This is a genomic window from Microvirga sp. VF16 (assembly GCF_016864375.1).
In the GTDB taxonomy this organism is placed as follows: domain Bacteria; phylum Pseudomonadota; class Alphaproteobacteria; order Rhizobiales; family Beijerinckiaceae; genus Microvirga.
On sequence record NZ_CP069355.1, the window covers coordinates 920,350 to 973,158 of the forward strand.

The 52,809-nt window shown below is 62.6% G+C and carries 62 protein-coding genes, 9 pseudogenes and 2 riboswitches (2 of these 73 cut by a window edge); of the genes and pseudogenes, 43 read left to right on the forward strand and 28 right to left on the reverse strand.

Translation table 11 applies throughout. From position 1 onward, the window contains the following. Positions 1–895: the 5' portion of an aldehyde dehydrogenase family protein gene (locus JO965_RS29710; RefSeq protein ID WP_203444508.1), read on the reverse strand. 536 nt of this gene lie to the left of the window's left edge; the window shows 895 of its 1,431 coding nt (coding positions 1–895); its start codon is at positions 893–895; its stop codon lies off the left edge, out of view. Positions 896–1,920: 1,025 nt separating this feature from the next. Between JO965_RS29710 and JO965_RS29715 the strand changes: the two genes are divergently transcribed. The 6 genes from JO965_RS29715 to JO965_RS29740 all read left to right on the forward strand — a co-directional run bounded on the left by JO965_RS29715 (position 1,921) and on the right by JO965_RS29740 (position 7,427). Further along, complete coding sequence (locus tag JO965_RS29715; protein WP_203444509.1) at positions 1,921–3,573, forward strand: MFS transporter; 1,653 nt, start codon at positions 1,921–1,923, stop codon at positions 3,571–3,573. Positions 3,574–4,462: 889 nt separating this feature from the next. After that, complete coding sequence (gene panB, locus JO965_RS29720) at positions 4,463–5,341, forward strand: 3-methyl-2-oxobutanoate hydroxymethyltransferase (RefSeq protein WP_203444510.1); 879 nt, start codon at positions 4,463–4,465, stop codon at positions 5,339–5,341. An 8-nt stretch (positions 5,342–5,349) separates the two neighbouring features. Then, positions 5,350–6,285, forward strand: coding sequence for a pantoate--beta-alanine ligase (gene panC / locus JO965_RS29725; RefSeq protein ID WP_203444511.1), 936 nt, complete (start codon positions 5,350–5,352; stop codon positions 6,283–6,285). Continuing rightward, positions 6,282–6,920 carry a hypothetical protein gene (locus JO965_RS29730; protein ID WP_203444512.1) on the forward strand — a complete coding sequence of 213 codons (639 nt, stop codon included), beginning with the start codon at positions 6,282–6,284 and terminating at the stop codon, positions 6,918–6,920. The genes panC and JO965_RS29730 overlap by 4 nt, the downstream gene beginning before the upstream one ends. Beyond that, positions 6,917–7,144, forward strand: a complete 228-nt coding sequence (locus JO965_RS29735; RefSeq protein WP_203444513.1) for a hypothetical protein — start codon at positions 6,917–6,919, stop codon at positions 7,142–7,144. The genes JO965_RS29730 and JO965_RS29735 overlap by 4 nt, the downstream gene beginning before the upstream one ends. Position 7,145: 1 nt before the next feature. Next, a complete protein-coding gene (locus JO965_RS29740; RefSeq protein WP_203444514.1) occupies positions 7,146–7,427 on the forward strand; it encodes a hypothetical protein in 282 nt (93 codons plus the stop codon). A 739-nt stretch (positions 7,428–8,166) separates the two neighbouring features. Here JO965_RS29740 and JO965_RS29745 read toward each other — a convergent pair. Together JO965_RS29745 and JO965_RS29750 are read right to left on the reverse strand one after the other, a co-directional pair. Then, positions 8,167–8,559 (reverse strand): hypothetical protein, encoded by a 393-nt coding sequence (locus JO965_RS29745; protein WP_203444515.1) that lies wholly within the window; start codon positions 8,557–8,559, stop codon positions 8,167–8,169. 123 nt (positions 8,560–8,682) lie between these two features. After that, entirely contained in the window at positions 8,683–8,847 is a 165-nt protein-coding gene (locus JO965_RS29750; RefSeq protein WP_203444516.1) for a hypothetical protein, read from the reverse strand. Positions 8,848–8,892: 45 nt separating this feature from the next. Here JO965_RS29750 and queC (JO965_RS29755) point away from each other — a divergent pair, with 45 nt between their 5' ends. The 5 genes from queC (JO965_RS29755) to JO965_RS29775 are packed head-to-tail and all read left to right on the forward strand — an operon-like array spanning position 8,893 to position 13,155. Further along, the gene (queC, locus tag JO965_RS29755) at positions 8,893–9,648 is read left to right on the forward strand and encodes a 7-cyano-7-deazaguanine synthase QueC (RefSeq protein WP_203444517.1); all 756 of its coding nucleotides are present in this window, start codon (positions 8,893–8,895) and stop codon (positions 9,646–9,648) included. Positions 9,649–9,668: 20 nt separating this feature from the next. Continuing rightward, positions 9,669–10,313 (forward strand): VUT family protein, encoded by a 645-nt coding sequence (locus JO965_RS29760; protein ID WP_203444518.1) that lies wholly within the window; start codon positions 9,669–9,671, stop codon positions 10,311–10,313. Positions 10,314–10,349: 36 nt separating this feature from the next. Next, positions 10,350–11,732, forward strand: a complete 1,383-nt coding sequence (pabB, locus tag JO965_RS29765; protein WP_203444519.1) for an aminodeoxychorismate synthase component I — start codon at positions 10,350–10,352, stop codon at positions 11,730–11,732. Between the two features lie 9 nt (positions 11,733–11,741). Beyond that, a complete protein-coding gene (locus JO965_RS29770) occupies positions 11,742–12,341 on the forward strand; it encodes an aminodeoxychorismate/anthranilate synthase component II (RefSeq protein ID WP_203444520.1) in 600 nt (199 codons plus the stop codon). Continuing rightward, positions 12,328–13,155 (forward strand): aminotransferase class IV, encoded by an 828-nt coding sequence (locus JO965_RS29775; RefSeq protein ID WP_203444521.1) that lies wholly within the window; start codon positions 12,328–12,330, stop codon positions 13,153–13,155. The genes JO965_RS29770 and JO965_RS29775 overlap by 14 nt, the downstream gene beginning before the upstream one ends. Positions 13,156–13,213: 58 nt before the next feature. Here the strand turns inward: JO965_RS29775 and folK are convergent, their stop codons facing one another. Genes folK through folP form a run of 3 tightly spaced genes read right to left on the reverse strand, consistent with a single transcriptional unit; the run spans position 13,214 to position 14,860 of the window. After that, entirely contained in the window at positions 13,214–13,687 is a 474-nt protein-coding gene (gene folK / locus JO965_RS29780; protein WP_203444522.1) for a 2-amino-4-hydroxy-6-hydroxymethyldihydropteridine diphosphokinase, read from the reverse strand. Next, positions 13,680–14,048, reverse strand: a complete 369-nt coding sequence (gene folB / locus JO965_RS29785; RefSeq protein ID WP_203444523.1) for a dihydroneopterin aldolase — start codon at positions 14,046–14,048, stop codon at positions 13,680–13,682. Before folB ends, folK begins: the two co-directional genes overlap by 8 nt. Beyond that, positions 14,045–14,860 (reverse strand): dihydropteroate synthase, encoded by an 816-nt coding sequence (gene folP, locus JO965_RS29790; protein WP_203444524.1) that lies wholly within the window; start codon positions 14,858–14,860, stop codon positions 14,045–14,047. Before folP ends, folB begins: the two co-directional genes overlap by 4 nt. Before the next feature lie 366 nt (positions 14,861–15,226). On the opposite strand from folP, the pseudogene JO965_RS48290 reads away from it, so the two are divergent. The 4 genes and pseudogenes from JO965_RS48290 to queC (JO965_RS29805) all read left to right on the forward strand — a co-directional run. Further along, positions 15,227–15,379 (forward strand): annotated as a pseudogene (locus JO965_RS48290) (7-cyano-7-deazaguanine synthase); the annotation flags it as partial. A 41-nt stretch (positions 15,380–15,420) separates the two neighbouring features. Further along, the gene (gene queE / locus JO965_RS29795) at positions 15,421–16,053 is read left to right on the forward strand and encodes a 7-carboxy-7-deazaguanine synthase (protein ID WP_203444525.1); all 633 of its coding nucleotides are present in this window, start codon (positions 15,421–15,423) and stop codon (positions 16,051–16,053) included. Next, the gene (locus JO965_RS29800; protein WP_203444526.1) at positions 16,053–16,430 is read left to right on the forward strand and encodes a 6-carboxytetrahydropterin synthase; all 378 of its coding nucleotides are present in this window, start codon (positions 16,053–16,055) and stop codon (positions 16,428–16,430) included. Before queE ends, JO965_RS29800 begins: the two co-directional genes overlap by 1 nt. Continuing rightward, positions 16,417–17,130 (forward strand): 7-cyano-7-deazaguanine synthase QueC, encoded by a 714-nt coding sequence (queC, locus tag JO965_RS29805; RefSeq protein WP_203444527.1) that lies wholly within the window; start codon positions 16,417–16,419, stop codon positions 17,128–17,130. The genes JO965_RS29800 and queC (JO965_RS29805) overlap by 14 nt, the downstream gene beginning before the upstream one ends. A 317-nt stretch (positions 17,131–17,447) precedes the next feature. On the opposite strand, the gene thiD is transcribed toward queC (JO965_RS29805), so the two are convergent. The 3 genes from thiD to JO965_RS29815 form a co-directional block, all read right to left on the reverse strand. Next, positions 17,448–18,248 carry a bifunctional hydroxymethylpyrimidine kinase/phosphomethylpyrimidine kinase gene (gene thiD, locus JO965_RS29810; RefSeq protein ID WP_203444528.1) on the reverse strand — a complete coding sequence of 267 codons (801 nt, stop codon included), beginning with the start codon at positions 18,246–18,248 and terminating at the stop codon, positions 17,448–17,450. A gap of 19 nt (positions 18,249–18,267) precedes the next feature. Beyond that, positions 18,268–18,390 carry a hypothetical protein gene (locus JO965_RS48985; protein ID WP_256451921.1) on the reverse strand — a complete coding sequence of 41 codons (123 nt, stop codon included), beginning with the start codon at positions 18,388–18,390 and terminating at the stop codon, positions 18,268–18,270. After that, complete coding sequence (locus JO965_RS29815; RefSeq protein WP_203444529.1) at positions 18,387–19,175, reverse strand: hydroxyethylthiazole kinase; 789 nt, start codon at positions 19,173–19,175, stop codon at positions 18,387–18,389. Before JO965_RS29815 ends, JO965_RS48985 begins: the two co-directional genes overlap by 4 nt. Further along, positions 19,166–19,267: riboswitch (TPP riboswitch) on the reverse strand. Its footprint overlaps the gene before it by 10 nt. 93 nt (positions 19,268–19,360) lie before the next feature. Continuing rightward, a riboswitch (TPP riboswitch) is annotated at positions 19,361–19,468 on the forward strand. Positions 19,469–19,527: 59 nt separating this feature from the next. Here JO965_RS29815 and thiC point away from each other — a divergent pair. The 6 genes from thiC to JO965_RS29845 are packed head-to-tail and all read left to right on the forward strand — an operon-like array spanning position 19,528 to position 24,921. After that, positions 19,528–21,378: a phosphomethylpyrimidine synthase ThiC gene (gene thiC / locus JO965_RS29820; protein ID WP_203444530.1), complete on the forward strand. Its 1,851-nt coding sequence runs from the start codon at positions 19,528–19,530 to the stop codon at positions 21,376–21,378. 4 nt (positions 21,379–21,382) lie between these two features. After that, a complete protein-coding gene (gene thiO / locus JO965_RS29825) occupies positions 21,383–22,342 on the forward strand; it encodes a glycine oxidase ThiO (protein ID WP_203444531.1) in 960 nt (319 codons plus the stop codon). A 10-nt stretch (positions 22,343–22,352) separates the two neighbouring features. After that, entirely contained in the window at positions 22,353–22,550 is a 198-nt protein-coding gene (gene thiS / locus JO965_RS29830) for a sulfur carrier protein ThiS (protein ID WP_203444532.1), read from the forward strand. A gap of 3 nt (positions 22,551–22,553) precedes the next feature. Beyond that, complete coding sequence (locus tag JO965_RS29835; RefSeq protein WP_203444533.1) at positions 22,554–23,324, forward strand: thiazole synthase; 771 nt, start codon at positions 22,554–22,556, stop codon at positions 23,322–23,324. Then, the gene (locus JO965_RS29840) at positions 23,321–23,932 is read left to right on the forward strand and encodes a thiamine phosphate synthase (protein ID WP_203444534.1); all 612 of its coding nucleotides are present in this window, start codon (positions 23,321–23,323) and stop codon (positions 23,930–23,932) included. Before JO965_RS29835 ends, JO965_RS29840 begins: the two co-directional genes overlap by 4 nt. Continuing rightward, the gene (locus JO965_RS29845) at positions 23,929–24,921 is read left to right on the forward strand and encodes a HesA/MoeB/ThiF family protein (RefSeq protein WP_203444535.1); all 993 of its coding nucleotides are present in this window, start codon (positions 23,929–23,931) and stop codon (positions 24,919–24,921) included. Before JO965_RS29840 ends, JO965_RS29845 begins: the two co-directional genes overlap by 4 nt. A gap of 228 nt (positions 24,922–25,149) precedes the next feature. Here the strand turns inward: JO965_RS29845 and ald are convergent, their stop codons facing one another. The 5 genes from ald to JO965_RS29870 all read right to left on the reverse strand — a co-directional run bounded on the left by ald (position 25,150) and on the right by JO965_RS29870 (position 27,929). After that, on the reverse strand, positions 25,150–26,262 hold the full coding sequence (ald, locus tag JO965_RS29850; RefSeq protein ID WP_203444536.1) for an alanine dehydrogenase: 1,113 nt from the start codon (positions 26,260–26,262) through the stop codon (positions 25,150–25,152). Between the two features lie 30 nt (positions 26,263–26,292). After that, complete coding sequence (locus JO965_RS29855) at positions 26,293–26,586, reverse strand: hypothetical protein (RefSeq protein WP_203444537.1); 294 nt, start codon at positions 26,584–26,586, stop codon at positions 26,293–26,295. Between the two features lie 133 nt (positions 26,587–26,719). Further along, positions 26,720–26,941, reverse strand: coding sequence for a hypothetical protein (locus tag JO965_RS29860; RefSeq protein ID WP_203444538.1), 222 nt, complete (start codon positions 26,939–26,941; stop codon positions 26,720–26,722). A gap of 172 nt (positions 26,942–27,113) precedes the next feature. Further along, positions 27,114–27,626 (reverse strand): GNAT family N-acetyltransferase, encoded by a 513-nt coding sequence (locus JO965_RS29865; protein WP_203444539.1) that lies wholly within the window; start codon positions 27,624–27,626, stop codon positions 27,114–27,116. A 3-nt stretch (positions 27,627–27,629) separates the two neighbouring features. After that, positions 27,630–27,929, reverse strand: a complete 300-nt coding sequence (locus JO965_RS29870; protein ID WP_203444540.1) for a DUF1778 domain-containing protein — start codon at positions 27,927–27,929, stop codon at positions 27,630–27,632. A gap of 377 nt (positions 27,930–28,306) precedes the next feature. Here JO965_RS29870 and JO965_RS49560 point away from each other — a divergent pair. The 8 genes and pseudogenes from JO965_RS49560 to JO965_RS29910 form a co-directional block, all read left to right on the forward strand. Next, positions 28,307–28,390: pseudogene (locus tag JO965_RS49560) on the forward strand (hypothetical protein); the annotation flags it as partial. A 230-nt stretch (positions 28,391–28,620) separates the two neighbouring features. Then, the gene (locus tag JO965_RS29880; RefSeq protein ID WP_246776950.1) at positions 28,621–29,610 is read left to right on the forward strand and encodes a transposase; all 990 of its coding nucleotides are present in this window, start codon (positions 28,621–28,623) and stop codon (positions 29,608–29,610) included. A 53-nt stretch (positions 29,611–29,663) separates the two neighbouring features. Next, on the forward strand, positions 29,664–30,329 hold the full coding sequence (locus JO965_RS29885; RefSeq protein ID WP_203444543.1) for a GntR family transcriptional regulator: 666 nt from the start codon (positions 29,664–29,666) through the stop codon (positions 30,327–30,329). Between the two features lie 89 nt (positions 30,330–30,418). Further along, complete coding sequence (gene bioB / locus JO965_RS29890; RefSeq protein WP_203444544.1) at positions 30,419–31,435, forward strand: biotin synthase BioB; 1,017 nt, start codon at positions 30,419–30,421, stop codon at positions 31,433–31,435. After that, positions 31,422–32,549, forward strand: coding sequence for an aminotransferase class I/II-fold pyridoxal phosphate-dependent enzyme (locus JO965_RS29895; protein ID WP_203444545.1), 1,128 nt, complete (start codon positions 31,422–31,424; stop codon positions 32,547–32,549). The genes bioB and JO965_RS29895 overlap by 14 nt, the downstream gene beginning before the upstream one ends. Beyond that, entirely contained in the window at positions 32,546–33,178 is a 633-nt protein-coding gene (gene bioD, locus JO965_RS29900) for a dethiobiotin synthase (RefSeq protein ID WP_203444546.1), read from the forward strand. Before JO965_RS29895 ends, bioD begins: the two co-directional genes overlap by 4 nt. 8 nt (positions 33,179–33,186) lie before the next feature. Continuing rightward, entirely contained in the window at positions 33,187–34,458 is a 1,272-nt protein-coding gene (locus JO965_RS29905) for an adenosylmethionine--8-amino-7-oxononanoate transaminase (protein ID WP_203445551.1), read from the forward strand. A gap of 2 nt (positions 34,459–34,460) precedes the next feature. Then, complete coding sequence (locus tag JO965_RS29910; protein ID WP_203444547.1) at positions 34,461–35,450, forward strand: beta-ketoacyl-ACP synthase III; 990 nt, start codon at positions 34,461–34,463, stop codon at positions 35,448–35,450. 361 nt (positions 35,451–35,811) lie between these two features. Here JO965_RS29910 and mazF read toward each other — a convergent pair whose 3' ends face one another. Then, positions 35,812–36,255, reverse strand: a complete 444-nt coding sequence (mazF, locus tag JO965_RS29915; protein ID WP_371826905.1) for an endoribonuclease MazF — start codon at positions 36,253–36,255, stop codon at positions 35,812–35,814. Then, positions 36,149–36,394, reverse strand: a complete 246-nt coding sequence (locus JO965_RS29920; RefSeq protein WP_203444549.1) for an AbrB/MazE/SpoVT family DNA-binding domain-containing protein — start codon at positions 36,392–36,394, stop codon at positions 36,149–36,151. Before JO965_RS29920 ends, mazF begins: the two co-directional genes overlap by 107 nt. Before the next feature lie 477 nt (positions 36,395–36,871). Between JO965_RS29920 and JO965_RS29925 the strand changes: the two genes are divergently transcribed. From JO965_RS29925 to JO965_RS29935, 3 genes are all read left to right on the forward strand, one after another. Continuing rightward, positions 36,872–37,225: a hypothetical protein gene (locus JO965_RS29925; RefSeq protein WP_246776952.1), complete on the forward strand. Its 354-nt coding sequence runs from the start codon at positions 36,872–36,874 to the stop codon at positions 37,223–37,225. Continuing rightward, the gene (locus JO965_RS29930; protein WP_246776953.1) at positions 37,215–37,775 is read left to right on the forward strand and encodes a type II toxin-antitoxin system VapC family toxin; all 561 of its coding nucleotides are present in this window, start codon (positions 37,215–37,217) and stop codon (positions 37,773–37,775) included. Before JO965_RS29925 ends, JO965_RS29930 begins: the two co-directional genes overlap by 11 nt. A 291-nt stretch (positions 37,776–38,066) precedes the next feature. Beyond that, positions 38,067–38,672 (forward strand): RNA-guided endonuclease InsQ/TnpB family protein, encoded by a 606-nt coding sequence (locus JO965_RS29935; RefSeq protein WP_371826957.1) that lies wholly within the window; start codon positions 38,067–38,069, stop codon positions 38,670–38,672. A 645-nt stretch (positions 38,673–39,317) separates the two neighbouring features. On the opposite strand, the gene panD is transcribed toward JO965_RS29935, so the two are convergent. Next, a complete protein-coding gene (gene panD / locus JO965_RS29940; RefSeq protein ID WP_203444550.1) occupies positions 39,318–39,770 on the reverse strand; it encodes an aspartate 1-decarboxylase in 453 nt (150 codons plus the stop codon). A 704-nt stretch (positions 39,771–40,474) separates the two neighbouring features. On the opposite strand from panD, the gene JO965_RS29945 reads away from it, so the two are divergent. Continuing rightward, positions 40,475–40,825, forward strand: a complete 351-nt coding sequence (locus JO965_RS29945) for an HU family DNA-binding protein (RefSeq protein ID WP_203444551.1) — start codon at positions 40,475–40,477, stop codon at positions 40,823–40,825. Positions 40,826–41,084: 259 nt separating this feature from the next. After that, the gene (locus JO965_RS49565) at positions 41,085–41,411 is read left to right on the forward strand and encodes a PilZ domain-containing protein (RefSeq protein ID WP_371826958.1); all 327 of its coding nucleotides are present in this window, start codon (positions 41,085–41,087) and stop codon (positions 41,409–41,411) included. 303 nt (positions 41,412–41,714) lie between these two features. Here JO965_RS49565 and JO965_RS48295 read toward each other — a convergent pair whose 3' ends face one another. From JO965_RS48295 to JO965_RS29965, 4 genes and pseudogenes are all read right to left on the reverse strand, one after another. Beyond that, positions 41,715–42,461, reverse strand: a complete 747-nt coding sequence (locus JO965_RS48295; RefSeq protein ID WP_246776954.1) for a CBS domain-containing protein — start codon at positions 42,459–42,461, stop codon at positions 41,715–41,717. Positions 42,462–42,464: 3 nt separating this feature from the next. Continuing rightward, positions 42,465–42,935, reverse strand: a pseudogene (locus JO965_RS49570) (HPP family protein); the annotation flags it as partial. A gap of 678 nt (positions 42,936–43,613) precedes the next feature. Next, complete coding sequence (locus tag JO965_RS29960) at positions 43,614–43,727, reverse strand: hypothetical protein (protein WP_246776955.1); 114 nt, start codon at positions 43,725–43,727, stop codon at positions 43,614–43,616. Between the two features lie 75 nt (positions 43,728–43,802). Beyond that, positions 43,803–43,954, reverse strand: a pseudogene (locus tag JO965_RS29965) (IS6 family transposase); the annotation flags it as partial. 309 nt (positions 43,955–44,263) lie between these two features. On the opposite strand from JO965_RS29965, the gene JO965_RS29970 reads away from it, so the two are divergent. Next, the gene (locus JO965_RS29970; RefSeq protein ID WP_203444554.1) at positions 44,264–44,902 is read left to right on the forward strand and encodes a hypothetical protein; all 639 of its coding nucleotides are present in this window, start codon (positions 44,264–44,266) and stop codon (positions 44,900–44,902) included. 469 nt (positions 44,903–45,371) lie between these two features. Here the strand turns inward: JO965_RS29970 and JO965_RS29975 are convergent. Beyond that, positions 45,372–46,021, reverse strand: a pseudogene (locus tag JO965_RS29975) (nicotinate-nucleotide diphosphorylase); the annotation flags it as partial. On the opposite strand from JO965_RS29975, the pseudogene JO965_RS49575 reads away from it, so the two are divergent. Beyond that, positions 45,952–46,167 (forward strand): annotated as a pseudogene (locus JO965_RS49575) (transposase); the annotation flags it as partial. The pseudogenes JO965_RS29975 and JO965_RS49575 overlap by 70 nt on opposite strands. 51 nt (positions 46,168–46,218) lie before the next feature. Here the strand turns inward: JO965_RS49575 and JO965_RS29985 are convergent. Continuing rightward, positions 46,219–46,605 (reverse strand): annotated as a pseudogene (locus JO965_RS29985) (recombinase family protein); the annotation flags it as partial. Then, a complete protein-coding gene (locus JO965_RS29990) occupies positions 46,592–46,774 on the reverse strand; it encodes a hypothetical protein (RefSeq protein WP_203444555.1) in 183 nt (60 codons plus the stop codon). The gene JO965_RS29990 and the pseudogene JO965_RS29985, both read right to left, overlap by 14 nt. 1 nt (position 46,775) lies before the next feature. Here JO965_RS29990 and JO965_RS29995 point away from each other — a divergent pair, with 1 nt between their 5' ends. Beyond that, positions 46,776–47,162, forward strand: a complete 387-nt coding sequence (locus JO965_RS29995; protein ID WP_203444556.1) for a hypothetical protein — start codon at positions 46,776–46,778, stop codon at positions 47,160–47,162. After that, positions 47,084–47,308: pseudogene (locus tag JO965_RS30000) on the forward strand (transposase domain-containing protein); the annotation flags it as partial. The gene JO965_RS29995 and the pseudogene JO965_RS30000, both read left to right, overlap by 79 nt. Before the next feature lie 3 nt (positions 47,309–47,311). On the opposite strand, the pseudogene JO965_RS30005 reads toward JO965_RS30000, so the two are convergent. Then, a pseudogene (locus JO965_RS30005) lies at positions 47,312–47,541 on the reverse strand (DUF6429 family protein). 184 nt (positions 47,542–47,725) lie between these two features. Between JO965_RS30005 and JO965_RS48305 the strand changes: the two are divergent. The 5 genes from JO965_RS48305 (at position 47,726) to JO965_RS48315 (ending at position 50,314) form a co-directional block, all read left to right on the forward strand. Then, positions 47,726–48,226, forward strand: a complete 501-nt coding sequence (locus JO965_RS48305) for a hypothetical protein (protein ID WP_246776956.1) — start codon at positions 47,726–47,728, stop codon at positions 48,224–48,226. Between the two features lie 263 nt (positions 48,227–48,489). Next, complete coding sequence (locus JO965_RS48310) at positions 48,490–48,681, forward strand: helix-turn-helix domain-containing protein (protein ID WP_246776957.1); 192 nt, start codon at positions 48,490–48,492, stop codon at positions 48,679–48,681. A gap of 87 nt (positions 48,682–48,768) precedes the next feature. Continuing rightward, positions 48,769–48,954: a hypothetical protein gene (locus JO965_RS30015; RefSeq protein ID WP_203444557.1), complete on the forward strand. Its 186-nt coding sequence runs from the start codon at positions 48,769–48,771 to the stop codon at positions 48,952–48,954. 189 nt (positions 48,955–49,143) lie between these two features. Continuing rightward, positions 49,144–49,914, forward strand: a complete 771-nt coding sequence (locus tag JO965_RS30020; protein WP_371826906.1) for an ion transporter — start codon at positions 49,144–49,146, stop codon at positions 49,912–49,914. Between the two features lie 169 nt (positions 49,915–50,083). Further along, positions 50,084–50,314 carry a hypothetical protein gene (locus tag JO965_RS48315; RefSeq protein WP_246776958.1) on the forward strand — a complete coding sequence of 77 codons (231 nt, stop codon included), beginning with the start codon at positions 50,084–50,086 and terminating at the stop codon, positions 50,312–50,314. A 321-nt stretch (positions 50,315–50,635) separates the two neighbouring features. On the opposite strand, the gene phnE is transcribed toward JO965_RS48315, so the two are convergent. The 3 genes in view from phnE to JO965_RS30040 are tightly spaced (at most 6 nt apart) and all read right to left on the reverse strand, a layout consistent with a single transcriptional unit that may run on beyond the window. Further along, the gene (gene phnE, locus JO965_RS30030) at positions 50,636–51,448 is read right to left on the reverse strand and encodes a phosphonate ABC transporter, permease protein PhnE (RefSeq protein ID WP_203444559.1); all 813 of its coding nucleotides are present in this window, start codon (positions 51,446–51,448) and stop codon (positions 50,636–50,638) included. After that, entirely contained in the window at positions 51,441–52,238 is a 798-nt protein-coding gene (locus JO965_RS30035; RefSeq protein WP_203444560.1) for a phosphonate ABC transporter ATP-binding protein, read from the reverse strand. The genes phnE and JO965_RS30035 overlap by 8 nt, the downstream gene beginning before the upstream one ends. A 6-nt stretch (positions 52,239–52,244) precedes the next feature. Continuing rightward, on the reverse strand, positions 52,245–52,809 hold the 3' portion of the coding sequence (locus JO965_RS30040; RefSeq protein WP_203444561.1) for a PhnD/SsuA/transferrin family substrate-binding protein. It continues 335 nt past the right edge of the window; 565 of the gene's 900 nt are visible here — the last part of the coding sequence; its start codon lies off the right edge, out of view; the stop codon is at positions 52,245–52,247.

The window sequence follows — 52,809 nt, forward strand, 5'->3', positions numbered from 1 at the left end:
CGATCCTGGCTGCTTCCTGCTGCCGACCAGCTGGGACGAGCAGGCGGGTTGGCGCATTGCAGGACTGGCCGCTGTTGGCAAAGCAGGCATACGCCCCATGGCTCACAGCCGCCGCGAAACTTGTGTCATCGAGAAGGATGTTGGGCGACTTACCACCGAGCTTTTGGTGTACCCGCTTCACGGTGCCTGCCGTGGCTTGAGCCACGAGGATGCCGGCGTGCGTTGAGCCTGTGAAGGACACCATGTCGACACCAGGATGGGATGCGAGGGCCTGACCGACGGTGGGTCCATCGCCCTGAACGAGGTTGAACACGCCGGGCGGCACACCAGCCTCATGCAGGATTTCCGCAAAGATCGATGCCGAGGCGGGCGCACACTCGCTGGACTTCAGGATCATGGTGCAGCCCGCAGCAAGCGCAGGGCCAACCTTGCAGGCAATCTGGAGAAGGGGCCAGTTCCACGGTGTGATCAGTCCACAGACGCCAATAGGCTCCCGCGTGATCAGGGTCGAACCGTGTAGAGTGTCGAACGAATAGGATTCCAGCGCCTGGATGCTCTGTTGCAGATGAAGGAGTCCAGCCGGCACCTGCCGCTCGCGGGCAAGGGTGAGGGGAGCGCCCATCTCCAGCATGACCGCGTCGACGAGATCGTCCATGCGCCGCTGGTAGCCGTCGACGATGGATCGCAGGATATCGAGCCGCTCCTGTCGGGTGGTCTGGGCATACGCCTTGAGGGCTTGCCGGGCTGAGCAAACAGCGCGGTCGATATCATCCCCGTCACCAGGTGCAAAGGTTGCAAACACGGTTTCAGTCGCAGGGTTGATGAGGTCAACGAGCCGCGGCCTCTCAGGCGAGCTCCACTGTCCGGCGATGTAATGCTGGTGAAGATGTTGCACCGATCTGGACTCCCGGCTTCGTCGCCAGCGGCGCTCTCGATCTCAGGAACCGGACTGAGCCCTAACCGAAATATCCTCTCCCCCAGGCGGCTCGAGCGGCAGCCCTGAGGCGAGACGACGGTGTTCTGTTCATCATGCAACGCACCGCCGTCAAGATCCTACAAGATGACGTGCTCCACGTTGCGTTAAGAACGCAGTAGCACATGACGGCGAGGCCAAGCATATTCAGGAGCAGCCTCCGTACTAGTCGGACTGCGGATGTAAGGTAAGGAAGAGGATCAGAAGTACAGAATCCGCCGGGTATTTAGGTGGACTTATCGTCTAGGTTCATGGCGTGCCCTCAACGACACAGCATAGCAACCGAAGCAACTTCTTGATCCGAATCCATCCTGTGGCGTCGCGCCGCTGAGGCACGGCGATCCTGCCAATTGAGTCTGCTGGCAATTGCAGTCGATTTTCCTGGTTTCGCTGGAGTGCGCACATTCCGGGACCAAATTCCAGCCAAAATGACCAGTTTTTTGTAGGATACCATCCGCAAGCGGACCCTATTTGCTTAAATTCGGCGTCAATCATCGAATAAGCTAAAAAGCCAAAGACCTTCAGAGAGACGTTCCAGAGCGCTAAGGATGCTGCCTCAGAGCGTGTTCGTCTGACGATTGGTAAGGTCGATCGAGCCGCAATCACAGATATGTCTGCTACGGAATCTATGCTAGCGCACCTCCCATTGGTTCAGTGCAATCGCCACCACTCCATGCATGCGCAGCAAGTCTCAGAACTCAGGCCTATAGGGTCTGCTCTGAGCGATTACGAAATACGTTTGCAGATCCTGACCTCAGCTCTCATCGATGACATTCTCGTTGATCATGGAGGGCTGGCATCGAGCGCTAGAAAGCCCTGCCCAGCATGCCAGCGCAAGGGCAAGGTCATGGCAGAGGAAAAGCGGCATCCAACGCCCAAACTGATCAGAACTGAACCTCAGGAACATTCGGGAGCCGATGAAACTCACGGCGAGGACGGCTAACACAATGGGTAGCATAGTGGGTGAAGACGCAGCTCCCGTGGCGCCAACGACGTTCGCGCCGCTCAGGAACCCGACCTTTCGCTCCATCTGGCTTGCGATGCAGGTCTCCAATCTCGGGTGGCTGATGCAGACGGTTGCCATCAGCTGGCTGATGGCGACGATCTCGACGTCCGATCTGATGGTGGCGCTGGTGCAGGCATCATCGACCCTGCCGGTGTTCATGTTGTCTGTCTTCGTCGGGGCGGTCGCCGACAACTACAGCCGTCGCAAGATCATGCTCGCCGGCTGGGGCCTGATGACGATCGCATCGGCGATGCTGGCCATTTTCGTGGCGCTGGGCCTTGTCAGCCCGTGGATGATCCTCGGCTTCAGTTTCCTGATCGCATCTGGCGCCGCTCTCAACGATCCTGCCTGGCAAGCCTCGGTGGGCGACATCGTGAGCCGACGGGATGTTCCCGCGGCCGTGACGCTCCTGTCCGTCGGCTTCAACACGGTCCGCACCATTGGCCCGGCGCTCGGCGGCCTCGTGGTGGCCTCGTTTGGCCTTCTGACAGCCCTCATTGTCACCTCACTCAGCTACCTGGTCCCTCTGGGCACCATCTGGCGCTGCCAGTGGAAGGTTCGCTCGTCGCCGCTCCCGCGCGAGTCTATGCGCACGGCCATCTATGACGGGCTGCGCTTTACCGCGCTGTCCGCGGAGATCAAGGCGGCGATCGCCCGCGGAACCCTGTTTGGCCTGGCCAGCATCGCCATCCTCGCGCTGCTGCCCCTGGTGGTCCGCGACCGGCTGGCAGGAGGGCCCATCGCGTTCGGCATCGCGATGGCCGGCTTCGGGATCGGCGCGTTCCTGGCCGGCCTCGCCAACAGTGTGTTCAGACGGATCTTGTCGCAGGAGAGGCTGATGACGCTGGCCTGCCTGGCCTGCGCGGCCTGCGCCCTCTCCCTGGCCCTGACGTCATCCGTTGCGATGGCAGCCGTTGCTCTCGCCTTGGGCGGTGCGGGGTGGGTCACCGCCTGGTCCGGGTTAGGCGTGAGCGTGCAGCTGGCGAGCCCACGCTGGGTCGTGGGGCGCACGATCTCGATCTACTACGCCATGATCGATGGCGGTCTTGCGGCTGGCAGCTGGGTGTGGGGCACGGTGGCCCAGAACCATTCCCTGACCTATGCGCTGGGAGGCTCCGCTGGGGCGCTGGTGCTTGTGGCGGCAGCCGGCGTTCTGTTCCCGCTGCGGGAGCACCGTGGCTCCGGGTCTGATCCTCTGGAGGCCTTCGACGCCCCGGCGGTGGCCCTCGACCTGAAGCCGAGAAGCGGACCCATCGTCGTCAAGGTCGAGTATCTGATCCCTGACACCCATGTTGCGCCGTTTCTGGATCTCATGCGGGAGCGCCGGCACGTGCACAGCCGCGTCGGCGCTCGGCGCTGGACCCTCCAGCGCAACCTTCAGAAGCCTACGCACTGGACTGAAACCTTCCAAACGCCGACCTGGACGGACTACCTGCGCCTCAACCATCGCCTCACCACGGCCGACAAGGAACTGGATGAGCGCGTCCTCCAGTTGCATGCGGGGGAGGAGCCGCCTCACATGACGCTGTCGATTGAGCGGCCGACGAGCTTGGCCCGCAAACGCGAGCCGGCCCCGTATTTGTCCCGCCATTGACCTGGTCACGGCCTGAATCGTTCGCGTCCACCTGCGCATGCGGACGTGCATCCGCACCCGCGCTTCGTTGTGCTGTGGAATGCCGATATCATCCTACGTCGGCTCCCGGCATATCCAAGTTGATGCGGATTGCACTCTGCTGCCGCTCCTCATTGCGCAATCCTTCGTGAAGGCTGCCGATGCACCTCGTTGGATGCTATGCGGCGTCATCGCTCCAACACGCAGTCACGGCCAGTTTCTGGCTGCGAGCATCGACGTGGACTCCCAGGAGGACCGCCAAATTCAACGCCGCACACCGGCTCCAGATGAACGAACAGAAGGGCGTCACGCTGCGCAAGCTTCGGCTCCGATAATGAGTCCCGGCTTGAAGGGGATAGATCTTCTATACTTCTCGCTCGATTGAGATCGTTTATTCTGTCTTTTGACCACAGACAGTAAGCTTGTTCTCCAAGAGCCGATGATCGCAAGCGAATGGACAGGCAATGCGCGACAGAGCTGGATTGAGCAGGCTCGCTCTACTCCTGCACAAAGGTGGTACTCGCAAGTCGTACAACTGGCATTTCGCCAATGCCGTCGAGCTGAGGCACAAGCGCAACTAGCGTAATTTGGGCAAGCAGAACGACCGTAAAAGCTCCACGGAACATCTGCATTCTGTGTTCTGCCCGACAAAACGTGAGCTCCCGGCAAACAATTTTCTGTCGTAAACGATTACATGCACGACACGGGATTTCCTCGCCCGATCCTTAATGCTAATGGCCTTGCGCGACTCGCATCGACCCGCGTGGGTCGCTCCTCCCAAATGTGGGCTTCGGGCAACGGCAGCTTATTTTGAGCTGATTGTGAACACGTGGCGGGTTGTCTCTACGGCCTCAATGTTGCGCAGGTACGCATGAGCCATCATTCCACAATCGATGCACCGGCCATCACCATTCCCCATTTACAGCAATGGGCGCGGGATGGCCGACGGTTGGTGATGACCACAGCCTACGATGCCGTCACGGCACGCTTGGCTGATCCCGTTGTTGATATGATCCTGGTCGGCGACAGCGTCGGCAATGTGTGTCTGGGCTTCGACAACACGCTGCCGGTCAGCATGGCGATGATGAACCATCATCTCGAAGCCGTCGCTCGCACCAGGCCTCGTGCCTTGCTCGTGGCCGACATGCCGTACCTGAGCTATCACCTCAGCCTCGACGACACCTTGTGCAATGCCGGTGGCTTTCTCCAGCGTGGTGCTGCCGCCGTGAAGCTCGAGGGCGGGGAAAAGCGTGCCGAGACGATCCGGGCGCTCGTGGAGTGCGAGATCCCGGTCATGGGCCATCTCGGCCTCACCCCGCAGAGCGTGCATGCCATGGGCGGCTTCAAGGTGCAGGGCAGGGGAGCCGAGGACGCTGTGCAGATCCTGGAGGACGCTCACCACCTGCAGGAGGCGGGCTGCTTTGCTCTGGTGCTCGAGGGCATCCCGTCCGAGCTGGCCGCCCGGGTCACCGAGACCCTGAGCATCCCAACCATTGGCATCGGGGCGGGGCCTCATTGCTCGGGACAGGTGCTGGTCCTGCATGACGTGCTCGGGCTGACACAGGGGCACCGGCCCAAGTTCGTGCGCACCTACGTCGATGGCTTTGATGTCCTGCAGCAGGCCCTCAGGCACTGGGCTGAGGATGTCCGCCGTGGTGCCTTTCCCGCCGCCGCTGAGGCCTATGCCCTCCCGGCTGACGCTCATCCAGGGGTGTCCGCTTGGGTGCCGAACTCCCCCAACAAGTCATGAGGTCCTTCATGCTAACCTTCCGCATGATCAAATCGCTGACCCAGTGCCTGCGCGGCTACCGTAGCTCAGGCCTGCGGGTGGGGTTTGTGCCCACCATGGGCTTTCTGCACGCGGGCCATCGGGCGCTGATCGACGAGAGTGTCGCCCGCTGCGACATCACGGTCGTGAGCATCTTCGTCAATCCAACACAGTTCGGCCCGAACGAGGATCTCGACCGCTATCCCCGGGCCCTGGAAGCCGACCACGAGCTCTGCCGCAAGGCCGGGGTGAGCATGATCTTCATGCCGGATGCCGGCGAGATCTATCCGCCGGGCTTCCAGACCCATGTCGAACCCGGCCCTGTGGCCGAGCCGCTGTGCGGCGCAGTCCGGCCCGGGCACTTCCGCGGTGTGGCGACCGTGGTCACCAAGCTGTTCGCCATCGTGCAGCCGGATGTGGCCTTTTTCGGCCAGAAGGATTTTCAGCAATGCGCCGTGATCCGGCAGATGGTGCGCGATCTCAATCTGCCGGTCGAGATCGTCACGGTACCGACCGTGCGCGAGCCTGACGGTTTGGCGCTCAGCAGCCGCAACAGCTACCTGGACCCGGCCGACCGCGTGCGAGCACGCTGCCTCAGCCAGGGTCTGCTTGCCGCGCAGGTGGCGTACGGAGAAGGGGAGCAGGACAGCCAAAGGCTGCTCGCGATCGCCCGGTCGCTTATGAACGAGGTCGATCAGCTGCAGTACCTCGAGCTGCGAGATGCCAGGACCTTGGAGGCTGTTCAAGGCCTGGTCGAGCAGCCAGCCGCCTTGTGTGTCGCGGCCACGATCGGTCCCACACGCCTGATCGACAACGTGCTCCTGATTCCTCCGCCAACGGCTCTGTCCGATCGTGAGCTGGAGCTGGTCTCGCATGTGATGGGCCGCCAGGCTACGGCCGGTGCGCAAGGTTCGCCACCGTTATGACAGCAAACGCCACGCTCCATGCCCTGATTCAGGATCTCAACATCCGGTTGAGTGCTGGTGCACGGGTCACCGAAACCCTCCTGGCCTGGTGCGACGAGCATGGTCTCTCAAAGGGACCCATCAGCGTCGAGTGCTGTCTGCGGCAGGTGCTGGTCGCGGTGCCGGACGAGGTGAGCGCCGCTTTGGCCCCCACGAAACACGAGACTGTTCATTTCCGGCAGGTGCGCATCATGCGGGGCCCGCTCCCCCTCGCAATGGCTGAAAACTGGTTTGTGCCGCAACGCCTGGCGGCGGGCATGAGCGACGTGCTGCAAACAACGCGCGTGCCGTTTGGCACCGTGATTGCGCCGCTGCGCCCCTCCCGTCGCATCCTCGCGGCGCAGGTTCGGCCCATCCGGTCTGCTCTTTGCGAGGATTGGTCGCGCCACACTGCCGCGGCGCACCCCCTCCTGTCGACGATCATCCTGGAGCATGAAGCTGTGATCTGCAGCGGGACCGGAGCAGTGCTCGCATGTGTGAAAGAGAAGTTCTTCTCCGAACTCGTTGCATTTGCCGCCTCAGAGCCGGCGAGACAGGTGGTCGATGAGAGATCACGGGCCGAATCAGTAATGCAGCATGAAGAACTTGAGCCATGACAAGTCAACCTGACCTGACCTCCGCGGTCTTCCATGATCCTGGCGCGATGGAGGAGATCCGCTTGCTGGATCACCGGATCCAGTTCGGGCCGACGCGAGCCGGCTGGGTGTCGTTTGTGGCGGGCCAAGGCCAACGGCCGACGATCGCCCTCGCCTGTGATCGCCACACCCTGCTCACGCAGTCACAAAAGCTGGTCGAGCAGCGGGCTATCGGGAGGAAGTGAGGTGGGGGACTATCATCTTCTGCAGCTGGCACCCGGCAGCTATGACTTGCTGCTCAAGGACGACATCATCGGCAGCGTCGTTCGCTGCGGCTCCCGTCACAAGAGCACCACCTGGATCGTTGAGCTTCTGGATGACCGCCCAGCGGCCCCGCATCCCTCTCCCTTCACAGCCGCCGAGCAGGAGTTCAAAACACTCGACGAGGTGTGCCGGTGGCTGGGAGGCACTCCCATCCGGCCTCTCCGCAACGGCGATGAGGTGTTGGCCCGTCTCGGTCCGCCATGAGGTCACCGGCGGATCTCGTGGCCCGTCTCGCAGGGCTGCCCCTCAGGCGGAGGCGGACTGGAACTGGAATTGGACCTGAGACGCTTCGTCGCCAGAAGCCGGGCTTGTCACAGCGCGCACGCGATCAGACGCGACCGTCACAGCCAGTCGCAGGCGAGCCGCAGTCGAACTGTCGTTTCCGTTGGAGAGCACCCGTTCGACCCTTACCTTTCGGGAGATGTCATGTTGCACCGCATTGTGAACAATCGGCCACGAACGGTCATTGATCTTTGTCTTGCGATCTCTGCCACTTCATCCGCGTTCACCGTCCTCTACTTGTGCACTCAACTGCCATAGGTCACGACAGCGGCATGCCTGCAACCCATGACCCGCAGCGGCACGACGTGGGTGAAATTGCGGCGTTTCTCAGCCGGCGTATGAAGTGGCCGCGCCAGTTTCGTTGGCGCACTGCTTGCGGGTTCGCGTAGTGCGGCAGATGTAGCCTCCGATACGCTTCCCGTGTAGCCAGCATGTTGCCGAAGATTGGCGCCGCGAGGATCCCGTCCCCTTCCTGCTGTGGGACAGATGTGAATGTGCGTCATCTCCATAGCTGCTGCTGGTATCGGGTTATGACGCCAATGGAGATCATTCTTCTCCTTGTTGGCCTCGACATCAGCAACATGCATTTGACGCAGCTCCCACATGAGGCATGCTGCATTGCCAATTCCTCGAATGCAGTCGATAGGAGCAGCGGCTGATTTCAACGCGGCACCGCCTTTCTTCCTCCCGGCGCTGCCGTGTCGGCCGTTCCCTCTGAAAGGTTTTGACGGATTTGTCGGACCTCAACTTTACGCCGGGCCTTTGGCCCGGCTTTTTCTGTGTGCCGAGCATGTTCGACAGCTTGGAGGTGTAAGTCCTTGATCACCTGAGACGGCACGCCGAGCTCCTTGCTCGCGCCCTTGGTCAAATCGCGCAGCTGCTTCCCCGTCGCCCATTTCGGGCCACGGCGAGTGGACCACTCGCCGATCTCGTTGACGTAGTTCCAGACCGTATTGGTGGCGATGCCAAGGGCAACCAGGTGCTTGCCGCTCGTCGCGTCCTTCACGCGATAGCTGAACGTCAGATACGCAGACTCTGGGTCCCTTCCGGCCATGGCTCCCGATACACGCTCGCAATGGCCAAGGTTCAAGCCAGATTCAAAAGATGATGCGGCTCACGCCGCATGCGCCTATCCATGCTCGCCCTGAAGCGAAGAGGGCTTTCGGCGCAATCTTTGCTAAATAGCATCGACCCTGGGAAGAGGGCTCCAACCACTGTCCGGTGTCAGGGCATCCGTGTTGACACTCACCTCGATGTCGTCCTTGATGCGCTGGCGCTGACGGGTGAGCGCATCGACGATGCTCTCGTTTCCACGTCCGTCTGCCGCACATTCATTGGCCATGAGCCGATCCGGTCGCAGCCTACCCGGTCAAAACAAGGAGCCCTCATGAACGCTCTCGTCATCTGTTCGGGCGGAATGGATTCCATTGCCTTGGCGCACAAGATTGCGGCTGAACGAGCTCTCACGCGCCCCGTGTCATTCGACTATGGCCAGCGTCATAAAAAGGAGCTCGACTCCACGCGGGCCTGCGCCGCCCGCTTCGGCGTGCCACAAGACGTTAAAGACGTTATCGACATCTCTGCCGTGAGACGCCTCCTGACGGGATCGGCGCTGACCGACAGCGGCTCTGTTCCCAAAGAGCATCATGCGGAAGACCTCATGCGGATTGCCGTCGTGCCGAACCGCAACGCCATCATGCTGGCGATTGCCTTTGGCATAGCTGCCGCCGAGCAGGCCGAGTCCGTGGCGGCGGCCGTCCATGGGGATGACCGCTTCATTTATCCAGACTACCATCCCGACTTCGTCGAAGCTTTCGCGACGACGCCACGCCACGCCTTCGGTGAAATGCCGAAGATCGCTCTCTACACGCCCTTCATTCGACGGGTCAAAGCCGACATTGTGCGCGAGGGCGCTCGGCTCGGCGTGCCTTGTGCCGAAACCTGGTCCTGCTCCCAGGGCGGTGATCATCATTGCGGCCGCTGTGGCACCTGCCTCGAGTGGCGCGAGGCGTTCCTCCTCGCGGACGTGGAGGATCCCACGCCGTATGAAAAACCAGATTATTGGGTCGAAGCCTGCCGGGAGCACCAGGAAAAGCAGCCCTCCCGAGGCTCGGAACTGGCAATCGCGGGACCAATGAAATGAGCTCGTTAGAGGATGGACGAATGAACCTTGAGGCACGCCGCAGGATCGAGGGTCTTGCGGTTTTCGTGGGCTTTACCGCTTGTATTCCAGCCGCCAACTGGATGATCGGCCATGTCGGCAGGGTTTGTGTTCTGGACGGTCCCTGTCTGATCCCAGTTGCGCCAGACTTGGCCGCGCCCAGCGGTGTCCTCGTCGTCGGTCTGGCACTGGTGCTGCGCGATCTGGTTCAGCGGCGTCTGGGACGGTATTGGGCCCTGGCCGCGATTGGCCTTGGGGCGGTTCTGTCAGCAGCTTTCGCGCCACCGGCGCTTGTGCTCGCCTCGATAGCGGCCTTCCTGCTGTCCGAACTGACCGACCTGGCCGTCTACACACCGCTGCAGCAGAGGGGGCTGATCCTGGCTGTGATGGCAAGCAGCGTCATCGGTCCCGTGATCGACAGCATTGTCTTCCTGGCTCCGGCGTTCGGCAGCCTGCAATTCCTGCTGCCGCAGGTTCTTGGCAAAGCCTGGATGGTGTTATTGAGCATTCCCGCAATGTCCTGGCTGCGCCAGCGTGATGAGCGGATTCGCATGCCGGTGCGAATGCGATGGGTCTGTGCCTCAGCCTCAGTTTCGCACGCAGCCGCTTTTCCGCACCGCTTATTGGCTGAGGCAAGCACACCATGAACGCCAATCTTGATCCGATTTTCGACGGCTGATGTCATGCGACCTCCGATCCATCTCGAACATCTCGGTGGCCTTGACGCGTTCACTTGCGCGCGGACATTGTCGCACCTGCCCGATCTGCTGTTCCTGGATAGCGCTCGGCACCATCCTGGGCTCGGGCGCTCCTCCTTCGTCGCCGCCGACCCGTTCGGCCGGTTTGTCGTGCAGGATGGACGAGCATTGTGGAACGGCGACCCCTTGCCTCAACCACCCCTATCCGCACTGCGCTCACTGTTAGATCGGTACCGCCAATCGAGAGTCGACCGCCTGCCGCCCTTCCAAGGGGGTGCAGCAGGCTATCTGGCCTATGATTTCCGGCACACCCTCGAGAGGCTCACACCGGCGCCGGTCGACGTCTCATGCCCAGAGGCCGTGCTCCCATTCTACGATGTCGTCGTGAGCTTCGATCACCGGAGTGGCGACGCATGGCTGATTTCAACCGGTTGGCCAGAGCAGGATCCCGACAGACGCCAGAAGCGGGCTGCAGCGCGCGCTCGGTACTTTCGGAGGCTTCTCGGGCATGCCCCGCGCCCGCTCCGTGACTGCGATCTGGTGAGTCCATGGACGTCGAACTTTTCCGCTAGCGGCTACGGGGAGGCCGTCACCGCCGTGATCGACTCGATCTTGGCCGGAGACATCTTCCAGGCGAATATTGCCCAGCGCTTTACCGCTCGGGTTTCCAATGAGTTCGACGCGCTTGCCTTCTACGACCGCCTCCGCCACGTCAATCCGGCAACCTTTGGCGCTTTTCTCGCCTTTGGCGAGACGACGATTGCCTCGAGCTCACCCGAGCGCTTTGTGAAGGTTGACCGGGGCGATGTCGAAACCCGCCCGATCAAGGGCACAGCGGCACGCTCCTCCGAGCAGCGGCGCGACCAAAACCTGGCGGAGGTGCTGCTGCGCTCCGAAAAGGATCGGGCCGAGAACCTCATGATCGTCGACCTCCTGCGCAATGACCTGTCGCGGGTGTGCAAGCCACATACGGTGCTCACGCCGGTGCTGTGCGGCTTGGAGAGCTATGCGGCCGTCCACCATCTCGTCTCGGTCGTCGAGGGTCAACTCGATTCAGGCTTTACGGCGACCGACGTGATGGCGGCCTGTTTCCCGGGAGGGTCGATCACGGGCGCTCCGAAGATCCGGGCCATGGAGATCATCACCCAGATCGAACGCTGTGCCCGGCAGGTCTATTGTGGTTCCATCGGCTACTTTGGCTTCGATGGAACCACTGACACGAACATCGCGATCCGGACCGTCATGCTGAAAGACCGATCAGCGGTGTTTCACGCGGGCGGTGGGATCACGGCGCTGTCCGAGCCGCGGGCCGAGTACGAGGAAACTTTGACGAAAGCTCAGCGCATTTTTGCAGCCTTTGAAGCATAGACGACAAAAATGATCCTGATCATCGATAACTACGACTCCTTCGTTTTCAGCGTCGCACGGTACTTCGCTGAACTGGGCGAGACGGTGAAGGTGGTCCGCAACGACGCGATCGATGTCGGCACCATTCGGGGCCTATCGCCGAAAGCCATCGTGCTCTCGCCCGGTCCGTGCTCTCCGTCGGAGGCCGGTGTATCCTGTGAGGTCGTCCGGCATCTCTCGGGAGCGCTCCCGCTGCTCGGGATTTGCCTTGGTCATCAGTGCATCGGACAGGTCTTCGGATGGCGGATCACGCGGGCACGCAGGCCCATGCATGGACGCTCCTCTGCCATCCGTCACAATGGCCGGGGTATCTTCGACAGCCTGCCTAATCCGTTGCAGGCAGGCCGTTATCATTCGCTGATCGTGGAGGCGGATCGGAACTCGACGGAGCTGGAGGTGACCGCTCGCTCTGAGGACGGCGATATCATGGCCCTGCAGCATCGACACCATCCCACCTATGGCGTGCAGTTTCATCCAGAGTCCATTCTGACCGAGCACGGACACATGCTGCTGTCCAACTTCCTCGATCTCGCTGCACAAGCCGGGAGGAGCCGCCATGCTGTGGTTTGACGGAGCGATCTCGGATGATCCGCGAACCGGTTTCGATCTGCGTGACCGAGGACTGCTGCTGGCCGACGGCTTGTTCGAAACGCTGGTTGTCACGAATGGCCGAGCCTTCATGCTGGATGCGCACCTCGATCGTCTTCTCGCCGGTGCGGCGGCCTTGAATATACCGGTAGACCGGAAGTCTCTGCGACGGCCGGTGGACGATCTGACCGCCGCTCTCCCCGACGGGGGCATCATTCGCCTGACCCTGACCCGAGGCGTGGGACCCCGCGGCTTACGGCCTCCGGCTCAGCAACAGCCCGCCATCTTTGCGGCGGCGTCCGCACCATGGTCGCCGAATCCGACGGCTGCGGAGGTGCGCTTGGCGACGTCACGGATCCGGCGCAATCCCTCTTCCCCCACATCGAGATACAAAACTCTCGCCTATCTCGACAACGTCCTCGCCTTGGAAGAGGCGCTGGGCCGTGGCGCTGACGACGCGCTTCTTCTGGCCGTTGGCGGGCGGGCGGCCTGCACCAGTGCCGGGAACATTTTCGTCATCCAAGGTGAGAACCTCCTCACCCCATCCCTCGATGATGGAGTGTTGCCTGGAATTACCCGTGCCCTTGTTCTCGATGTCGTGGCCCCTGAACTCGGTCTGATGCCGCAAGAGATGAGTCTTTCCAAGGGCAGCCTATTGCTAGCTGAGGCCGTGTTTCTGACCAACTCTGTGGCGCTCGTGACGCATGCGACGGAACTCGATGGCAAGCCGCTGTCTCGCTACGGGCGGGAAACCGTCGAGCAGATTCGCACCGAGATCCTCGCCTTGATGGACTGACAACGGATCGTAAAATCGGCCCGAGACTGGAAATGAACGGCAGCAGCCGCGTCTTCAGCTAGGTCAGCTTGGTGATGTCACTCCCGTTCACGTGAGCGAGCATGTCTGCAACGGTTTTCTGACCGAGCTTCAGATTGGATGCAATCTCGGCCAGGGGCACCAGAACAAAAGCGCGCTCTGCCAGATACGGATGGGGCAGGGTCAGGCTGGGAGTGTTCACCTCGACATCATCGTAGGTGAGGATATCGATATCGATCACGCGTGGCCCCCACTTGGTCTCGCGAACCCGTCCGAGTTCTCGTTCCACCCGAAGACACAGGGCCAAAAGGGCATCAGGGGCGAGCTCCGTATCGGCCACGGCGCAGGCATTCACGAACCAGTCCTGAGCCACAGGCCCCCACGGCTCCGTATGGTAGTCTGCAGAGCGGGTGAGAATTCTGGCCCCGCCCGCGTCAAGAGCTGACAGCGCCTTGGCGATATTGCCGCGCTTGTCGCCGAGATTGCTGCCGAGGCCGAGCGTGACCCTAGCCATCGCGCGACCGCCGGATCTCGACCGCAACGCCATCAAGGATGAAGGGGACCGGCGCTTCAGGCTTCTCGACCCGGACCGTCACGGACGCCACAGGTGGGAAGCCATCGAGCACGCGTGCGGCGATCGCCTCGGCCAAGCCCTCAATGGTTTGGAAGCGACGGGTGGTGCCGATCTCATGAACGAGCTTGGCGAGGCTCGCGTAGCAGACCGTCTGCCGGTAATCGTCGGCCTGCCCGGCCGGCTTCAGGTCAAGCGAGCAGATCAGGCTGACAAAGAAGCGCTGCCCGAGACGGGCCTCTTCGGCATGAACGCCATGATGGGCATACAATGCCAGACGGGACAGAGTGATCGTGTCGCTCACGGCGGGCTCCTCAGCACGATATCGGCCACGCGGCAGGCCTCCACGTGCGCCTTGATGTCGTGCACACGAACGATGTCGGCACCCCGGCTCACGGCGGCCAGATGCGCTCCGAGCGTGCCGAAGAGCCGGTCGCGTGGGGGCACGTGCGGATCGTAAAAGCGGCTCAGGACGGATTTGCGGGAGGCTCCCACGAGCACGGGGAAGCCTAATGCTTTCAGTTCCGGCAGGCGGCGCAGCGCCTCAAGGTTCTGGTCGGCTGTCTTGCCGAAGCCGATCCCAGGATCAAGAATCAAGCGTGCCTCTGGGATGCCGGCCTGGCGGGCGAGAGTCAGGGAATGCTCAAAGAAACGCAGCATGTCGACAATAATGTCGAGCGAAGCATCGACCTCGGCGCGATTGTGCATCACGATCGCGAACGCATCATGGTCCGCTACGACGGCCGGCATATCGGGATTGCGCTGAAATCCCCAGATGTCGTTGACGATCCTCGCTCCCGCCCTGAGGGCAGCCCGGGCCGTCGACGCTCGATAAGTGTCGATCGAGATCGGCACCTTCAGGATGGGAGCAAGAGCCTGGATCACCGGCATAACCCGCCGCTGCTCCTCCTCGGCGCCCACGGGCGTATGGCCCGGACGCGTGGACTCCCCGCCGACATCAATGATGTCAGCGCCCACCGCCTCCATCGTGCGGGCATGGTTGACCGCAGCGGCATGATCGCTGAACAGACCTCCATCCGAAAACGAGTCAGGCGTGACGTTCAGGACACCCATGATCAGGGTGCGTGTGCCGAGTTCTTTCAGGATCGCTGTCATGGCTCAATTCCGGTCAGGAAGGGGCCCTTTCTGTCGCGGTTTGCGCCAGAAGTCGAGCTCTGGTTGACAGGAGGGCCAAGAGGCTCCGCTCGAAACCAGCCGTAGTTTCAGGACACGCCCGGCTTCGATACTTGGGCAGACCAAGCTTCTTTATCCCTCTGCTTAGAAAACCATGGCGGCTCCGGGGAGGCGTATGATGGAATGCATTCTCATTGACACCGGTATGTCTGTTGTCGTTTATGCCGCACAGAAGCGGGTGGGGTGAGCGCTTGGTAGAGCCACGCGTTCACTGTTCCATCCGCTCCACGTTCATCGGCACGCAAGCCGATCCGGTCGCAGCCTACCCGGTCAAAACAAGGAGCCCTGGTGAAAACCCTCGTCATCTGTTCCGGCGGATTGGACTCCGTCACGCTCGCGCACACGATTGCAGCTGAGCGAACTGTCCCGCGCCGCAGCGTGCCGCACGATATCATCGACATCTCTGCCGACGGATGTCTCCCGACGGGATCGGCGCTGACCAGCAGCCCCGTGTCAGGCACATGCTCGCCAGCGAGACCTGAATGAGTTACGCCGTCAAAGAGATCTTCCTGACGCTTCAGGGCGAAGGCGCCCAAGCCGGTCGAACCGTCGTCTTCTGCCGTTTTGCCGGCTGCAACCTCTGGTCAGGACGGGAGAGCGACCGGGCATCGGCCGCCTGTCGGTTCTGCGACACGGATTTCGTGGGCACCGACGGGACCTTCGGCGGACGCTATGCCACGGCCGCCGATCTGTGCCACCGGATCGAGGAACTCTGGGGACCCGGGACCGATCAGCGGCTTGTCGTGCTGACGGGCGGAGAGCCGCTGCTCCAGGTCGATGCCGCACTCATCGATGAGTTGCATCGCCGCTCCTTCACGATTGCGGTCGAGACCAACGGCACGGTGGAGCCGCCGCCGGGTCTCGATTGGATCTGCGTCAGCCCGAAAGGCAGCACCGAACTCAAGGTCCGCGCTGGCCACGAGTTGAAGCTTGTCTTTCCGCAGGAGGATGCCCCGCCCGAGCGGTTTGCCGCCTTGTCCTTCGAGCGGTTCTCACTTCAGCCGATGGATGGACCGGATCAGGCCGCGAACACGGCACGAACCGTCGCGTATTGCCTGTCTCATCCGCAATGGCGGCTGAGCCTCCAAACACACAAGTACTTAGGGATCCGCTGATGTGGGAACTCACCAAGTCGTTTACTTTCGAAGCCGCCCATACGCTCACCGGTACCACCCTCGGGCCCGCCAGCGAGGAGATCCATGGGCACTCCTTCCGGGCCGAGGTTGCCGTGCGCGGCATGCCCGATCCCCAAACGGGCATGCTGATCGACCTTGGTCTGCTGGAGGGAAAACTCGCAGAGATGCGCCGGACCCTCGACCACAAGTTCCTCAATCGCATTGCGGGGCTGGAGCGGCCGACTTTGGAGAACATCACCCGCTTTATTTTCGATCGGATCGAGCCTATCGGGCCGATCGCGAGGGTGACGATCTACCGCGACAGCTGCGGCGAGACCTGCACCTACTTCGCGCCGGTTGACCATGAACGCCGCTGACTCCTCTGCCCTCGTGGTTTTCTCGGGCGGGCAGGACTCGACCACCTGTCTGGCCTGGGCGCTGTCGCGCTACGAGCGGGTTGAAACCATCGGGTTCTCGTACGGCCAGCGGCACGCCGTCGAGATGGAGTGCCGGGAGCCGATCCGGCAGGGCGTGGCTCGCCTGTCGCCGCTCTGGGCCGGCCGCCTCGGACCGGACCGAGAGATCCCGCTTGATGTGCTGGGCGAGGTCAGCGTGAGTGCACTGACCGCAGACCTGCCAGTGGCCAGCAGCCGCGCGGATGGACTTCCAGCAACCTTCGTGCCCGGGCGCAATCTGGTGTTCCTCACCTTTGCGGCGATCGTCGCCTTCCAGCGGGGTCTCAAGCGCGTGGTGACGGGTGTCTGCGAGACCGACTTCAGCGGCTATCCCGACTGCCGCGACGACACGATCAAGGCGCTCCAGACCGCGCTCAACCTCGGCATGACCTCACGGCTGGTGCTTGAGACGCCGCTGATGTGGATCGACAAGGCCGAAACCTGGGCCCTCGCGCAAGCGCTCGGTGGGGACGGGCTCGTTGAGCTGATCGTGCAGGAGACGCATACCTGCTACGACGGCGATCGTCGCACCCGGCAGGAATGGGGCTTTGGCTGTAGTGAATGTGATGCCTGCCGGTTGCGGTCCGCAGGATGGCAGCGTTACAGCCACGCGCGGAGCTGACGAGTCTGGGACTGAATCGTGAGTGGGATTATGGGGGACAGATGATGCTGTGTGCCTTGTCGCGATGGTTCCGTTCGAGACCGCATCGCGCACCGCAAATGGTGACACGATCTCACCTGCCGCAAAACAGGTGAATCTGAAATCGGCCGCTGCTCATCGCATTGATGCGCCCGACGATCCGGTGCGCGGAGAGTCTGAGGTCGGTGCGGTTCTTTGGTCACGCGGTGACCATGCGCCAGCGGAAGGTTCGCGCGCGAACAACAGGGGGCATTGCGAGAACTAAGGCTCCGGCGCCAAGCGCCGCACGGCGTGAGTGCTTAGGACCAATGGGCATGGAAGTGGTGCACAGGTCCGGACCCGTGCCCGATCCGGAGGTGATCGGAAGCACCGATGGCGGCGCTGATGAAGCTCTTAGCCGCTGCAACCGCGTCGTCGAGCGACAGGCCTTTGGCGAGCCCGGCTGCAATGGCCGAGGACAGGGTGCAGCCCGTGCCGTGCGTGTTGCGCGTGTCGATGCGAGGAACTGCAAAGCGCCGCACGCCCTGCTGATCCATGAGAATGTCGGCACTCTCCAGTCCTGTGCCGTGGCCGCCTTTCACCAGAACAGCTTTGGGGCCCAAAGCGAGGATGCGCTCAGCCTGGCGGTACATGGCCTGTTCGTCCTCGGCCAGCGGCTCGTCGAGGAGGGCCGCGGCCTCTGGAAGATTGGGTGTGACGAGCAGCGCCATGGGAAGCAACACGCGGCGCAGCGCGTCGACAGCCCGCGGCACGAGCAGACGATCGCCGCTTGCCGCCACCATCACGGGGTCGAGGACGATCCGCATCGCGCAGTGACGCGCAAGCCCTTCCGCCACGGCGTCGATGATGGCGGGTTGGGACAGCATACCGATTTTCACCGCGTTGACGGTGAGATCGGAGAAGACGCTGTTAATTTGCTGCGCGACGAAGATGGGCGGAACATCGTGAATGCCCTGAACGCCGACGGTGTTCTGCGCTGTGAGCGCGGTAATCACGCTGGCACCATAGACGCCCAGCGCCGAGAAGGTCTTGAGGTCCGCCTGGATGCCGGCACCGCCGCCTGAATCCGAGCCCGCGATCGTGACGGCGATGGCGGTCATGCCGGAATGCCCCACGCGTTCAGGACCTGATCCACGATATGCCGCCGCCGGTGACGGTTTGCCGGACGAGCATAACAGGATCCCGACTGCCCATCCCCTCCGGATCGAGGATACCGTAGAGCCTGAGATCGCCTGCGGTCATGAGACTCTCCCATGGGTGACGAGGGTTGGCGTATCGAGGGTGAAGAGGGCGTCGAGGAAAGCCGGCTGGAATGTCCCTGGCCCCTTTGCGTCCCGCGCGGCCATCTCGCCCGCGACGCGAGTGACAAGCAGGGCCGCAGCCGCCGCGTCGAGTGCGCTGCTATGCAAGGCCGTGAAGGCTGCCACAAGGGCGGTTCCGGCGCATCCCATGGCGGTCACGCGGGTCATCAGCGAGTGACCGTTCTCGACGCGAATGATGCGGACGCCATCCGTGATCAAGTCGACCGTGCCAGTCAGGGCCACGATCATGTCATAAGCTTTCGCGAAGGCTTGCACGGTTGCGAGCGTCGCATCCGCTCCAGCGAGAGCCGCGAACTCACTCGCATCGCAGCGAAGGACACGCGGCCTGCCCGCAAGACAGGCGCGGGCAAACTTCAGACGGGGTGGGGAGGCGTCGACGAAGATGGGATCGAGGACCCAGGGCTTGGCATGAGCGTGCGCGGTCGCGATAGCTTGTGGGATCGCTGCGCGGCGGTCGGCATCGAGCGTGCCCAGATTGACGAGAAGCGCGGCGGAGCGGCTGGTAAAAGCCGGGACTTCCACCGATGCGACGGTCAGGGATGGAATGCCGCCGGCGGCGAGCAGAAGATTGGCCGTGAGGGTTTGTGCCGCGGCGCTCGTGATCGCATGCACGCGCGTGCGCTCACCGCGAAGGCGGTTAAGCAGATGCCCGGCCAATTCTGGAAGTCTGAAAGCATCCAGTGCGGACGCTGGTGCGCTCGTCATCTCGCAATCCCTCCGCCGGCATCATCCGGATCAGGTTCGATGGGTTGATCTGGAAGACCTCTCAGCCCGAACGGGCACCCCAAGGAGATGCTGCCGTGATAATTCCTCGGCCTTCCTTTGACAAGAACCAATCGTGTCAGCTCTGTTCCGCTCTTGACAGCCCGATTTATGTCCACGAGGATCGCATCCGTTCCGAGGGGAGCCCTGTGAGGGGCTGAGAGTCGGCTGATCCGCCGTGACCCTTGAACCTGATCCGGGTCATACCGGCGGAGGGACTGGAACTATCGAGCAGCACAACGAATCCCTCAGCTCGCTTTGCCCGGATCTCCCTTCGTTCAAGAGGTGAGATCCAATGACAGTTCACATCGACAAGCCCAAGGGTGCGCCCCAATCCGTCACCACCGGTCCAATTCAAGGATCGCGCAAGATCTATGCCACGCCGGCAGGTCGCCCCGATCTCCGCGTTCCCGTCCGCGAGATCGTTCTGACGGATCCCAATGAACCTTCCCTGCGCGTTTACGATTCCTCTGGTCTCTATACCGAGGCCGATGCGGTCATTGACCTCGCTAAAGGTCTGCCACTCGTGCGCGAATCCTGGATTGCAGCGCGCGACTGTGCGGCGGTCGCGCCACGGCCCGTCAAGCCTGAAGACAATGGGAATGTCTCTGCTGACGCGCTTGTGGCGCCATGCCCGGCCGAGCGTGTCGTGCGCCGTGCCGCACCCGGTCAGATGGTGACGCAGTACGAGTTCGCCCGCGCCGGGATCATCACGGAAGAGATGATCTACGTCGCTCATCGCGAGAACCTCTGCCGCGAGGCGATGCTGGTGGACGCGGAGACGAAGATTGCCGATGGCGAGAGCTTCGGGGCCGCCATCCCGCCCTTCATCACACCCGAGTTCGTGCGCCAGGAAGTAGCCCGAGGACGTGCCATCATCCCGGCCAACATCAACCATCCGGAACTGGAACCGATGGCGATCGGGCGCAACTTCCTGGTGAAGATCAACGCCAATATCGGCAACTCCGCCGTGGTCTCCACGGCAGCCGATGAGGTGGAAAAGCTCGTCTGGGCGATCCGCTGGGGTGCCGACACGGTGATGGATCTCTCCACCGGCCGCAACATCCACAACATCCGCTCCTGGATCCTGCGCAACGCGCCGGTACCCATCGGCACAGTGCCGATCTACCAGGCGCTGGAGAAGGTGGGGGGCGACCCCGTGAAGCTCGATTGGGAGGTGTTCAAGGACACATTGATCGAACAGGCCGAGCAGGGTGTCGATTACTTCACCATCCATGCCGGCGTACGCCTGCCTTATGTGCCGCTGACAGTCAATCGCGTCACCGGCATTGTCTCCCGCGGCGGCTCGATCATGGCGCGCTGGTGCCTCGCGCACCACAAGGAGAGCTTCCTCTACGAGCGCTTTGACGAGATCTGCGACATCATGCGGGCCTATGACGTCTCCTTCTCACTGGGCGATGGACTACGTCCCGGATCGATCGCCGATGCGAACGATGCGGCACAGTTTGCGGAACTCGAGACCCTGGGTGACCTCACGAAGGTCGCCTGGGATAAGGGGTGCCAGGTCATGATCGAGGGGCCCGGCCACGTCCCCATGCACAAGATCAAGGTGAATATGGACAAGCAGCTCCGCGAGTGCGGAGAAGCACCCTTCTATACCCTTGGCCCGCTCACGACGGATATTGCGCCCGGATACGATCACATCACCTCAGGCATCGGGGCTGCCATGATCGGCTGGTTTGGCACGGCGATGCTCTGCTACGTGACACCGAAGGAACATCTGGGGTTGCCAAACCGCGATGATGTGAAGACCGGTGTCATCACGTACAAGATCGCGGCCCATGCCGCCGATCTTGCCAAGGGGCATCCGGCCGCGCAGGTGCGGGATGATGCCTTGTCTCGGGCCCGCTTCGACTTCCGCTGGGAGGATCAATTCAATCTCTCCCTCGATCCGGATACAGCGCGCGCTTACCATGACGAGACCTTGCCGAAGGATGCGCACAAGGTCGCGCATTTCTGCTCGATGTGCGGCCCAAAATTCTGCTCGATGAAGATCACGCAGGATCTGCGGGCCGAGGTGGCGGCGATGAGCCCGGAGACTCAGGCGCACTTGGCCGGTCTGCACACCAAGAGCCAGGAGTTCCTGGCGCGTGGCGGTCAGCTGTATGTCCCGGCCTCGGAATAGCGGCATGCGCATCCGTGTCATTGGCGCCGGTGTCGCTGGCCTGACAGCGGCGCTGGAATTGGCCGAGCGGGGTGCCAGGGTCGAGGTGATTGACCGTGGCCCGCACCTCGGGGCGGCCGCGTGCTCCTGGTGCGCGGGCGGAATGCTCGCGCCCTGGTGTGAACGCGAGAGCGCAGATCCTGCCGTGGCGGAACTGGGTTGTCGTGCCATCGACTGGTGGCTGCGGCGTTTTCCCGGGACCACGCGCAAAGGGACGCTGGTGATCGCACAGCCACGCGACGTGGGCGAACTCACTCACTTTGCGCGCAGAACGGACCGCTTTGACTGGGTCGACGGCGACCGGATCGCTGACCTTGAGCCTGATCTTCAAGGACGGTTCCACAAAGGCCTGTTCTTCGCGGATGAAGCGCACCTGGACCCCCGCAGCGCGCTGACAGCACTCGCCGCACGTCTGGTAGGTCTCGGTGTCGCTCTGCGATTTGGCACCGAGGCTCCCACCGATGATAGTGACGTGGATCGCATCATCGACTGTCGCGGCCTTGCCGCCCACGGCGATCTTCCGGACTTGCGCGGTGTCAAAGGTGAGATGCTGCTGGTCAGAACCCAGGAGATCTCTCTCCAACGTCCCGTCCGCCTGCTTCATCCGCGCATCCCTCTCTACATCGTGCCGCGCGAGCACGGGCTCTTCATGATTGGAGCGACGATGATCGAGTGCTCAGATCGAGGGCGCGTGACCGTGCGCTCAGCGGTCGAGCTCCTCAATGGAGCGTATTCTGTCCACCCGGCTTTCGGCGAGGCCGAAATTATCGAGTTTGGAGCCGACGTCAGGCCCGCCTTTCCGGACAATCTGCCTGCGATCCGGGAATGCGGCCGCACGATCTACTTCAACGGCCTATATCGCCACGGATTTTTGCTCGCCCCCGCTCTCGCGACGCGGGTCGCCGATGCGGTATTCCACAACTGAGAGACAAGACATGAAGATCATCCTGAACGGTGAGGAGCGTGAGATTGAGGAACGGATCCTGTCGCGCGCTCTGGGTGAGCTCGACTTCGGCGATGCCGTTGTGGCCACGGCCGTCAATGAACGGTTTGTGCCCGCATCCCAGCGATCGGCCGTCGCGCTGAACGACGGCGATCGCCTCGAGGTTCTCGCGCCGATGCAGGGAGGCTGAGGCATGCTGTTGTATGATGTCGAATTTGCGTCATCCTTGATGCTGGGAACCGCACAATATCCATCACCAGCCATTCTGGCAGCGGCGGTCGAAGCCTCGGGGGCGGAGGTGGTGACCGTCTCACTGCGGCGCGAGGCGAGTGGCACTCAGGCCGGACAGGCCTTCTGGTCGATCATCCGCGATCTCGGCACCCGCGTTCTGCCCAATACGGCGGGATGCCGCACGGTCAAGGAGGCGGTCACGACGGCCCATATGGCCCGGGAGGTCTTCGGGACGCCGTGGATCAAGCTCGAGGTGATCGGCGAGGAGGACACGCTCCAGCCGGACGTCTTCGGCTTGGTCGAAGCGGCGCGCATTCTGACCGAAGAGGGCTTCCAGGTCTTTCCGTATACGACGGAGGATCTCGTTGTGGCCGAGCGCCTGCTGGCGGCGGGCTGTCGGGTTCTGATGCCGTGGGGTGCACCGATCGGCTCAGGCAGAGGTCTCAACAACGTCTTCGGCTTGAAGATGCTCCGGGCCCACTTTCCCGATGTGCCGCTCGTGGTCGATGCCGGGCTTGGATTGCCCTCACACGCGGCAGCCGCCATGGAGCTGGGGTTCGACGCGGTTCTTCTGAATACCGCGGTTGCCAAGGCCGGTGATCCGGTCGGGATGGCCAGGGCCTTCGCTCAGGCGATTGAGGCGGGACGACGAGCCCGGCACTCCATTCCGATGGAGCCACGGGAGATGGCGAGCCCGTCGACTCCGGTTCTGGGGAGGGCGCTGCTGGCATGACCCTCGTGCTCGATCCCTTCTATCTCATCGTCGACAACGCGGCTTGGGTGCGGCGCCTGGTGCCGCTCGGTGTCAAACTCGTTCAACTTCGCATCAAGGACGAGGCCGAGACCGCAATCGCCCGTCAGATTCGCGAGGCAAAGATCTGCTGCGAACAGCATGGCGCGCAACTTGTGGTCAACGATTACTGGAGACTTGCTATCGCCGAAGGCTGCACCTTCGTTCACCTCGGGCAGGAGGATCTTGCCGGCGCGGATCTGGCGGCCATTCGACAGGCTGGTCTGCGGCTGGGGGTAAGTACGCATGATCACACCGAACTCGATCAGGCGCTCTCGGCTGCGCCAGACTACGTTGCTCTGGGACCCATCTTTCCGACCGTCCTGAAGCAGATGCCCTGGGCACCTCAAGGCTTGCGCCGCATCACCGAATGGAAGCAGCTCATTGGCGGGATTCCGCTCGTGGCGATCGGCGGTCTCACCATCGACCGTGTCCCGGGTGTTCTGGATGCGGGTGCTGACAGCGCGGCGGTGGTGACGGACATTCTCCGGCATCCGGACCCGGAGCAACAAACCCGCCGTTGGATCGCATTAACGAGGATGATGGGATGACGACACGTTACGCACGACAGATCGTGCTCCCGGCAGTGGGGGAGGCTGGCCAAGCCAGGCTTGCTTCCTCCGCGGTGCTGGTCGTCGGGGCTGGCGGTCTTGGCTGTCCCGTCCTGCAATATCTCGCGGCCGCCGGTATTGGGCGCATCACGATTGTCGACCATGATCGCGTTGACGAGAGCAACCTGCACCGGCAGCCCCTCTATCGCACAGCCGACATTGGCCAGCTGAAGGTCGAGGTGGCAAAAAAGGCAATCGAAGCCCTCAATCCGTCTGTGGTCGTTGACGCACTGCCCATCTCTCTTGATCCCGCCGCAGCAAAGGATCTCGTGAGGGGCGCGGATGTCATTGTGGATGCCGCCGATAGCATCGCGGTCACGTACAGTCTGAGTGACGCTTGCACAGCAGCAGGCAAACCTTTGGTCAGTGCGTCCTGTGTCGGTTTGAAGGGCTATGTTGGCGCCTTCTGTGCTGGCGCTCCGAGCTACCGCTCCGTGTTTCCGGACATTCCGCAGAGCCTTGGAAACTGCGCCACGCTCGGTGTCCTGGGCGCGGTTGTCGGCGTGCTCGGTAGCCTGCAGGCGCAGATGGTGCTGGCCCTGATTCTGGGCCTTGATCCGTCACCGCTCGGGCAGCTGGTTTCGGTTGATCTGCAAAAACTGGAGTTTGGCGGGTTCTCTTTCCTGGATGCCCCAGAGGTGACTGGTTTCGCTCCGCCTTTTATCGCGCCATCGGATATCAACCCCGACGATATTGTCTTCGAGCTCAGAAGCATCGACGAGGTGTTGGCCTCTCCGTTTCCGCAGGCCCGCCGCGCGACCGTTGACACGATCGTGGAACGGAGCCGGGATGTGTCAGAATCGAGCCGCATCGTGCTCTGCTGCCGCAGCGGTTTACGGGCGTGGCGCGCCGCGAGCCTTCTGAGGGAACAGGGCCATCGAAAGCTGGCGCTCATCGCAATGGGCGATCTCGATGAGGTGCGTTCGTAGAGCGTTTGAGTCGTTTGCTGGCTGAAGTCTTTCAGTTCCGGAATGCTTCGACACGCCTGGCCTGCAAGGCAACGGTTTGATCGAGCAATACCACCTTGCACGGCATCTCAACGAACACTGAAAGTCCACAAATTGCGTTGCGCAAACTTGTGGAGTGCTCGCAAAAAGGGCCACTCCGAAGGAGTGGCCCAAGTTGGGGAGGAAACGTCCCAGTCGGGACCTCTGGGATCAGGCCGCAGCCTGTTCGATCGGGGAAAATGGCAGGCCGAGGCTCTCGGCCACGGCCTTATTCGTGAGCCGGCCACGATAGACATTGAGGCCGGCACGCAGATGCGGATTGTCGAGCACAGCGGCAAAGCCCTTGTTGGCGAGCGCCAAACCAAAGGGCAGCGTGGCGTTATTCAGGGCCTGGCTTGAAGTCAGCGGGACAGCTCCCGGCATGTTGGCGACGCAGTAATGAATGACGCCGTCCACCTCGTATGTTGGATCAGCGTGCGTCGTCGGACGCGAGGTCTCGAAGCAGCCGCCCTGATCGATCGCGACATCCACGATCACGGAGCCTTTGCGCATCGAACTCAGCATGCCGCGGCTGACGAGTTTCGGCGCGCTCGCGCCGGGAACGAGCACCGCGCCGATGACAACGTCCGCCGCAAAGACCTCCTCCTCAACGGCGTCGATGGTCGAGAACCTGGTCCGAACGCGCCCTTCGAAGAGTTCGTCCAGCTCGCGAAGCCGGGGGATCGAACGGTCGAGGATGGTGACCTCGGCCCCCAAACCCGCTGCCATGCGGGCCGCATGTGTCCCGACAACGCCGCCGCCGATCACCACGATGCGTGCCGGCTGGACACCCGGTACGCCACCGATCAACAGCCCCCGCCCGCCCGCCGACCGCTTCAGGGCGGCTCCGGCGGCTTCGATCGCAAGCCGGCCCGCGACCTCGCTCATTGGGGCCAGCAGCGGCAGCCCGCCCTGCGCATCCGTCACGGTTTCGTAGGCGATGGCGGTGCACCCAGATGTGATGAGCCCCTGAGCTTGCTCCGGGTCCGGCGCCAGATGCAGATAAGTGAAAAGGATCTGGTTCTCGCGCAGCTGGGTCCATTCGGAAGGCTGAGGTTCCTTGACCTTGACGATCATCTCGCTCGAGGCAAACACCTCGCGGGCGGAGTCCACGATCGTTGCGCCAGCCTTGCGATAGTTGTCGTCCGTCGCGCCAATGCCGGCGCCGGCATTGGTCTCGACCAGCACGCTGTGGCCGGCGGCCACATATTCACGGACGGTGCCCGGCGTCAGACCCACGCGGTATTCGTGCGTCTTGATCTCCTTGGGAACACCGACCTTCATTGGCAAATCTCCTTAACAGGAAAACCTTTTCTAGTGGAAAGGGCGTTTTCTTTTCCTGCAATCCGACGTTATTTGGTGCAGATATCGATCAATTTTGGGGACAATATGCAGGATTCTAACCAGATGACGACCCGATCGATTGATAACCTTGCCGAGATCACAAACGCTTGGATGAGCAAGGTGGCAGGCCTCTCCGGCGAATCCCGAGGTCTCCCGGTTTTGTGCCAGAAGCGTCCGCACCGCCGTGGTGTCGTCGACCTTCTGCAGGAAACAGCGAAGGCGCTTGCCCGTCGAGCCGCCATATTCCGCATCGATTGGGTTCATCGCTATCGACGTCTCACCCAATCGCAAAGAAGTCCGAGAAGCACGTAGCCGCGCCCTCGAACGAAGTCGACGAGGGCGTCCACCCGTTTTCTGATCGATGAATCGGATCGCGCATATGGTCCGATTTCCTTGCTCAGTGCGACCAGTTCACAACCATCTTTGTTGTTCCTGGTCCGGTGACCGACGGAAAACCATGCTTCAGCCGAGAAGACGCGGAAGTCGGGAATCGGTTTGTGAAGAATACCGAGGCTGCCCAGGACTGGCCGAACTGATTCTGCCACGCTTCGAGCTTGGCCGTTACACCGATGAGATGATTAACGCCCTTGGCGAGGTCTCGCGCGGTCTCATCGGCCATACGCTACAATCCAAATTCGGCTCCAGCCGAATGGTTTGCGGCGCGCGGAACCATATCGCATGAGTGGTGGACATGGCGCGGTTTGGCGAAGCCCAGTACGGTATGCAACGAATTGTGCTGCCAGAGCCGGTTGGCCTTCCCCGTCCATCGTCCTTCCGTGCCGCTGGATCGCTCAACGGCCCGTCCCTTCAGCGAGAGAAACAGCGATGTCGGCGATCGAGCGGAACAGAACCAAAGGGTCGTCCTTGGAGGATGTGAAACCACGCCGCCGCCAGAATCCAACGGCCTCCTCATCGACGGCATTGACCATCAAGGCCCGGCCGCCGATCAGTGCGGCGGCCTGAACGCAGCGCTGGAGGGCATGTTTCACCAAGCCTGTTCCAATGCCGCGCCCTGCCCATTCCGTGTCGGTCGCCAGTTGGCCGAGAAGCAGGCAAGGAACCGGATCGGGCGGCTGCCCGGTGCGGATCGACCGGGGCACAATCGAGGGAACCACGGCCGTCGGCGCAAGGCCGTCATATCCAACCACCTGGCCGGCCTCGTGGACGACGAGAATGGCCGTGAAGCCCTTTTGCTGATGGGAGAGGGCGCGCGTCTTCAGCCAACGATCGAGCGTGGCTTTGCCGCAGGAGAAGTTGGAAACATTACGCGTGGCGGTGAGTGGTTCGGGAGCCGAGAGCGACACGTCTCACTGCTTTGCCACGTAGCCGGGCTCCCAGGGCGCGGGCCGCTTGGCCAGTTCCACCATCTCGGGAACCGGAGCGGCCGGACGAGACAGGACTTCCATAAAATCAGCGAACACTTCAGGGCTCATGCGGACCAGCCCCTGCTCCATGACCACGTCCTCGGCCGCGCGCACGGCAGCCTCGCGGACGAAATCGGTGCGCGAGCGGCCGCGCAGGGTGGCCGCACGATCAATCATCGCGACGTCCGCCTCGGGCAGGCGCATCGAGATCGGATCCTCCTTGCGGTCGACAGTCGTAGCCATGGCTTGTCTCCTGGACTGGAAGATGGCCTTGTATTGCAAATTGCAATACGCCGATGTGGTTTCCGTTCGAGGGCTGCCCTGCATTGATAGAACGGCCTTCTGAGAGCAGCCGCTGAGGGGTTCATATGCACCGAAAGCCCGGTTTCGCAGAGACCAGGTCTCGGGCTGGTCTTCGCTGAAGACTCCGGGGCATCGGGCTTGACCACCCCCGAAGTATCAGCACTGTGCCCAATCGAGGCTTTCCCGAGTGCCAGAACACTCGACAGCCGACCCGGCTCAAATGATCGGAAACTACGCCGCAAGACCTTTTCCTGCAGGCGGAGGAGGTCAGTTGTATCGAGCTTGACATGTTCGCGATTTGTTCCCATCATCGCGGGATGAAAGTCCTTCGCGCCACCCGATTCAAGCTATGTCCGAACCGGACGCGGCTGCGCGAATTTTCCAACGCGGCCGGTGCGGCACGGTGGATGTATAACTGGGGCCTGGCCGAGTGGCAGGCCCGATACGCGCGCGGCGAGAAGGTCTCGTATGAGATGCTGGCCGCGGAAATTCCGAGACTTAAAGCAGATCCGAAGACTTCCTGGCTGAGGGAGATCCCATCTCAGGTTCTGCAGCAGGCGCTGATGAACTTAGGCCGCGCTTACCAGAATATGTTCGACGACATCGCCAAGGCCAGAACGGGCCAGTTGGCGTGGCGGGACGTGCGCCGACCGAAGCGCAAGCGCTTCGACGCACGGAGAAGCTTCCGTTTCCGACGATCAAGCCGGAGCACATCAATGATCAGGCGATCAAGCTGCCGAAGATCGGCTGGGTGAAGTACCGGAAGTCGCGGGATCTGGAGGGCCGGATCACACAGGCGACGGTCTCGCGAGAGGTTGACGGCTGGTTCATCTCGATCCTGACGACGCGTGTCATCGAGACCCCAGAGTTGGTGACGTCGCCGGTGGAAGGCATCGATGTCGGCGTCGTCCGTACGATGACGTTTTCGTCCGGTGCCGAGCCACTTTGCATGCCGACTTTGTCGGCACAGGAGAAGGCGCACAGGCTGCGCCTGCAACGGCGTCTATCCCGGCGTAAGCGGGGGTCGAAGCGGTACGAAAGTGCCAAGCGGGCGCTGGCCCGCAATCGCGCTCGTGAGGCCCGCCGGCGGCGGGACTTTCTCGACAAGGCGACGACGGCGATTGTGAAGCGGTCGCCGTTCATTGCGCATGAGGATCTCAAGATCCGCAACATGACCGCAAGTGCCAGAGGTTCGATCGATCGCCCCGGAACGAATGCTCGGCAGAAGGCGGGATTGAACCGGGTCATTCTCGAGCAGGCCTGGGGCAAGGCATTCCGGATGTTCAACTACAAGACGGCAGCGATTGGCGGCGCTGTTTTAAAGGTCGAGGCACGCTGCTCCTCGCAAGAGTGCAGTTCGTGCGGGCACATTAGCCCGGGCAACCGGCCGACACAGGCGAGATTTGTCTGTGTCTCTTGCGGTCACTCCGAGAACGCGGACGACAATGCCGCCAAGGTGATCGCGTATCGCGGGGAGGTTCTCCTCGCGGCGAAACGGAAAGCGGCCGCGGGACACGCGGCATCGGGACGTGGAGCCAACGTCGGCCTCGGAGCGGCTTTGCCGCGTCGAGCAGTGGTGACGAAGCGTCAACCTGCTCAACCAGCACCCTGCAAGGCGTGATGGACTTGGGGCCCCCCTCACTTTAGAGAGGGGAGGATGTCAACTACAAAATCATGACGCGCGCCCCCGAAGAGACAGTCACGGCAAAGATCACCCGCATCCTGGCGGAGCGCATCGTTTCCGGAGCGCTGGCGCCCGGCGAGAAGCTACGGCAGGACCACGTCGCCGCCGAGTTCGACGCCAGTCATGTGCCCGTGCGCGAGGCCTTCCGCCGCCTCGAGGCCCAGGGCCTCGCCGTCAGCGAGCCGCGGCGCGGCGTGCGCGTCGCTTCCTTCGATCCGGCCGAGGTAAGGGAAGTGGCGGAAATGCGGGCGGCGCTGGAGGCCCTGGCGCTGCGCCACGCCGCCCCGCATCTGACCACGGCCATCCTGAACGAGGCGGAGAAGGTGGCGGACGAGGCCGATCGCTGTGGTGACATCCGCACGTGGGAGGCGGCGAACCGGCGCTTCCATCGCCTCCTTCTGGCGCCCTGCCGCATGCCACGCCTGCTCGCGGCGATCGACGATCTGCAGGCGGTGAGCGCGCGCTTCCTCTTCGCCAGCCTCACCCGGGGCTGGCAGCCGCGCACCGACGTGGAGCACCGGACGATTCTCGCCGCCCTGCGCAGGGGCGACCTCGAGACCGCCTGCACCACGCTCGCCCGCCACGTCCAGCGCATCGGCCAGCCCCCGAAGCGCTCGGGCGCTGCAAGGCAGGGCGGCTTCGCCGGTTTCGGCTGACCGGCCCCGAGCGGCTTGCCAAGTTATAGATTTCGTGGAATGCATCTGGAGATAGAAATCAGAAATTATCTATAAATTGGAGATCGTCGATGGTCAGCGTGCCGCAGAGCCCGGCCTGGGCAGAGCCGAGGCAGGCGGATTCGGAGGGCTGGACCCGAGCCAAAGCCGAGGCCCTGTACGGCCTGCCGTTCAGTGATCTCCTCTTCCGCGCCCACACACTGCATCGGCGGCATTTCAATCCCAACGGCATCCAGCTGAGCCGCCTCCTCAGCATCAAGACCGGTGGCTGCCCGGAAGACTGCGGCTACTGCTCCCAGAGTGCCCGCTATGACACAGGCGTGACGGCGACGCGGCTGATGGATCTCGACGACGTCGTCGCCGCCGCCGGGCGCGCCAAGGCCGAGGGCGCGACGCGCTTCTGCATGGGCGCGGCGTGGCGCAACCCGAAGCCGCGTGATCTCTCCCGCGTCGCGGCCATGATCGCAGCGGTGAAAGCGCTCGGCCTCGAGACCTGCGCTACGCTCGGTATGCTGACCGAGCCGCAGGCCGAAGAGCTGCGCGCGGCGGGGCTCGACTACTACAATCACAACGTCGACACCTCGCCCGCCTACTACGGCGAGATCATCACCACGCGCACGCTGCAGGACCGGTTGGAGACGCTCGCCCATGCCCGCCGTGCCGGCCTCAAGCTCTGTTGCGGCGGCATCGTCGGCCTGGGCGAGACGCTCGCCGACCGGCTCGACATGCTGGTGCTGCTCGCCAATCTCGCCGCCCCGCCGGAGAGCGTGCCGCTCAACCTGTGGAACGAGGTGCCCGGCGTGCCCGTCGCCGCGCAGGCCGAGCGCCCGGACGCGATTGCCTTCGCCCGCCTCATTGCGGTCGCGCGCATCATGATGCCGACGAGCGTGCTGCGCCTGTCGGCGGGCCGCCAGTACATGAGTGACGAGGCCCAGGCGCTGTGCTTCTTCGCCGGCGCCAATTCCCTCTTCCTGGGCGAGACCTTGCTGACGACCCGCAACGCGGGGGAGGAGCGGGATGCGGCCCTGTTCACCCGCCTCGGGCTCACGGCCCTTTCCCCCAGCGAGGGCGCCAATGTCGGCGCATGACGCGGCCCTGGCGGCGCTGCACCGGCGCGGGCGGCTGCGCCGCCTCGTGCCGTGCCGGGGCATCGACTTCACCTCCAACGACTATCTCGGTCTCGCCGAGTCGCAGGCGCTGCGGCAGGCGGCGGCAGCCGCGCTCGCCCGCGGCGTGCCGGTGGGGGCGGGTGGCTCGCGCCTGTTGCGCGGCAACCATGCCGAGCACGAGGCGCTCGAGGCGGAGGCCGCCGCCTTCTTCGGCGCCGAGAGCGCGCTCTTCTTCGCCGGCGGCTTTGCCGCCAACGCCGCCCTTGTCGCAACGCTGCCGCGGCGCGGCGACCTCGTCGTCCACGATGAACTGATCCATGCGAGCGTGCACGAGGGGCTCATGGCGTCGCCCGCCGAGGCGGTCGCGGTGCCGCACAACGATGCGGGCGCAGTCAACGACGCCATCAGCCGCTGGCGGGCAACGGGAGGGCGCGGCCGCCCGTGGATCGCCGCCGAGACGCTCTACGGCATGGATGGCGACGTCGCTCCGCTTGCGGACCTGCTCACCGTCGCCGACCGCCACGACGCGATGCTGCTGCTCGACGAGGCGCATGCGACCGGGGTCTGCGGACCGGCCGGCCGGGGCTTTGCCGCAGCCCTCGAGGGACGCTCCAATGTCGTGACGCTGCACACCTGCGGCAAGGCGCTCGGCGTCATGGGCGCGCTTGTCTGCCTGCCGCAGACCTTGCGCGCCTACATGGTCAACCGGGCCCGCGGCTTCATCTACGCCACGGCGCCGTCGCCGCTGCTCGCCGCCCTCGTGCGCGCGGCGCTCGGCCTCGTCGCCACCGCCGACGACCGGCGCCAGCGCCTGGCCGCCCTTGTCGCTCATGCGCGGCGCCGGCTCGCCGCGATCGGCCTGCCCGCCACGACCACGCAGATCCAGCCGGTCATCGTCGGCGCGGACCGGCGCGCGACGGCGCTGGCGGCGGCACTGCAGGCGCAGGGCTTCGACCTGCGCGCCATCCGCCCGCCAACGGTACCGCCGGGCACGGCGCGCCTGCGCATCGCCCTGACCCTCAACGTCAATGAGGCGGCCGTCGACGCGCTCGTCGCGGTGCTCGCCGACGAACTGGCGCGGCAGCGGACATGACGGGCTTCATCATCACCGGCACCGACACCGGCATCGGCAAGACCGTCTTCGCCGCCGCTCTCGCCGGGGCTCTCGGCGCCTGCTACTGGAAGCCGGTGCAGGCCGGCCTCGACGGCGAGACGGATTCCGAGGCGGTGCGTCGGCTGTCCGGCCTGCCGGCCGAGCGGATCCTGCCGGAGGCCTACCGTCTCGCCCTGCCGGCCTCGCCGCACCGGGCGGCGGACGCCGAGGGGACGACCATCGACGTGGAGAGGCTGGCCTTGCCGGCGGTGGCGCCCCCGGTCGTCGTCGAGGGTGCCGGGGGGCCGATGGTGCCGCTCACGCGCCGGCGGCTCTTCATCGACCTCTTCGCCGCCTGGGCGTTGCCGGTGGTGCTCTGCGCCCGCACCAGCCTCGGCACCATCAACCATACGCTTCTCGCCCTCGAGGCGCTCCGGCGCCGTGCCATCCCCGTACACGGCGTGGCCTTCATCGGCGCCGCCAACGACGACAGCGAGAGCATCATCGCCGCGCTCGCCGGCGTGCGCCGCCTCGGCCGCCTGCCGCATCTGCCGGCACTAACGCCGGCCGGGCTCGCGGCCGCCTTCGCCACCGGCTTCGACATCGGCGATTTCCAAGGACGACAATGACCCATGGCATGACCGTCGCCGGGCCATCCCCCGTCTGGCACCCCTTTACCCAGCACGCGCTCGCACCGGAGCCGCCGGTCGTGGTGCGCGGACAGGGCGCCTGGCTCACGACCGCGGCGGGCGAGCGTCTTCTCGACGCCATCTCCTCCTGGTGGGTCATCACCCACGGCCATTGCCATCCGCGCATCGTCGCGGCGATCCGCGAACAGGCGGGAGAGCTCGACCAGGTGATCTTTGCCGGCCACACCCATCCGGCGGCCGAAGAATTGGCGCGCCGGCTCGTGGCGCTGGCGCCGGCGGGGCTCGCCCACGCGTTCTTCTCCGACAGCGGCTCCACCGCCGTCGAGGTCGCGCTCAAGATGGCGATCGGCTACTGGCGCAACGTCGGCGAGCCGCGCACGCGCATCATCGCGCTCGACCACGGCTATCACGGCGACACCATCGGCACCATGTCGACGGGCGCGCGCGGCCTCTACAACGCCGCCTACGAGCCATTGCTCTTTGACGTGACGCGTCTGCCCTTTCCCGGACCCGGTTGCGAGGAGGCCACGCTCGCGACCTTGGACGCCGCATGCCGCCAGACACCCTGCGCCGCCCTCATCGTCGAGCCGCTCATCGTTGGCGCCGGCGGCATGCGCATGTATCCCGCCTGGGTGCTCCGGGAGATGCGGCGCCTCTGCACACGCCACGGTGTCCTCTTCATCGCCGACGAGGTGATGACCGGCTTCGGCCGTACGGGGGCGCTGTTTGCCTGCGATCAGGCCGGCATCGCGCCTGACATTGCCTGCTACGCCAAGGGGCTGACCGGCGGCGCGCTGCCGCTCGCCGTCACCCTGTGCCGGCGCGAAATCTTCGCGGCCCATTATTCCACCGACCGCACGCGCACCTTCTTCCATTCGAGCTCGTTCACCGCCAACCCGATCGCCTGCGCCGCGGCTCTCGCCAATCTCGCCATCTGGGCTGAGGAGCCGGTCGAAGCGCGCATCGCGACCCTGGGCACGCTGCAGGAGGAGCAGATCACGCGGTTCCGCGACGATCCGCGGTTCGCGAACGTGCGGCGGCTCGGCACGATCGCGGCGCTCGACCTGGCCGTCGATGATCCCGGCTATCTCGCCGGCATTGGGCCGACGCTCGCCGCCTTCTTCCGCGCGGCCGGCCTGCTCGTTCGCCCGCTCGGCAACACCATCTACGTCATGCCACCCTATTGTGTGACGGCGGACGATCTCGATCGCGTCTATGCCGCCATTGCCGGGGCAGCCGAGCGGTTCGGGCGGGCTTGACCATGCGGGGAACGCGCATCGCCGGGCTCGGACACTACGTGCCGCAGCGCGTGGTGACGAATGCCGAGATCGAAGCCCGGCTCGACCTGGAGGACGGTTGGATCGTACGGCGCACCGGCATCCTTGAGCGGCGCTGGGCGGCGCCGGAGGAGGCGGTGAGCGACCTTGCCGTGCCGGCCGCCGCGATGGCGCTCTCCCGGGCCGCACTGGTCCCGTCGTCGATCGGCCTCGTTCTCCTCGCCACCAGCACGCCCGATCATCTGCTGCCACCGACGGCGCCGCTCGTGGCGCACCGCCTCGGCCTCGCCTGCGGCGCCGTCGACCTGACCGGCGCCTGTGCCGGCTTTCTGTATGCCTTCGTGCTGGCAGAAGGCTTCGTGCGCACGACAGGGCGCGCTGCGCTGGTGATCGCCGCCAATATCCTCTCGCGGCGCATCGACCCAAATGACCGGGTGACGGCGGCGCTCTTCGCCGACGCGGCCGGGGCCGTCGTGATCGCGCCGAGCGATGTGGCCGATGCGGGCCTGCTTGCGTCCGCGCTCGGCAGCGACGGCGCCGGTTACGAGCTCATCCAAATCCCGACCGGCGGCAGCCGCCGACCGATGGCGGACGGCACGCCGGCGCGGGAGGACCGCATGGTGATGCGCGACGGCCGTGCCGTCTTCACCAAGGCCGTCGACCTGATGGTGTCGTCCTGCCGGCAGGTGCTCGCGACGGCGGGCCTGGCGGCCGGTGAGGTCACCCGGTTCGTCCCGCATCAGGCCAACGCCCGCATCGTCGCGGCCGTGCGCGAGAATCTGGCCATCGCGCCGGAGCGGACGCTGTCCACCGTGGCTGAGTTCGGCAATTCGTCCGCCGCGACCATCCCGTTGTCGCTGTCGAGAGCGAGCCTGGCGCACGACCTTCGGGACGGCGACATTCTGCTCCTCGCCGCTGCCGGCGCGGGCCTCACCGGTGGGGCAGCCGTCTATCGGCTTGCGGCATCGCTTTAGCGTTTCAGGGTCAAGAGAGGTCCGCTGTTCCCTCCCTTGTCCGGCCTTCGCGGTGCTGCATGCAACAACCGACGTCGTCGACTTCCCATGAGTGTGATTGCAGCCAGATGCATCGCTGCTCCCAACCAACGGGGAAGCCGAGGCGGTGGGTGAGATATGGGGATGCGCCGCCATCACCATTCGGTGCCCGTGCAGCAACGGGAGAGGCTGTCGAAAACAACTTGCTCCTCCTGAGTGCAGGTCACTTGGTCGAAGATGATGTGAGGCTTGGGATGCACGAGCCGCACTCATCCTTGACACCACTGCTTCACACCCCGCCTGAAGCTGGCGCTGGCGGGGATGCGGCTGCGCTCTAAGCGCTCTAGATCTTCAATATGGGCTTTAGCTTTGCTCGAACGTCAGCAAGGACCGCTGGATCTGCCATTTCAATGAATTCCGCAGCGCGATCGGTCCACGAAGCGCTTTTGATATGGTCGGCCAGGACGGCGCCTCTCGTCTTGCCGGCACCGTTAACAACAACCTCAAAGGGGTATCCCTTGACCTGGGTCGTAACAGGGCAAAGGATGCAAAGCCTTGTGGATTGGTTGTATTGGCGGGGCGTCAACACCAGGGCGGGCCTGCGCCCTGCCTGCTCTCGTCCCGCCTGAGGATCAAAGTTGATCCAGATCAAATCACCTTCGTCAGGGCAGTACGGTGGATTAGGCGAACTCATTACCGACCGCGCGCCCCATAGACGTTTCCCCATGCAGGTTCTCAGGGGTGATCCCCTCGAGAAGCTCTTCCAGGGTATAAACAGGCGCCTCATCGATCGGCTCGATCACCAGAGTTCCGCCTTGGACCGTAAGCTCAGCCTGGCGTCCGGGTCGTGCCGAAATCTCGCGGGCAAAGGCCTGCGGAATTCGGAGCGCGAGGCTATTGCCCCACTGCGCGAATTGAACCCTCATATCTAAACCCCTTCCAAGGGGACACTCTCCCCTCGGATATACAATAGATATACACCACATGTCGGTCCTCGCAAGTCAACTCTGTGACATTGGAGGGGCAATTTTCGTCCCTTGGCTTGATGTCCTTCCCGCGCTGCAATGGCTCTCTTGGCGATACGGTTACGCTAGGCGTCCGTCGGTACGTCGCTTTCTGCTGGCTCAGATTGCCTCTGGCGGTATGTCCGGTCCCTCGCCAGGGTCGGGCTCTACCTCTGGGACCAATGATCTTCACGGAAGCCATGTAACAGAGTGGCCTGCATGTTGTCAGAGGTTGGCGACGAGTTCGGGTCAGCGCCGTAGGCGGTCGAATTCGCGGCACGAGGATCGATACCGCTCGGTGGGATACAGCTCTCCTGAGTTGGTAAGACCGCTAACCCATTCAGTTGATTTGTGTGACAGTGAGTCTTAAATTGCACACATACGCTGATAGGTGACGCGATGGCTACAAAGGTTAAGGCAGCGAAGGCAGGCACGACGGGCAGGGCCGCCCATCCGCGGGCGGGACGCGGCGCAGGGAAGGCTGTGTCCGGCTTCAAAGGGAGCGCCAAGCACACTGCTGTGGTCGTTGAGGAGGCCCGCCGGGCCGGACTGTTGGCGGGTGAACGGACCGAGCACGTTAGCTTCCGCGCCCCGAAAGCCCTCCTGGAGGCCGCACAGCGGGAGACTGGGATCATGTCCCCCACGGAACTCGGAATTCTGGCATTGGCAACGCTTGCTCAGCCTGATCCGGCGGTGGAGTACCTGAAGAAGTCGTACGGCGTTCTCGGCACGGATCATAAGCTTGAAATCTGATCTAGCAGCTGCAATACGCCGTTTCAAACCCGAGAAGCAGACTTCGCCGTTAACCACCCGTCCCGCTGCCGAACTCATTTCGGCCGATGAGTATGCCCAGCGGGCGAGGACTGTCCTTCTCCCCGATACCAACGTCTATATAAACTCATTTGCCGGGCTCCTTACCCCAGCGGCCAAGCACTTGATGGACAATGGGCTGCTGTTCCATTCGAGCGTATGCTTAGGCGAGATCGCCATCGGTGTCGGTCATTCCAGCCCGGCTCACTCAAACTGGAATAACACACGCAGGGAGTATGCTGGTCTCGTCGCAAGCATCCCGGAAACCCGAATACTCGAGCCCGATGAACAAACCTGGATTGAAGCAGGAATGATCGCGGGCATTTTGGCTCGTACGCAGGGATATCAGCGGCATCAACGTAAAGAATGCCTGAATGACGCGTTGATCTATCTGTCTGCGGCGAAAGAGGGGATCCCAGTGTTGACATCAAATCGAGACGAGTTCGACGTCATCCAGCAGATCGCGAGACAAGGAATGTTCGTACACTATTGAGATGCCCCTTTCAGGGCCACCCCTTGACTGGGTTCCTGTTGTTCTGCTTCACCGTCAACCCCTCTCGCCACTCTTCTGCTGTAGCTCAGTCCGAGCAGGGTCAAAAGCTGCAATAGAACGCCGCCAAACGCTGCCTTCCATCGCGCACCTCCTCGCGAGGACCGACACCGCCCTATGTTACACACTGCGCGTTTCGCGTGATCGTGAGCAACGATTTCACCGCATCGTGAGCACGGATTTCAGGGGATCGCCCGCTTCGCCACGCTCTCGGATGGCACGTTTATCGAGGCCATCAACGCGTTCCGCAAGGCCGAGGCCCAGCTCGCCAAGGCGCAGAGGCGGATGAGCCGCAAGACCAAGTACAGCAGCAACTGGAAGAAGGCCCAGGCGAAGGTCCGCTCCATTCGGGCCCGCATCGCCCGCATCCGGCAGGACTTCCTGCACCAGACGTCGACGCAGATCAGCAAGAGCCACGCGATCGTGTGTGTCGAGGATAAGGTGAGGAACATGACGGCATCGGCGGCGGGAACGGTGGAGCAGCCCGGGACCAACGTGCGGGCCAAGGCGGGGCTGAACAAGGCGATCCTCGACCAAGGCTGGAGCATGTTCGTGCGCCAACTCGCGTACAAGCTGGAATGGCGCGGCGGGATGATCGTCAAAGTCGATCCGCGCAACACCAGCCGCCGCTGCCCCGAGTGCGACCACGTGGACGCGAAGAACCGCCGGAGCCAGGCGCGCTTCGCGTGCGTGTCGTGCGGGCACGAGGCGCACGCGGACGACGTCGCGTCGATCAACGTTCTAAGGGCGGGACACGCCCGGCTAGCCTGCGGAGAGACTTCGCCCCATGGGGCGTCGGCCCAGGAACCCACCGAGGCGAGGGCGCGCCTCGCGGCGTGACACGCGGCAGGAATCCCCTCCATTCATGGAGGGGAGGATGTCAAATCTTCGAGGACAGTGGCGGCTGGGGTGCGCCTGAGCAAACTCCGCATGCAACCAAGTCGCGGCCGTGGAGGACTTGCCGGTCCCGGAGGAGCGACGATTCCGACAAGGCTGCGCGGCGACGCCTGCCGGATTTTCTCGAAGAGCCGATGCCGTGAGACTAAGTCATAGGCTTCAGGCGGTACGAGTTTGCTGGCAAGATCAGAAGGCGGGCGTCGATTGTCCTTTTTCAGAATCCTAATCGCCAGATTGGCCAGCCCCATGAGGTGATCCTGAATGATTGTGAGTGGATGATTGGCCGCGGCGCTACGGCTGGACGGGATGGGATCTACCTCATTTGAACAGTCCTGTTTAGACCGACTGTTGCTACGGTTCATCCATCGGCAGAGGCAAGCCGTGGGTCAGTCGGAGCAGCGAGCCCTTGCCCGAGCCATGGGATCCGATGAGGCCAACGCTCCGCTCGCGCAGTGATAGAGAAGCCGTCGAAAACAACCTGCTTCCCGTGAGCGAAGGTCACTCGCTCGAAAATGATGTGCAGTTTGGGGCGCACGAGCCGCGCTCCTATAGCCATCGGCCATCGGCTCATCAACGATGCGTATGCGATCACTCGATGCGCGTGAGAAGCGGGATCGGCTGTCTGACGCCTGCCTCATCGAGGATCGAAAACTGATAGCGTCCTGTCGCATCGACCCGGACTCGATAGCTCAGACGTTCCACGACGTTATTCTCGCGGTCAAAGGTCAGGATCCTCGGGGTCATCTCGGGGATCTGCCCCTCAGGAATATAAATCGAGTTGCAGATGATCACTTGATCCCCAGGTTGGCAGGTTCGCGCCGCAGCCCCGTTCAAGATGCAACACCGCGATCCGCGCTCACCCAGAATGACATAAGTCGAAATCCGGGCGCCCGAGTTCTTGTTCCAGATCTCCACGAACTCGAGCGGGCAAATCCCTGCCTCTTCACAGTGATCCGGATCCAAGGTGATTGAGCCGTGATAGTTCAGATTTGCCTCGGTCACGTGGATGCCGTGCAACTTAGCAGCAACAACTTTCCTCATGGCGCAATCCTTCGTGAAGGCTGTTGATGTACCGGGTCGGATGCCAGGCCGCGTAATCGCTCCAGCGATGAGCCATGGTCAATCCCGTGCGGCAAGAATCGACTTCCATTCTCAGGAGGAGCGCCGACATCAACGCCGCACATGGGTTCAAGATGACCTAAGAGAAGGCTTCTAACGCGGCCATGAGTCTGCATTCAAGAGTTAGGTCTTCTTTTTTCATCCCTTGATAGAGATCGTTTTTGCTGTCCTTCGATCACAGACAGTCAACTTGTCCTATGGAGTCGATCGCGGCGCGCGAAGGAACGGGCAATTCGCGACAGAGTCGGATGAAGCACACTCGCTCGGCCCGTGAAAGCCAGCAGTGCCGGAAGATCATGTGGCTGGTTTCTAGAAGATGTCGTCCCGCTCAGGGGTACGGGCAGAGAGAGGGAATGCGTGCGAGAATCACCGTGAAGGCGCCATAGGCAATCTGCCGCCTGTGTCTTCCCAGTTACAGAATAGATCCGCTTTGAAAAATATAATTTCGTAATCGATTACATTGGCGACAGGGGATTTCAAACAAGAGCGCCCAGCGGTAAGGAGCTTTCGCGACCCGCATCCCCCTTAGTGCATAGGCGGCGTCGCACCTCTGAGAAGAGTGTTCCTCCCAAACTCGGGCTGCTGGCAACGGCAGCCCATTTCTTTGATGTCGCTGGAGTGTGGCGATGACGGGCAAGGATGTGATCCGAATAGGCCTCGTTGGTGCCGTTTGTCGAAAAGTTGGTATCGCACGAATCGAGGCTGCGGAACTGGTCCCACGGGTTCTCGGAGAGAATTGCGAGACGCTTGCAGCAGGTGAGAGTGTGAAGCTGTTGGAGTTCGGCATCATTCATGTGCGCGATTGGGCAAGGCGGGTGGGACGGAACCCGCAAACAGAAGTCGGCGTCCCACTAAAGCCGCGCCGAGCCATCACGTTGAATCCCTCGAATATTCTCAAGGTCTATGTGGACCGGGCGTTCTCTCCGTCCTCGCGTGGCCCGAAGGATCTTGAGCGTCGGGGACGGCGGACAGCATGAAAACGGCATTGGGACCGGAGCGGAGTTGGCATGCCTCACATAGCGCGATCGGTGACTGTTTAATCGGCCGAGCGGTTACCGCGTTCCACCAGTTTCAACCCGCCATCGCAACCAACAGTTCAGACGGTATCGACACCCTTGTCGTTGGCGAACTGATAGCGGGAGCCTCGGACAGCGCCATTCTGTTCGCTGTCATCACGGCTCTCAGCAATCGGCCGTTCTCGGCAACTGGTTCACCTGGAGGCGCTAGATCGCAATGATGAGAGACGACGAACGCCGCTGGCATCGCCGACGAGCGTCGAATCACAGTGCCAAAATTGTGCTCCCCAACCATTCCCCAACGTTGACCTGTACCGTCGAAAACATATCCGCCGGCGGCGTTCGGATCAGGTTCGCGACCGCTGTCGCTCTTCCGCCGGAGTTTGTGCTGGAGATTCCCAGCCTCAACCTGCGTGTCGATGCTCGTGTGGTCTGGAGCCGAGGTGAGCACGCCGGCATTAGGTTTCTCTGGCGGCAGCACATGAGCCAACGCGCAGCGGGTGGCAGACCTGATCAACCTTGGGGATCCTCAGTACGGACAGGTTAGTCGTACCGGAAATGCGTGACAGAAACCCCGCCCAGATGCGGTGAAATCGTTGCTCACGATCACGCGAAACGCGCACCCAGATTGAGCAACCGAACGGGGGTTTCTTTGCAGGCTCGAAACATCACCGAGCCGACGTCTTGTGTCACTGCAGGGAGTAAACGGCTCGTTGCGCTGGCTGCGTCTCCCGCACCACTGCCGCTTGCGGGCATCCCAAGCGTCTGCAGCGGTCTATTACGGGCGAGAGCGCCAACATTCTCGCCGGTCCGATCGGAGCCAAGCGAATCAGGCACCCGACGCCTAAGGTTACTGGACAACCGACAAAGTCGGTCTGCCACGCTCGAGCGGTCCAGTCGCCATAGACAACTGAACTCGGAACAGCGCTGCGATCACATCCGACTGTGTGACGATACCAACGAGCTGGTCATTATCATTGACGATCGGAATTTGCACCAACCCAGCGTCTGCCATCAGGAGAACGAGTTGGGCGACAGCAACGTCGGGCCGGGATGTTTGGACGGGAGACGTCATGACCTGTCCCACTGACCCTGGTAGCCTGCGTTCGAGCCGGATCACCCGAAGTGCCATTTGACGGATGCCGATACGAAGTTCTCTCTTTGCATCCCAATCACTATGCTTGATGAGGTCGGCTTGGGTGATCATCCCGACGACGTGGTGCTGATCGGATACCACGGGCAAGGCTTTGAGACTGTGCTGACGGAGAAGTCCCCAAGCCACTCGCAGCGGAGTTTCCGCTGTGACGGATATGATGTCGCGGGACATGATTTCCGCGCAGGTGATGCTTTCGAAGCGGCGGCTATACGCCTGCATCTCGACCTTCCTGAACAGGGCTTCAAGGCTGTCGCGGCTCACGTCAACGACTTCGTCGTTTTCGCGCAGGATGGCATCCAAGTCGTCACTGCTGAACCCCAACCGCTGCAAGGGTGCAGGATCCGCCGCTTTGTGAAGATTGGACGATGAGGGCTTTGTCAGATGCGGATACCGTCGGCCGGTTAAATTGTTGAACAGAACTCCCATCACCAGCAGGATCAATGATCCGAACGCGACAGGCCAGAGGACAAACCCGTACCCAGCAGCCTTGATCGCTGGCCCGCCAACAACAGCCATCAGAGCCAGAGCACCGCCCGGAGGGTGGAGGCACCGCAGAACGAACATCATGGCCACCGAGGCAGTCGCAGCGAGCGCGCTCGCCATGAGAGGGTCTCCAAGACACTTGGCGCATGTCACACCGATAGCCGCCGACACCACGTTCCCGCCGAGGAGGGACCAAGGTTGAGCCAACGGGCTCGCCGGGAGAGCGAACACAATGATGGCGGAAGCCACCAAAGGCGCACTCAGGAGGGGCAGGTCCCCCGGAGAGCCGAGAAACCCTGCTCCGAGGAATCCGACCGTCAGGATGCCCGCTAATATTCCAGCGCAGACGCGAAGCTGCTCCAGACGGCTGATATGAGTCAGGTCCGGAATAAGGCGTTTTACCCACGAGAGAGATTGAAGCACCTTGCTCATGGGCCCCTGTCGCACCGGGAGGGTGATTGCTGGAGAGGAGCCGTGCCTCGCCTTTTAGGCGAGCTGCCCGATGACCTGAGCCAGCTGCTCCGGGCTGTCGAACGCACTGCCAAAGAGCGTCGGAAGAGGCCCTGCCCAGCGTACCGATGCACCCCTGCGCGGATTAGCGCTTGGCCTGTGTTGATCCCGGCGAGGCCGCCAACGAGAGACGCACGCTGGATGGGTAAAGCTTCACGCAGGACGCGACCGAGACTAAGCCGATCATCGTCCCTGAAGGATGATGTTCGAGGGAGTAAGGCAAGCGCAGACATGACCTCGTGTCTTGCGCGGACGCCTAGGCCAAGTCAATGGAATGTCCTTTTGAAAGAACATCGACTCGTAGAAGCTTCTTTTCCCGCATGTCTCAGAGAGAGAAGAGAATTCTGTTTGCTCTGTCCTGCGGAGAATGTGCAGAGGGCCGCGTAAGGTCTGCGCACCTTTCCTGATCTCGAGCAGCTGTGACTCGGAGCCGACAGTCCACATCGCCGCCGATCCGATGGAATTCGAGCCCCTTGCTCGTGCTTGATTCTTCAACGAAGCGAGCCAGCGTTTCCCAAGTGTGATCACCAAGATCCTCGCAAACTTTGCCGAGTACCAAGAAAGCGGCCGGACAGAGTACCATGGTGATGCCTCCGCGGCCTAACGGGCAAGGCTTCCTGGTCCCTTCAGACCAAGCGTCTCGCACCTGAGACAGGCAATGTTCAGTGCGGCATTCTGATCGCGGTCGTGGAATGACCCGCAATCGCCGCACATCCACGGCCTGACCGCAAGGCCTTGCGCACCGCATCCAGAACAAGTTTGCGCTGTTTAGGAGGATCGGGCGGCTCATCTGTGGACCGTCGCGTAGTCGATGGAAATCCCTCGCTCGACCATCATCTCCTCAAGATCGCGCAGGCTTAGGCTGTGCGCAGGTACCATCTAACGCAGAGCAGAATCACAAATTGATCAAAATGCCTGCCCTGGAACACCGTGCCCTCCATCCCTGGACCCGGGGAGCAAAAGCTGAACTTCTGAAACAAAGCGTTCGCGACAGAACCCGGCAAAGCTCCAGATGACGAGATGATCGGCGTATCCCAGCTCCTAAAAGGTGCCAGCCGCGTTCGAGTCTGATCGCATGCGGCGTCTCCTCCGTTGTTGCGAGCGATTGCAACTGCAAGCGAGGTCGCGCAGCGGGTAGGCGGCAACAATTTTGTGAATGCATCGCAACTCCACTCTTGTCGGCTTGCAATAGCCACGATATGCACTCGCCTAGTTGCAAATGACTCGCAATTGCATAAGGGCAGACGAAAATGAGCGTGGCGTACCTGAGCGTTTCCAGTGAGGCGACGATGGCCATCAAGAGCGGCCTGCGCCTGATGCACCTGCTGGGGTTGGTGCTGGGCTTAGGCGCTGCGACGCTGATCGACCTGGTGACGTGCAAATTCCTGGTGAAAGGTAGCGTGCATGAGGAGCACTGGAAGGTTATCCGCTTCTCGTCGCGGATCGTCACGGCCGGACTGGTGATGCTGTGGATCTCCGGGCTCGGCTTTCTCGCCCACTATGCGCTCTTTGCGCCCGCCAACCTGGACAACCCGAAAGTCTGGGCGAAGATGGCCATCGTCGGCGTCCTCTCGCTCAATGGCGTCTACATCCACCGCCGCGTTCTACCTTTCCTGAAGTCGAGGATCGGTCGAGGCCTGTTCGACGGCCTGGGCGCACGCGAGCGCTCCTTGATGCTGGCCTCCGGCGCGGTGTCGGCCACGTCTTGGTTCGTGCCCTTGGGACTCGGCGCCGTTCCGCAGCTGAACTTCGTCGTGCCCGCGACGATCATTCTGCTGGGGTATGCGACCGTGCTCACGCTCGCGATCTTCGCGTCGACGGCCGTTGGTCGTTCCCTCGGCCACCAGGACGCGTCGGTTGCACGCAAGCAGCTCCGGGTACAGACTTAAGGTCCGCGCCGCGACGTCAGGGCGGCGGCTGCCGCCCGCGCGTGATCGTCGCGGATTTCGGCCCGCGATGCGGATCGGTGATCGTCTGGAACGCGTAACTCGGCCCTTGGTCACCCGCTCTGTCGAGATCACCGCGAGCGGCGGCGTCGCCGGGCCGTCGAGCACGTGTCCCTCCACGTCGAAGTGGGAGCCGCGGCAGGGACAGTCCCAGCATCCTTCGAAGCTGTTCCAGTACACGGTGCAACCTGCGTGTGGAATCGCCCTCGCGGGAGAACGGGCAGCGCATCCGGCAGGCCGCCCGCAATATCCGCAAGGTCTTCGATTACGCAGACCAGACGCTGTATCACGTGGTGCCGCGGAAGCGTGAACGGGCGTTGCGAGAACAAGCTCGATCATCAACCGGGCCCGCTCGCATCACGGTCGTATCCGGATCCTGGGTTCTGGCGCCGGCGGTCCCTCGTGAAAGTGTTCAGCTTACATCGAGCCCCAGATCCAGGATCGGGGCACTATGGGTAATCCAGCCGGTGGAGATCAGATCCACGCCTGCTGCTGCGATGGCAGGTGCCGTCGCAACTGTCACCCGGCCAGAGGCTTCCGCAATGGCGTCCCCCGCCGGACAGCCTCTGAGAGCGTGTCAGGGCTCATGTCGTCGAGCAGGATCGCGTCAGTTCCGACCTCCAGCACCTCATCCAGCTGATCGAGGGTATCGATCTCGATCTTGACGAGATGACTGACGGCTACACGGGCTCGCTCCAGCGCCGGTCTGACTCCTCCGGCTCGAACGGCATGCTTCTCAAGGGAACGCAGTCCCGGTGTGGTCTTGCGCGTGCAGACGATCCGGGCATGTCCATGAGGGCGAACAGCTTCAACGAGAGCCGCCGTTGCCGTCGCAATGCCCGACAGCTTGCAGAGCAGATTGAGAGCCACGCGCTCCGCCGAGAGAATGCTCCGAGCCGAGCCGTCCACCTGGAGAACGGCCGCTCCTCGGTTAAGCAGACTGCCGTCGGGACGGTCAATCACGACTGTGACCGCAGGGTCTATCAAGGTGAATGCCAGAAGTGCGGCATCCACGCCCGCGACCACACCGGGCCCGCGCGCCACAGGTGCGGCGCAAGTTCTTCGAGTTGGCCGAATTGAGGAAGGGGCCGATTGCAATCGAAGCGGTGAAGCGCATGGATGCCCTGTTCGCGATCGAGCGCACGATCAACGGCCGACCGCCTGACCAGCGACGCGCCATCCGCGCATTGCAGTCCAAGCCTCTCGTCAACGATTTGGAGAGCTGGTTGCGGGTTCAGCGTGGACGGCTGTCACCCTATCGGGCGACACGGGTCATAGACCCCCTCCATGTCGATGACCCGCGCCTCGACGAGGCCGCACAGTTCGAGCAAGTGATGCCAGTCGCGCCCATTGCGCGCGAGCCGGGAGGCATCCAGGCATAGCACGGCGCCGACATGCCCGGCGCACAAGGGGGCCACGAGCCGCTCGAAGCCCGGCCGAGCGACCATGCCGCCGGCCGATCGTCCGAGATCATCGTCGATGATCTCGACCTCATGGAACCCTCGCCGGCGGGCAACCTCGACGAGTTGGTACTGCTGCCTTTGGCTCTCGAGATTGAACTGGACCTGAGCCTGTGTCGATTGCCGCACGTAGACGACGGCTTTGCGCTTCAGCACGGAGGCCGGCAAAAGGTCAGCGTCGCTCATCGTCACGCTCCCTCCTTGGAACGCCGGCGGCTTCGAGAAGGCGTGCGAGCCGGAGGACGATGACCTGTCGCTCGGATGGGCTCAGGCCCCGCACCTTCACGGAATCGAGCGCCATGCAGAGCTGGCGCGGAGCCGTCTCTGGGGCCTGTCTGGTCTTTGGATTCTCCATCTTGTTCCTCCTGGACGATCGGGTCGTCCGGAGATCTTCGCCGATATCCCCGCTCCTGCAGAAGGCGGTGGAGATCGGCGAGCGCGTTCACCGACACTTGGCGGAGGCCCGCCTTCATCTCGGCGCAGGCGACCGGATCGAGCATCCAGGCCGCCATCACCAGCACGACGCCAGGCTCTACTTCAATCTGCACGAAGCGTCCGGAGACACGGTGCTCCGTGCGGCGGAGGAAAACACACCGCCCATACAAAGGATGCCAGCGACAATGGACGATCACTTCCTGCCCGACATGGGCAGAATGACCAGGAGATTGCGGTCGGGCGCCGGAACTGGACCTTTGCTGGCTCGGATCGCGGCGGGCATCGGGCGGCAGCGCTGTACATGCTGATCGAGACCTGCAAGCTCAATGAGGTCGACCCACGGGCCTGGCTGACTGACATCCTGGCACGACTGCCGGAGCACTCGGCCAAGCGCCTCGACGCACTCCTGCCCTGGAATTGGAACGCCTCACGCGACCAGCAAGCCGCGGCCTAAGGCTCAGGGTTTTCGCGTGAGCAACTTCTTGAACAGCTCTTCGGCTTTCTGCAAGCCTTCATCGGTGAGGACAACGGATTTGGCCTTGTTGGCGGGGTCGCAGATGAAACCCTTCTGTAGAGCCGGTCGGTCACATCCCAATCAAAACTCTTCCAGGCCCGGCGCTCATCGTGCAGCGTCAGCCACATCAGGGCGAGGACCGCCTCGTCGATCTTGTCGCGATTGATCTCCATGGCGCTATTCTACCACACCGCGACCGAAGATTCCGTGGTCGTCGCCGAATGCTTACTGCTCAGCTACGGCCGCCAAGTGTGAACCGTCAGGCGACTGGCCTGAAGGAAGTCCACTGCCGTGAACTCGACACCGGATTCCATAAGGTCGGAGATGAACGCGACGTTGCGGGAAAGGCGATCCAGCTTGGCGATGATGAGGCGCCGTGGAGCGCCCCGGCCACAGCCGGAGAGCTTCGGCGAGGCGAGGGCAGTCGTTCTTCTTGCCGCTCTCAACTTCCACGACCACGAACATGAGTTGCCAGTCCCCGCCGCGCAGGTAGTTCCGACGGCCTCCTGCTGGGCGTCAAGGCCAAGGCTGGCCGCCCCGCGCGGCATCGGCTCGCTCAAAGCCAACGCGGAACGGCCGCGCACGAAGACGAGGCCTGATGCGGCTGACTACGCGGCCTACCCGCCCTTTGCCAACGATGCCGATCCGTGGGCGGCGCACTTTGCCGAGATCGATGCCCTGCTCGAACGTACCAGCAAGGTGCTCGCGGGCGAAACCCCAATGCCCAGGAGCCGCTCGCATCTGGTCTACGATCCGGACCAGGACGAAGCCGAGACTGAGGATCTGTGGCTCGACGTGGTCCAGCGCACCAGCCACTGGCCGGCCGTAGCGGCGGCCGCGGTGGCGTGGCAGGCTTAGGTCGATCTCGACCTGTACGCCCGCCTGCCGTGGCTCGGGCTGATCATGGCCGCTTTCATCCTGAGGGCGCGAGGCCGGATCGCACATCTGCTGCCGCTCGCGGCCAGGTTCAAGTAGTCGAAGTTCCGGCCGCAGGGCCGGGAAGCGGCCCGCGAGAAGCTGGAGGGCTCCTGTCAGGTGCTCGAGGAGGCACTGGTGATTGCCAACAAGGACCTCGACCGGCTGATTCTGGTGCGGGAACTCATGACGCGCGTCACTGCCAAATGCCGCTCGAACTCGAAGTTGCCCGAACTCGTGGACCTGTTCCGCCGCGTCCACTGGCGACAGTTCCGCTCGCGGCTAAACTCTTGCAGGTCACGCCCAAGGCCATCGACCTCATGCTGGCGCAGCTCGGTGGCGCCCTCCCACGTGAACTCACTGGCCGCACCCGCTACCGCGCCTGGGGCATCGTGTGAGTTGGTCGAGTGCTTTGATCGAGCACGTCATCAGCCGTTCATCTTCCGTGAGGTAAAGCCACGTCCCGTTCGCAAGGACGGTTGCATATGTTGATGTGGGCTACAGCTGTTGCTTTTCCCGTCTCGCTCGTGGCGGTAGGGCCGCTGCGGGACAGTTCGCCGTCCTGGCTTCAGTCCGGTGCTAAGCTGGTGGCGGCGATCAGCCTCTTTGCTCTGGTGTGCCTGCTGGAATTCAGCGACGGCGGCACCGATCGCTCGCATCCGGCCGCCTGATCGGCTCCGCTTTCAGTCACAAAGGCGCCAGGAGACACCCTTCCCCTGGGCTACGGCCACGTTTACCTGTAGATGTGCCGCGTCCTGCCCGGTTCGCAAGCGGCAGCTTCAACACAGGCGCTTCGCCTTGGCGAGAGGGCGGTGCACATCCCTTCCGCTTTCGAGGCGACGACTATGCTAGAACGATTGTTGAAAGACCCTCGTACCGAGCGCGTGATCCTGACGCTCATCATCCTCAACGCGATCACTCTGGGCCTCGAGACAAGCCCCTCGGCCATGGCTGCATTCGGCCCGGTGCTGATCGCGATCGACCGGATCGTCCTGACGATCTTCGTGCTGGAGCTGTCCGCTCGTCTCGTGGTCCACCGCCTCGCCTTCTTTCGCGATCCCTGGGGCGTCTTCGACCTCGCCGTGGTCGGGATTGCACTGGTGCCCGCCACAGGTTCGCTGTCGGTGCTCCGGGCGCTGCGGGTGCTGCGGGTGATGCGCCTGATTACGGCCGTGCCTGCGCTCCAGCGGGTGGTCGGCGGGCTCGTCTCGGCGCTGCCGGGCATGGGCTCGATCACGCTCCTTCTCGCGCTCATCCTCTACGTCTTCGCGGTGATGGCGACGAATCTGTTCGGCCAGACCAACCCGGAGCAATTTGGCTCGCTTGGAGCCACAGCCTATACGCTCTTCCAGGTCATGACCTTCGACGACTGGTCCGGTGGTATCGTGAAGCCGCTGGCGGAGCACCATCCTTATGCGATCACCTTCTTCCTGGTTTTCATCCTGCTGTCGACCTTCATGGCCCTGAATCTCTTCATCGGCGTTATCGTGAATGCGATCGATGCCGAGACGGAGGAGGATGCCCCGAAACTGACGCATCCGTCTGGGATTGACGAACGGCTGATTGCCGAGATCAGCGCGTTGCGGGCCGAGATTGCGGAACTCAAGAGACAGTTGAGCAAGGCAGCCTGATTGGCCGGCATGACAATCGCTCCGAGTGGCCCCTGCTAGCAGGGCGATTTGATCCGAGCCGTCCCGGGCTCGTGGCGGGGTTGATGGGCTGAACGCAATGGTGGAATTGCGGCACTGTGACGGGTCAGGGAGCGTTGGGAAAGCACCGCCGGGTGCCCATATAGAATCTATGTCGCACAAGGCTTCTTCGCCCCGCACCCTCAACCTGATCGAGTCCACCCTGACCATCCCGACGCCTTCGTCCGAACCGGCTTTTGCCTCGGCCAAGCCGCCGGCGCTGGCAAGCTTGTCGGACGCTGAACTGGTCCAGCAGCTCGACCAACTCATCGAGGAAGTGCGGCGCCGGCTGGAGAAGGGCAGGGGAAGCGGCTCGGGGCTGGAAGCGGCGAAACAGGCGTGATTGGCCCTTGGATGGCTTATGCCAGGAGCCACAAAGCACGCTAAACCCTTGAGATCTGCCAAGGCCTCCTCCCCGTTGCAGGAGGGGCAGCGTAGGGCAGTCCGGGCCGCTCTTCTGGCCGGCGTGGGGCCGGCCAAGTGGCCAAGCACTTCGGCCTAACGCGTAATTCTCATCCGCGATAGGACCTGTGGTGGCACCACATTTTCACAGGCGCCACAGTTTATGCACCCAGAAGCGCTCGTTTGCCTTTACGGCCCAGCGCGTCCGCGGCGGCCACGACGCCGCATGTGCTAACTGATCATCGAACTCAATCCGGCCCTACTATCTTGCCGATTTGATTATTCTTGAGCGCAGTACGCCGCCAATCTGTTCGACCGCCAAGACCAGGATGAATATGACGAGGATGATTGTCGCAGCTTGGGCATAGTTGAAGAGATCCAACGCAACCTGCAACTCGACTCCAATTCCCCCGGCGCCGACAATTCCCAGGACAACCGATCCACGCGTGGCTTTTTCGAGACTGAAAAGCCCGGTCGCAATCATTGAGGGCATGGCTGCAGGCAATACTGCCGACGCAATGATGTCCATCCTTGATGCGCCCAAAGCGGTAAGCGCCTCCTGCGGGCCTTCTTCGACTTCTTCTATCGCTTCAGCGAAGAAGCGGCCGCAAAAACCGATCGTGTCCACAATGATCGCGAGTGTGCCGGCGAACGGACCAAGACCCACGGCGACAACAAAGATAAGTGCCCAAACAAGATCCGGAATCGTCCTGAAGAACGAAACAAGCGCCTTCATGGCGAAGCGAATGACGGGATGAGGCGAATAGTTATGAGTAGCGAATACCGCGATCGGTAGACTGAGGATGACGCCGACAAATGTACCGGCCAAAGCCATCTGGAAAGTCTCGAGAAGACGCCACAGCACGACCGGGAGGCGGCTGATATCGGGCGGGAGCATGTCATTGATCAGCTGCCACATGTTGGGCAGCCCTTCAATGAAACGCAAAACAGAAAATTCTGACCCGTGAATCGATGCGACAATCGACGCACCGCACCCTACGAGTATCATGAAACGCAGAGCGGATACCTGCTCGAAGCGAGGAGGCGTGGTGCTAGCCCGAGGAAATTTAGACATAGAGTTCCCTCACCGAGGCTGTCGATATGTGCGCAGCCTTCTCGTCAAGTGCAATACGCCCACTTTTCAGGCCGACGATCCGATCGGCATACTCTTCAGCGTGTTTGAGATTATGACTGGTAAAGATGACGGTAGCCTTCTGTGTGCGTGCTAAACGGATCAAGAGTTCCATGACTTCCTGGCCGGAAGCGGGATCGAGGCTTGCCACTGGCTCGTCTGCCAAAATGATGCGGGGGCGTTGCATCAGCGCGCGGGCGATTGCAACCCGCTGAGATTGTCCGCCGGAAAGCTGATCGGCCCGGCTGGTCGCTTTATGGGCCAGCCCTACGGCCGCAAGCATCTCCATCGCTTCTTCACGTACTTGCGTAGGCGCCAGCGAGTGCACCCAGGTTCCGGGCCCACGTCGGCGCGCTTGGTCTCCGTGAATAACATTGCTCAACACGGATAGCCGGGACGAAAGATTGTGCTTCTGAAAGACGAAACCGACTTGCGACCTGACGAACACGAGATCCTTTCGCCGCGCTCCGACAAGCTGCGTGCCGAGTGTTTCAATCGAGCCGGAATCCGGCTCGACCAAGCGGATGCAACTCCGCAGAAGCGTTGATTTGCCTGCGCCATTGGCGCCGATCAGCGAAACGATCGAGCCACGATGGACCGCGAGGCTGATACCACGCAGTATGGGCGTAGATCCGAAATGCTTGACGAGGGCGGAGATCTCAAGATCGACATCCGTGGATTGCGCCAAACCTACGTCTATCTTCTGCAAGTTTTCGTGAACATTCGATAGCATGGTGTTTTACTTCAGTGGCATTGCAAATTGCGGCTGGCCGATCGCAACGAAACCTTTGCGCATGTACGCATATTCTTTGTCATCAACATCCGGAACAAATGCCGTCAGCTTATAGCGATCAGATCCTTCTGCGGTGGCCAGCAGCGCGTTCTTGAGTTTTGCTGCCGTTTCTGGGTGACGAAAAGCCTGTCTGAAACGTTTGATCACGTTCTCTTCGACATGGGCGCCGGCAACAATGACGTCGTTTGGCAAGTCCGGTCCACGTGCGATGACGCGGAAAGTACCCGAGCTGACTTCCGGGTCGCTGTCACGCAGACGCGTGTACACGAAATGAGCCATGCCCCATGCAGCAACGTCGCCGCGCTTGAGTGCGGTGTAGCCCACGGTATTTGAAAGATGGACGGGCTCGACATCTTTGGCTGGATCAAGTCCGGCTTCGGACAGCAGCAGCGATGGGCCAATATGGGCAGACGTTGAGCCGACGGCCGCGAACGCCATGCGCTTTCCCTTCAGGTCGCTTACCGAGCGAATTCCGCTATGCTGCTTCACGATGATCGCGGAAAAATAGTCC

Bases quoted from the DNA above. Each gene is read 5' to 3' on its own strand.
- panB (WP_203444510.1), top strand. From the start codon at position 4,463: ATGAGCCATCATTCCACAATCGATGCACCGGCCATCACCATTCCCCAT.
- JO965_RS29745 (WP_203444515.1), bottom strand. From the start codon at position 8,559: ATGGCCGGAAGGGACCCAGAGTCTGCGTATCTGACGTTCAGCTATCGC.
- bioB (WP_203444544.1), top strand. From the start codon at position 30,419: ATGGTCAGCGTGCCGCAGAGCCCGGCCTGGGCAGAGCCGAGGCAGGCG.
- JO965_RS29870 (WP_203444540.1), bottom strand. From the start codon at position 27,929: ATGGCTACGACTGTCGACCGCAAGGAGGATCCGATCTCGATGCGCCTG.
- thiO (WP_203444531.1), top strand. From the start codon at position 21,383: ATGCGCATCCGTGTCATTGGCGCCGGTGTCGCTGGCCTGACAGCGGCG.
- folP (WP_203444524.1), bottom strand. From the start codon at position 14,860: ATGACAGCGATCCTGAAAGAACTCGGCACACGCACCCTGATCATGGGT.
- queC (WP_203444517.1), top strand. From the start codon at position 8,893: ATGAACGCTCTCGTCATCTGTTCGGGCGGAATGGATTCCATTGCCTTG.
- JO965_RS29815 (WP_203444529.1), bottom strand. From the start codon at position 19,175: ATGACGAGCGCACCAGCGTCCGCACTGGATGCTTTCAGACTTCCAGAA.
- JO965_RS29840 (WP_203444534.1), top strand. From the start codon at position 23,321: ATGACCCTCGTGCTCGATCCCTTCTATCTCATCGTCGACAACGCGGCT.
- JO965_RS29895 (WP_203444545.1), top strand. From the start codon at position 31,422: ATGTCGGCGCATGACGCGGCCCTGGCGGCGCTGCACCGGCGCGGGCGG.
- JO965_RS29835 (WP_203444533.1), top strand. From the start codon at position 22,554: ATGCTGTTGTATGATGTCGAATTTGCGTCATCCTTGATGCTGGGAACC.
- thiD (WP_203444528.1), bottom strand. From the start codon at position 18,248: ATGACCGCCATCGCCGTCACGATCGCGGGCTCGGATTCAGGCGGCGGT.
- phnE (WP_203444559.1), bottom strand. From the start codon at position 51,448: ATGTCTAAATTTCCTCGGGCTAGCACCACGCCTCCTCGCTTCGAGCAG.
- JO965_RS48315 (WP_246776958.1), top strand. From the start codon at position 50,084: ATGTCGCACAAGGCTTCTTCGCCCCGCACCCTCAACCTGATCGAGTCC.
- queE (WP_203444525.1), top strand. From the start codon at position 15,421: ATGAGTTACGCCGTCAAAGAGATCTTCCTGACGCTTCAGGGCGAAGGC.
- JO965_RS29885 (WP_203444543.1), top strand. From the start codon at position 29,664: ATGACGCGCGCCCCCGAAGAGACAGTCACGGCAAAGATCACCCGCATC.
- JO965_RS29945 (WP_203444551.1), top strand. From the start codon at position 40,475: ATGACGGGCAAGGATGTGATCCGAATAGGCCTCGTTGGTGCCGTTTGT.
- JO965_RS29905 (WP_203445551.1), top strand. From the start codon at position 33,187: ATGACCGTCGCCGGGCCATCCCCCGTCTGGCACCCCTTTACCCAGCAC.
- JO965_RS29990 (WP_203444555.1), bottom strand. From the start codon at position 46,774: ATGGAGAATCCAAAGACCAGACAGGCCCCAGAGACGGCTCCGCGCCAG.
- mazF (WP_371826905.1), bottom strand. From the start codon at position 36,255: ATGAGGCGCCTGTTTATACCCTGGAAGAGCTTCTCGAGGGGATCACCC.
- JO965_RS29910 (WP_203444547.1), top strand. From the start codon at position 34,461: ATGCGGGGAACGCGCATCGCCGGGCTCGGACACTACGTGCCGCAGCGC.
- JO965_RS29715 (WP_203444509.1), top strand. From the start codon at position 1,921: ATGGGTAGCATAGTGGGTGAAGACGCAGCTCCCGTGGCGCCAACGACG.
- folK (WP_203444522.1), bottom strand. From the start codon at position 13,687: ATGGCTAGGGTCACGCTCGGCCTCGGCAGCAATCTCGGCGACAAGCGC.
- JO965_RS29770 (WP_203444520.1), top strand. From the start codon at position 11,742: ATGATCCTGATCATCGATAACTACGACTCCTTCGTTTTCAGCGTCGCA.
- JO965_RS29920 (WP_203444549.1), bottom strand. From the start codon at position 36,394: ATGAGGGTTCAATTCGCGCAGTGGGGCAATAGCCTCGCGCTCCGAATT.
- JO965_RS48310 (WP_246776957.1), top strand. From the start codon at position 48,490: ATGCCGCTCGAACTCGAAGTTGCCCGAACTCGTGGACCTGTTCCGCCG.
- JO965_RS49565 (WP_371826958.1), top strand. From the start codon at position 41,085: ATGAGAGACGACGAACGCCGCTGGCATCGCCGACGAGCGTCGAATCAC.
- queC (WP_203444527.1), top strand. From the start codon at position 16,417: ATGAACGCCGCTGACTCCTCTGCCCTCGTGGTTTTCTCGGGCGGGCAG.
- JO965_RS30015 (WP_203444557.1), top strand. From the start codon at position 48,769: ATGTTGATGTGGGCTACAGCTGTTGCTTTTCCCGTCTCGCTCGTGGCG.
- JO965_RS29800 (WP_203444526.1), top strand. From the start codon at position 16,053: ATGTGGGAACTCACCAAGTCGTTTACTTTCGAAGCCGCCCATACGCTC.
- panC (WP_203444511.1), top strand. From the start codon at position 5,350: ATGCTAACCTTCCGCATGATCAAATCGCTGACCCAGTGCCTGCGCGGC.
- JO965_RS48985 (WP_256451921.1), bottom strand. From the start codon at position 18,390: ATGACCGCAGGCGATCTCAGGCTCTACGGTATCCTCGATCCGGAGGGG.
- JO965_RS30035 (WP_203444560.1), bottom strand. From the start codon at position 52,238: ATGCTATCGAATGTTCACGAAAACTTGCAGAAGATAGACGTAGGTTTG.
- JO965_RS29845 (WP_203444535.1), top strand. From the start codon at position 23,929: ATGACGACACGTTACGCACGACAGATCGTGCTCCCGGCAGTGGGGGAG.
- thiC (WP_203444530.1), top strand. From the start codon at position 19,528: ATGACAGTTCACATCGACAAGCCCAAGGGTGCGCCCCAATCCGTCACC.
- JO965_RS29860 (WP_203444538.1), bottom strand. From the start codon at position 26,941: ATGGCCGATGAGACCGCGCGAGACCTCGCCAAGGGCGTTAATCATCTC.
- thiS (WP_203444532.1), top strand. From the start codon at position 22,353: ATGAAGATCATCCTGAACGGTGAGGAGCGTGAGATTGAGGAACGGATC.
- ald (WP_203444536.1), bottom strand. From the start codon at position 26,262: ATGAAGGTCGGTGTTCCCAAGGAGATCAAGACGCACGAATACCGCGTG.
- JO965_RS29775 (WP_203444521.1), top strand. From the start codon at position 12,328: ATGCTGTGGTTTGACGGAGCGATCTCGGATGATCCGCGAACCGGTTTC.
- panD (WP_203444550.1), bottom strand. From the start codon at position 39,770: ATGAGGAAAGTTGTTGCTGCTAAGTTGCACGGCATCCACGTGACCGAG.
- JO965_RS29925 (WP_246776952.1), top strand. From the start codon at position 36,872: ATGGCTACAAAGGTTAAGGCAGCGAAGGCAGGCACGACGGGCAGGGCC.
- JO965_RS29855 (WP_203444537.1), bottom strand. From the start codon at position 26,586: ATGAACCCAATCGATGCGGAATATGGCGGCTCGACGGGCAAGCGCCTT.
- JO965_RS29960 (WP_246776955.1), bottom strand. From the start codon at position 43,727: ATGTGCGGCGATTGCGGGTCATTCCACGACCGCGATCAGAATGCCGCA.
- JO965_RS29730 (WP_203444512.1), top strand. From the start codon at position 6,282: ATGACAGCAAACGCCACGCTCCATGCCCTGATTCAGGATCTCAACATC.
- pabB (WP_203444519.1), top strand. From the start codon at position 10,350: ATGCGACCTCCGATCCATCTCGAACATCTCGGTGGCCTTGACGCGTTC.
- JO965_RS29760 (WP_203444518.1), top strand. From the start codon at position 9,669: ATGAACCTTGAGGCACGCCGCAGGATCGAGGGTCTTGCGGTTTTCGTG.
- JO965_RS29970 (WP_203444554.1), top strand. From the start codon at position 44,264: ATGAGCGTGGCGTACCTGAGCGTTTCCAGTGAGGCGACGATGGCCATC.
- JO965_RS29735 (WP_203444513.1), top strand. From the start codon at position 6,917: ATGACAAGTCAACCTGACCTGACCTCCGCGGTCTTCCATGATCCTGGC.
- bioD (WP_203444546.1), top strand. From the start codon at position 32,546: ATGACGGGCTTCATCATCACCGGCACCGACACCGGCATCGGCAAGACC.
- JO965_RS29750 (WP_203444516.1), bottom strand. From the start codon at position 8,847: ATGGCCAATGAATGTGCGGCAGACGGACGTGGAAACGAGAGCATCGTC.